The organism is Aquicella siphonis, assembly GCF_902459485.1.
Classification (GTDB): Bacteria; Pseudomonadota; Gammaproteobacteria; order DSM-16500; family DSM-16500; genus Aquicella; species Aquicella siphonis.
The window spans coordinates 346,030-403,700 of sequence record NZ_LR699120.1 but is presented as its reverse complement, the minus strand read 5'-3'; the positions used below and the strand labels follow the sequence as shown (position 1 = coordinate 403,700).

The following is a 57,671-nucleotide window of genomic DNA, read 5'->3' as shown; positions in this document are numbered from 1 at the left end:
TTGTCTGGCCCACAAAAGCTGTGCTGAGTGAACAGATTCATAAGTCTCTGGAACCGGTATTGAAAAAGAATTCAGATAATCTTTATAACCTGGTACATGGTGTTCCGCTATTGAATGCGTTGTTGAAGAATCTGAAAAAACTGGAAGATGAATACTCTGCGAACAGCTCAAATCCCAAAAATCCAAAACGGCTTGAAACTGTCAATTTTATCAAGTTTATTCTGCAAAGTTACCATGGAACCGATCCCAGTGCGATATCGTGGCATGCTTGTGTGGGTGCGGTGTTAGTCGCACTTTTGCGGATTGAAAATGAATACAAGGTGTTTTCGCCCACTCGCAGCGCGCTTTTTCGGGAATGTCTGCAAGCACTCAACCAGGAAAGCATGAAAAAAATCACAATTGATGACAAAATAAAATGGCTGCGTTCGTTATCAGCGCATCTTGTGTCTGTTAGTGATAATCCTGAACATTATGCCGCAATTCTGAAACAAGTATGTGCAGACACAAAAAATCAAAAACTGGATACAGCAGTCCTGAGTGAGCAAATCAAGAAGTTCCAGGCTAGAATCGAAAGTTATCTGGTTGAGCTTGAAGCGGCAAAAAAGGCGCCTTCCAATACGCGATACGCTATCTCAACCGGCACGAGTTATTTTGTGCAGTATGCTGCCGGACCGGTGGCCATTCAGGCAGCTAAAAACACTATCATTGGCGGTTTGAGCATAGGCGGTTTTTTTGCAGCCGGACCCGTGGGTTCGGCAATTTTTGGCGCGGCTGGAGCATTGCTCATGTCAGGATTGGGAAGACTGGTCACGGAAGGCATTGTCAATGCCGCCACCGCTAATCTATTTGCATGGGTATTGGGAAGAATTGGTGATTCAGTGGGAGATGCGACTGCCACAGTTGTGACGTATCCGTTTTCTGCGACGCCTAAGGGCTTGACTGACATGAGGATGAAGCTCAAGCCTGAAGATGATCAGGCATTCGTTCGCATGGTTAATACTTTACTAGAACTGGATACGGTGTCTGATAACGACAAGCTCCACATGAGGAAAGTATTGGGTCTTGAAGAAGGTGAAAAACTGCTGCCGCTTAAGCATTCTGCTTACGGCGTGGATGCTGAGCGTAATGCGGTGCTGGAAAATGGATATGTGTGCGTAAGAATTGAAGACTCTGGGGAAAGAAGAATTGTGGAATCAGCGGATCCGAATCCGCAGCCCGAAGTGGTTGTGAGAAGATTTTTCTAAACGCTGTTTCCGATTGGCTGTCTTCGTCCATCCCGGCATTTCCTCTAGCGGGCTTTTACCGGAGCAACTTTCTTGAATCATACCGAGGCGTCAATCCTCATGAAATCCCAAAACGACCAGTATGCAAGGACCTCCCGAGATGATATTAACATTCCGTGACTGACATAACTGAATGGCGGAAATGCTTTCCGCGCCCGGCTGCATCCAGATATTTCTAATGCCTTTTTGAATGGCTTGAATCACGATTATTTCAGTGACAGGCGGAGGAGTGATAATGGACAGGCTTTTGACTTCATCGGGGAGACTGAAGACATCGGGCACACAGGGCACCCCTTCAATGATTTTTTCGCGCGGATTGACCGGATAAACCTTTTTTTTACGTTGAAGATAAACTCGCAAAACCTTATTGCCATATTTTTCCCGGTGATTTGACGCGCCGGCCACACCATAGGCCTCTGAATTAAAAAAGCTCTCTATCTGTTTATCAAGGGCATCGTTATTCATGCGGATGCTTTGTTTTGCAATTTTGACAATATTAATTTGTAATCGGGTTCGTTACTGAGTTCCTTTACCTGTTCGGTATAAACAACTTTTCCCTGTTCATCGATCACAATGACAGCCCTGGAAAGAATGCCGGTCAAGGGACCGTCTATGATCATGACTCCATAATCATTGCCAAACTCGGGATGGCGAAAGGCTGATACAGTGATGACATTGCTGAGTCCTTGAGATGAGCAAAATCGCTTTTGGGCGAACGGCAAGTCTTCGGAAACACAGAATACCACAGCCTGGCTGTTTTGAGAGGCAATGTCATTAAAACGACGCATGGCTGTCGCGCAAGTTGGGGTATCCAAGCTGGGGAAAATATTAATTACGAGAACTTTCCCCCGATAATTTTTTAACTCGACTTCACTTAAATCAGATTTGGTTAAAATAAAATCAGGAGCTTGGCTGCCTATTTCAGGCAGGCTGCCAATTGTGTGCATGGGAGATCCATTCAAAGTAATGACTGCCATGTGTCTGTCTCCTCGCTGATTTCTATAATTATAGTATATCCTAAATATTTTATGGGATCTTTTATGCTGGATAAGCCTTTGTTATTCAGATTGAAAGAGCGGGTGTCACTACGCCGGAAAGACCAATTGTATCACTGTGCCCTGATCAGGCATGCTGGAAATGGAGATCACTCCCTGGTGAAGGTCGACTATGGATTTGACAATGGCTAAACCGAGGCCGATGCCGCCTGACAGCTGTGATCTTGCGGAATCAACCCGGTAAAAGCGATCAAATAATTTTGGCAAGTGTTCCTGAGAAATTCCAATGCCATTATCACTCAGGATAATCTTGACCCGGTTATCCTGAGAGGTGATCGTAAACCGTATCCATCCGTTATCGGGAGTATATTTGAGAGCGTTGGATAATAAATTGCTGATCATGCGGCGAAACATGATGGAATTGGCCCGCAACGCAGCTTTGCCTTGGCAGGTGACGCTGATATTCTTTTCATCAGCCATTGCTTCATAGTATTCACAGACAATGGAAATTTCATCTTGAACATAAATAGAGGTTTTCTGGATTTCCATCTGAGGGTTTTCAGCGCGTGACAAAAACAATATATTTTCAATCAGCTGTGATATTCGATGGTATTCTTCAAGATTAGACATCAATACTTGCTGATATTCTTCCGGGGAGTGCGCGCGTGAGAGAGTGATTTCTGTTTCTCCGATCAAATTATTAATAGGTATCCTGAGTTCATGAGCGAGGTCGGAAGAAAATTGTTTCAGGCGGTCGAAGGAGGATTCAATTCGGTCCAGCATTTGGTTGAACGCAACACCCAGCGCACTAAGTTCCTTAGGCAGCGATTTCGGGTCAGTGCGCTGGTTCAGGGATGTGACGGTGATCTTTTTAACGGTGTCAGTGAGAGTATACAAGCTGCGCATTCCCCTTTGAGCGGCAAGAAATCCCAGGCAAAGCGAACATAATGTGCTGATTAGCAAGGCGATAATCAGGAACTTCCTGTCGCTTATCACGGCATGCTGGTAGGAGATGTCCAGGGTAATCAGCATAATTCCGGATTTGCCCTTAGGCAGGGTCACTGGCGTCTGGACTAATAAATAGCTGGTGTCATGAGTATTGTACCAGCGATATGATTTCTTGAAGTGATGCGCCGAAGGTGGATTGCGCGCGGGGTCAACAAGGGGAATTTTCGGACTCCCGGGTGTTTCGATGATGGTATTATTATTCTCATCCAGAATACGCACATAATGTCGATAGATGGAATTACCATGATGGGCCGGGACATCAATCACGGCTTGAGCAAGAGCATTGCTGTTCAGCTTGTTGTTCTGCAAAATATGCTGAATGGATTCAGCTTCGTCGGCCAGGAACTGGTAGTCGGCCTTATACAGGACATTGACAGACTCCCAGTAAAGAAACAGAGTAATGACTGTCATGATAATAAACGCAGCCAGGCTGTAAAATAATGTCAATCTGGTTCTGATCGAGATCTTCTTCCTGATATAGGGTTTAACGTTCTTCAAGAACATACCCCATTCCTCTAACGGTGTGAATCAGCTTCTTGTCAAAGGGATCGTCCACTTTTTGCCGCAACCTGCGTATCGCGACATCAACAACGTTGGTGTCGCTGTCAAAATTGATGTCCCATACGGATTCAGCGATGAGAGTCCTAGACAAAACCTCGCCCGTCCTTTGTGCGAGCAAAATCAGCAAGGCAAATTCTTTTGGTGTCAAATTCAGTCGATGGGGGCCTCGCGTAGCTTTGTGCTTGATAATGTCAATTGACAGATCTGCAATGCTCAGGCTATCGGATGTCTGTGCAGTCCCTCTTCGCAATAAGGAGCGGATACGCGCCAGCAGCTCAGAAAAGGCAAATGGTTTGACTAGGTAGTCATCTGCTCCCAGCTCCAGACCTTTAACTTTGTCTTCAACGTCATCACGTGCGGTCAAAAGTAAAACTCGCGCGTCAGGTATCTTGCGGCGGATCTCGACCAGAATGGACCACCCATCCAGTTTGGGCAGCATGATGTCCAAGACAATGAGGTCATAGTGATGATGGGTAGCGAGGTACAGGCCATCTTCTCCGTTGTTCGCAATGTCTACAATAAATCCGCTTTCGCTTAAGCCTTTATTGAGATAGGCGGCAGTTTTATTTTCGTCTTCAACAATGAGTATGCGCATGATGCTATTTAAATACCGATTATAAATCAAATGGTTATTATATAATTAACTGACAAAGCATTGCTATGATAAATAAAAAATCAGATTTTTGCCAATACCAATCTGTGATTGTTTAGCCCGCAGCCTGCACATCTTGATGTTATAATAACTTTATTGCAGTCTGATAAACGCAAGGAATATGCCCATGCGAAAGAGTATCAGCCTACTGATTATCCTGATTATCCTTGGTCTTGCTATTGTCACCACACCGTTTATTTACGGCTACCTCTTCAAAAAGAATTATCTCGATGTTATTGCTGCGGTAAACCAGAACTCCAGTGACAATAATGGCATGTTCAAAATAGAAGTGCGGGAGTATCGCTTGGGGTGGCTGTATTCTCGCGCAAGAATCAGTTTGTTATTTACCGATAAAGATTTGAATTCTGCATTTCCGGAAGGATTTACCATTGATGATGACATTACCCATGGCCCTATTTTGTATGATTCAATCAAACAGAAATATGTGACGGCATTTGCGGCGTTGACCAGCCAGGTTTTTTTACCTCTAAAGATTCAAACCGACTTTTTCAAGAAAGAATCAGGACAGGCATTCTTTGAAACAACATCAATCGTGACCTTCGATAATGTTTGGACGCAAGTGACGAAAGTCCCAGCTTTATCCATTCCGGATGTAGGCAACCTGACTATTCAGGACTCTAGCAGCCAATCGCAATTTGATATAAGAAACGGTCAGATTATGGCGATGAAGGTTGAGGGAAGCGTTGGTGCGTTGTCTTTTCAGCCTGATGGAAACAACCCTATGGTTCCACAACTAACCAGTCAGCCTATTTCTTTCAAACAGTCAAGTACTCGCCATGCTCTTGGATTATGGAATGCCGATAATAACATGAGCGTTCCCAGTATAATGGCTAAATGGCAAGATGGAAGGACAGCCGCGCTTAATAACTTTGTTCTGATTACCTCAAGAGGCGTTGACAAAAATAATTTATATCAAGGTACGGTCGATCTGTCTGCCAAAGAAGTGACTTTGCCAAGCAGCGTGATGGCCAGCGTTGCACCTCTGGCCATTCATCTGTCCATTAATAATCTGGATGCGAAGGGGATCGTCGAATCAGAGAAATATATGAAATTACAAATGTCTGTTGATCAGGGCGGGGCAAAATCGTCAATGAATATTCCGGTGCGCATGATTACGCCGACAAGCAGTTTGACATTTGACATGGATTTTAATTCTCCGCTGGGACTTTTTTCTATCAAGTCGAAAATGACAAATCAGCCTTCTGCTGTTGCGCCAACCTCTTTTGGAGATGTGCTCATCCATTCCAAAGTTGATGCCAATCTTCGTATCGGCGAAGCCTTGCTGAAAATGCTCGTTCTGCAATCAATGGACAAGTTGGAAATTTCAATGGCGAAGGATAGTGATGGCGTTACTTCGCCTAAGGATAATGATAAAAACATTAATGCCACGCCCTTGCAGCAGCAGACAGCAAATTTATTGCAGGAAGGCAAAATATCATTAGCTAACTCTCTGCAAATCCTGGAGCTGGCGGACCAGCATGCTTCAGTAGATGCATTTGCGAAACAAGTCAATGAAATGGTGTCCCCTGAGACCGCGACTCTTCTCATCCAGACTTATCAAACAATGTCCTTGAATTCCAGTGTTACGGCAGCTACGCAGACCGCGCAATCGAAACCAAAAATGACAAAAGCTGAACAAGTTCAAAAGTTGATTGATTACTGGGTTGAGCAAGGATTTTTAACGAAGGAAAATAATGAATATACCAGTCAGATTTTAATCAATGACCAGGTAGTAAAGATGAATGGTAAGGTGGTGAATGAACAAATGCTTATACCACCTGCCATGGGCCAACCACCTGCCATGGGCCAACCACCTGCCATGGGCCAACCACCTGCCATGGGCCAACCACCTGCCATGGGCCAACCACCTGCCATGGGCCAACCACCTGCCATGGGCCAACCACCTGCCATGGGCCAACCACCTGCCATGGGCCAACCGCCTGCCATGGGCCAACCGCCTGCCATGGGCCAACCGCCTGCCATGGGCCAACCGCCTGCCATGGGCCAACCGCCTGCCATGGGCCAACCGCCTGCCATGGGCCAACCGCCTGCCATGGGCCAACCGCCTGCCATGGGCCAACCGCCTGCCATGGGCCAACCGCCTGCCATGGGCCAACCGCCTGCCATGGGCCAACCGCCTGCCATGGGCCAACCGCCTCAAAATAATTAGTTATCTGATATGGTCAGTGCGTCACAATGACTAACGGTTTGCTTCAAGAATTCTGTTTGTACACGTTTTGATGTGATGATATTGTAAACCATCCCCGGATGAGTGCTAAATTTTCATAGGCAATATCACTAATTCTTTGCCTTCCAGATGAAGATTGCGTTGTACGGTCAAAGGCGTTTCATTATGTAAAAGCCTGATGATGAAATTATCATGTTCGAATATCAATTTGCTTGAGAAAAAAATGCAATTGGAATATTTCTTGCTGACTCGTACAGCGAGAGTGGTTAGTTCCTCTACGGTGTCAGTGCCAAAGGAGGCAAAAGCTTCAGCGGCAATTCCATATTGATGGCAATAATCCACAAAATACTGGAGATTTTCATTGACTTCAGTGCGCATATTTTCCAGCGAACTCTGGCCTGCGAAACTTTCCACATCCACGATCCCTGCGCTGATAAATACGAAATTTTTAAAATGGCGGGGAAACATTCGAATAACGTTCAAAAGCGTATGCATGGCGACGCCAGTACTCTTGCCTACCAGGATGACGGCGGTGGGCTGATGAGGATCGATGGGAACAGGATTGAGAGGATGAACTATCGGCTGTTTGAGTTGAATATCAATCTGAGCAAGTTTTTTGCTGAATCTTTTATAATGCCGCTTGATCAGCAAGCAGATGAAAATGACGGTGCAAGTGATGACGACGGTCAGCCAGCCGCCGGACTGGAATTTGGTAATGAGCGTGATGCAAAGAATGGTGCTGGTGATTGCAAAAGCGAGGAAAGAAAATAAAAGGCGCCAAAACCAGGTTGAAGAAGCGGATTTGCGCTTTCTTGCCCAATAAACACACATGCCAAATAGTGAAAGTGAAAAGGTAATGAATACATTAATACTGTATAGCACGACCAGGAGTGATACTTTCCCATTGCACCAGAGTAAAATCGCAATGGCAAAAATGCCAAAAATAAATAAACCATTCTGAATGACTAATCGGGTAGAAAGATGGCGAAAGCGGTTAGGCATCCAGCCGTCTATCGCCATGTTGGCAAGAACACTGGGGCCCGCCAGAAATCCTGTGTTCGCTGCGACAAACAGAAGGCCGGCTTCAAGCAGCAACGTCAGCAACAAAACGAATCTTCCCGTTTGTGAATCACCCAGGATTGAGTGAAACACAACGGCGTTCAGTGTCTGACCTGCCTGCGGTTGTGGTTCCCACAGAAGAAACAGCAGAATCATACCGGCTGCTGTCATACTCAATGATACTGCCATATAAAACATTGTCCACTTGCCAGTGGCGACGCGCGGTTCACGCAAGCGATTGACATTATTTGAGACTGCTTCAAGTCCTGTGTATGTGCCGCTCCCGAGCGAATAAGCGTGGAATATGAGTGCCAGGACGGGTACCCATCCCACGGTTGCAATGGCGTTTTTTGTTTCGTTCAATGTGTTTGGGACAATGGCCAATAGACCTTTGTGATGCGCAAAAATGCCGTAAAGGATCAGGTAAACATGGATAACAAAAAATCCCAGGAAAATAGGCAAGAGAAATTTGATCGATTCCTTCATGCCGCGCATGTTGAGCAGCAACAGGACAAAGATGAGACCGACTTCGGAGAGCAGCTTGTAGGGATGCCAATACGCAGGAAGTACGCTGAAAAAAGCATCCATGGCGCTTGCGGTTGAGACAGCGATTGTCAGGACATAATCAACGATTAGCGCTGCACCTGAGATCAGGCCGATATGCGGGCCTAGCAGCTGTGATGCAACCTTGTAACCGCCGCCTCCGCTGGGAAATAACTCAATGACCTGGTTATATCCCAATGAAATCACGAAAACGGTTACGGCGGTCGCAATGGCGATATAGAGCGCGAAATGTGTGTGCGGGCCTAGCGCCATGTAGGCTTCTTCCGGTCCGTAACAGGAAGAAGACAATCCGTCAGCGCCTAATCCAACCCAGGCCAGAAAGGCTATGAGAGAAACATGCCGTAATATATGCGGATTAAAAGGATTGAGCGGATTACCCAGTAAGAGTTGTTTGATTCGTTTTACCAAAGCCATATCAATCCCTGCCTTATTCTGCCCCCGTGATTTTTGGCGGTTATCTTGCTTCTTGCAGGCGGGCAATACGCTTTTCTAGCGGCGGATGAGTGGAGAAAATATCCAGCCAGCCTGACTGGCGTGAAATTTTCAAAGCAGCCAGCACGGGCGCGCGGTCATCCTCAATACCGGAAGCGGTTTGCAGGCGCATGAGTGCCGCAATCATTTTGTTGCGTCCGGCGAGTTTTGATCCCCCTGCGTCGGCACGATATTCGCGCCAGCGGGAAAACGCGGCGACTAAAATGGATCCCAGCAGTGTGAACAAGATATCAAATACTAAGGTTAATACACTGTAGGCCATGTAAGAAATATCACCTTCCTTATCATCACCGCGAGCCATGGTGATCGAGATGACGTAAGCGATGATACGGGATAGAAAGAGCGCAAATGCATTCACTACGCCTTGTATGAGCGTCATGGTGACCATGTCGCCATTCGCGATATGGGAAATTTCGTGCCCCAAAACAGCTTCCACCTCATCCCGGTTCATGCTGGATAACAAGCCTGATGATACCGCAACCAGTGCGTTATTTCTTGTCGGCCCGGTTGCGAACGCATTCAACTCCGGAGAGTGATAAATGCCGACTTCAGGCATGGTTTTCAATCCAGCCTTGTTGGCGAGACTGTAAATGATTTCCAGCAGGTAATGCTCTTCCCGCGTTGCATTATTGGGATTGATGATGACAACGCCCATGGCTGTCTTGGCAATGAACTTGGACATGAATAGTGAGATAAACGCGCCGCCCATTCCCCATATTCCGCAGAATAGAGCCAGCTTTGTATAATCAATGCCACGCGAGGTTAGGTAGGAATGCAGACCCAATGCGCTGACGAGGATAGAAATAGTGCCTATCACAAGGATGTTGGTGGCAATAAATAAAAATACTCTTTTGAACATGCTTGCTGCTCCCGCTTAATATGCACCGCCATTATATATCGAAATGAACCGGATGTTTATGTTGTTGTCATTGCAGTTGTGTCCGGAAATGGATTTGCCTCTATATAGCTTTAATGCAATAATGATCGCATATAATTTGATCAAAAATAATAAATAAGGTTGGATATGGCAACTTCATAATGGATATCATATGTACAGACAGGCAAACTCCCCCTGATGTCTCTGGCTCAGGAAGCTTAAACGGGTGCTGTGCTGCGTGTTAATCACCAGACCATAGTCCGCATGGAGTACCAATGACATGTTTTCAGGCTGTTTTCGCACCCGCTCTGTAATCATTACTTGGGCTGCATGCGCAGGGCGCCGTCCAGGCGGATCACTTCTCCGTTCAACATGGGGTTTTCAATAATCTGCATGGCCAGCATGGCGTATTCTTCGGGCTTCGCGAGGCGTTTGGGAAAAGGTACCATGGCGGCCAGCGAAGCGCGCGCTTCGGGGGAAATTTTAGCGAACATGGGTGTATCAACGAGGCCTGGAGAAATGGTATTGACGCGGATTCCAAATTGCGCGAGTTCTCGGGCAGCGGGCAGTGTCAGGCTTACAATACCGCCTTTTGAGGCACTATAAGCGGTCTGGCCTATCTGGCCTTCAAATGCGGCAACGGACGCTGTGTTAATAATGACGCCGCGTTCTTCGGAGTCGCCAATCGGGGATAAGGGCATCATGGCAGCGGCGGCCTGGCTCATGACGTTGTAAGAACCGACCAGATTGATTTCTATGACTTTTCGAAATTCATCCAGCGGCATGGGGCCTTGCTGATTGACCATTCTTCTTCCATGGACGATTCCGGCGCAGTTAATGCATATGCGGGCCGCGCCATGACGGCTTTGTGCTTCTGTAACGGCAGCGGCGACGCTGTCTTGACGGGTTACGTCGCAATAAACCGCGATGCCCTGGATTTCAGCGGCAATTTTCTCGGCCGCGTCCTTGTTTAAATCGAAAAGCGCGACTTTAACCCCTTGGCGGCTCAGCAGTCTGGCCGTTGCAGCGCCCATCCCCGAAGCTCCGCCTGTAACAATGGCTGCACAATTTTTCATTTCCACGAACTTTATCCTTATCAAATGTAAGTGTTATAGATGATGTTCCCGGGAAGAAGGGAATTTCTTGAATTCACATGCATTATCATACACGGTATTTAATTATTCCAGTCCGCAGTCGAGGGTGATAACATTTGCCGATTATTGGGACCAGGGGGAGTGAGCAAATGAAAATTCTCGTTGCAATTAAAAGAGTCATCGATTACAAAGCCGCCATTCGTATTAAATCAGATGGATCAGGCGTTGAAACCGCCAACGTTAAAATGTCCATGAATCCTTTTGATGAAATTGCCGTTGAAGAAGCGGTCAGATTGAAGGAAAAAGGTCTTGCCAGCGAAATTCTTGTGATATCCATAGGCGGTGATGCCTGCCAGGAAACCTTGCGCACAGCGCTTGCAATGGGCGCAGATCGCGCGATGCTTGTCAAAACAGATCAGGAAGTGCAGCCGCTGGCGGCGGCCAAGATTTTAAAGTCTGTTACCCTGCAGGAATCCCCGCGATTAGTCATACTGGGAAAGCAGGCCATCGATACCGATAATAATCAGGTCGGTCAAATGCTGGCTGCGCTGCTGAACTGGCCGCAAGGAACTTTCGCATCCAGGCTGGAATTTCACGATCAGGGTGTGAGCGTCACACGTGAAATCGACGGCGGCCTTGAAACGCTGTTTCTTGATCTGCCTGCCGTGATTACCACGGATTTACGTTTGAATGAACCAAGATATATATCCTTGCCGAATATCGTGCAAGCTAAGCGCAAGCCGCTTGTTGTGATACCAGCCGAAAGCTTTAACATGGATCTCGCGCCGCGCATGCAAACCCTGCATGTTGCCGCACCTGAAAAACGCCGCTCCGGCGTGCGTCTGGAAAGCGCCGCGGATCTCGTCAACCGCTTAAAACACGAAGCACAGGTGATATGATGAAAAAAATCTTGATTGTTGCTGAACATGATCATCAGAGTCTGAAACTTGCGACGCACCATGCTGTAGGCGCCGCGACACAGTTAGATGGTGAAGCGGATATACTTTTGATAGGCAGTAACTGCGCAAAGGCGGCTGAGCAAGCATGCTTGCTGCCGTCGGTCAGGCGCGTGCTGGTGGCTGATAATGAGGTATACGAGCATCAACTGGCTGAAAATAGCGCTGCGCTTATTGCGGAAGTTGGCAAACAGTATGATTACATATTAACCGGAGCCACCACCTTCGGGAAAAATCTTTTGCCGCGCGCTGCGGCCTTGCTGGATGTGGCGGTGGTGAGCGATGTCACAAAAATTATCACGCCGGATACATTTGAGCGGCCCACTTATGCCGGCAATGCTATTGCGACTGTAAAGTTACTCGATACAATTAAAATGCTCACCATTCGCATAACAGCTTTTCAGGCTGTGCACGAAGCCCGGCAGCCAGCTGCTGAATTGCAAGCCCTGACACAAGTCATACCGAATGCTATCTCCCGGTTTCAAAGTCAATCCCTCACACAGTCAAAACGCCCGGATCTTACCGCGGCGCGTGTTATTATTTCCGGAGGCCGCGGATTAAAAAGCGCGGAAAATTTTCATATGCTTGAAACCATCGCGGATAGATTGGGCGCGGCGGTTGGCGCTTCACGCGCGGCTGTAGACGCAGGGTTTGCTCCCAATGATTATCAGGTAGGTCAAACTGGCAAGGTTGTGGCGCCAGACCTTTATATAGCGGTGGGAATATCCGGCGCCATTCAGCATCTAGCGGGAATGAAAGACAGTAAAATCATTGTCGCTATCAACAATGATCCTGAAGCGCCTATCTTTCAGGTGGCAGATTATGGATTGGTGGGCGACTTATTCAAAATACTGCCTGAATTACAAAATGAATTGGATAAGGTCATGTCTTAAGTTATCGCATGCCACAGGCTGATAAAGCACGAAAGAACGCGGTGAAATTTGTACTCCTGATGGGGATCGTGAGTCTATTTGCTGACATGACTTACGAGGGTGCGCGCAGCATCACCGGCCCGTACCTGGGCACATTAGGCGCAAACGCTGTGATGGTGGGTTTTATTGCCGGTCTGGGTGAGTTTATCGGATATGGTTTCAGGCTCTTTTCCGGCTTTTTTTCCGACAAAACAGGCCGCTACTGGCCGGTTGCGATAACAGGCTATGTGATCAACCTGGCTGCCGTGCCCCTGCTTGCATGGGCAGGGCAGTGGTGGACCGCGGGTTTTCTGATTATTCTGGAACGCGCAGGCAAGGGAATACGCGTTCCCGCCCGTGATGCCATGCTGTCGCATGCCTCGCGGCGTATGGGCGTAGGCTGGGGTTTTGGAATCCATCAAGCACTGGATCAAGCCGGCGCTATGGCGGGTCCTTTACTCGTGACACTGGCCTTGTACCGGCAAAATGGTTATGCCTCTGCATTTGTGATTTTGCTTTATCCTGCGCTGGCTGCGCTTTCTGCATTGTTTATTTGCCGAGCGGTATTTCCCAACCCGCGGAGTCTGGAAGTGCCGACTGAATCACTGCAATTTCCCGTGCTGCGAGCGAATAAAGCCTTCTGGATTTATACAGCTGGCGCATCTTTAGTCGCGATGGGCTATGCTGATTTTGCTCTGATCGCTTATCATTACGAGCAATCCCGGCTGATGCCGTCTTTATGGATCCCTGCCATCTATGCCCTGGCTTTGGGCGGCAACATTTTCTTGTCTCCTCTGCTAGGATATTTATATGATAAATTTGGATTTATTATCCTGATAGGGGTGGTAGGCGTGACCAGCCTGTTTGTTCCGCTGGTGTTTTTGGGGAATGCAAAAACCGCAATTCTAGGGACCATGATCTGGGGCGCAGGATTGGGTGCGCAAGGGTCACTGATGAGAGCAATCGTTGCTGATTTGGTTTCCAGGGAAAAGCGCGGATCAGGCTACGGGATTTTTAACGCCTGTTTTGGCCTATTCTGGTTTCTGGGCAGCGTGATTATAGGAATTTTATATGAAATATCAATTACATCAGTAGTGATATTTTCCCTGGCAGCACAGCTGATATCTATACCTGTGTTATGGCGCGCCAGCAGATTAATGCCGTGATAACCTTGTCCGGGCATGGTTTTGCCCAAAATGGCTATGGGCTGCCTGTATGCGTTGCTATAATTAAAATATCAGGTTGACTATCAGCTTGAAGCGGGAGAGTGAATGTCATCAAATAAAAAGCATGACAAGTACCGGGACATCAACGCCTCAGGAGATGATGAAGGCACCGGGAGCAGCGGCGGGCAAAGCGGGCAAATCGAGTTTCACGACTTTCTCGCTACAGGGGCAAATTTACGTGATGACTTACTGCCTTTTGAAGAACAGAAACGGTTACTTTCCACACATAAAGACTTGCATGAAGCGAAAGTCAAACAACAAAAAGAGAAACGAGACCAATATAAGGATTTGAAAAATGGGAAAGTCCCTCTCAAGGCTTTCCGGGAAGGCTTGATGGCATCAGGATTGAACGCGCAATACAAGGCCAATCCTATCCTCGCCAATAAAGCACAATTTAGCGGTATTGACAGACAAGTGAATGCATTGCCGACGGAAAACCTCGCTGAAACCAATCAGGACAAACGCGATGAACTGCTGAATGAGCTGAAATACCGGTTGGGTTATCAGCCGGCACCTGCATTCAATCCTAAACCCCATGGTCCAGGTTATTAATCCTTATTATGCTGTCCTTGGCTGATGCGATCCTACAAGAAGACATTGACATTGTTCGCCGAATGCTGCGATACGGTGAAGATGTCAATCAGATTGATGAGTACGGATTCACACCGCTGATCGAAGCCGCGATTGTGGATAATGAGGAAATCAGCACATTACTTCTAAAGCAGGGCGCGGACCCAAACAAACAGGATGTCACTGGCGGAACAGCGCTGCAATGGGCGGTTGAAAACAACAATCAGTCATTATGTAAATTGCTATTGACTCATCGTGCCAATCCTAACGCCTATAATTTTTCAGGACAGCCTGTTCTGGTCATGCCTATTCTCAGACAGCAATCCGATCTCAGACATTTGCTTGTCAGCGCCGGAGCTGACGTTATATTCGCTCAAGACTATATAAACACCAAGTTGTTAGGCCATATGTATGAACTGGTCGGTACGGCGGACATAGTTGACCCGCAAAACCAGTTTGTGGACGTTGATTTTGAGGGATTTTACCTGGAAGTGACCATAGGCTTGATTTCAGAATCGCTGGCGCAATTTCAAAATCATTTCGCAGCCAGGCAGCTGCGCAGATATGCAGGCTTGTCTCAGTTTATTGTTGAAGTGATGAGGCGGGCCACACAATTGATCAAGTATCAGCAGTATCGGGTCGATATTAAAAAACATATGCCACAAATTGATACCTATATCCGCCAGGAGCCTGTTTTAATCCCGGTGGGATATGAAGGTCACGCCATTACCTTCATCAAGCGCGGGAATATCTGGGTAAAATGCGATCGTCGTGAAGACAGCCGCTTATACGATAATGTCATGTTTTACCGTATACACAATAAGGAAAACGTGACGCCTGAATTCATAAAAAAGCTGATATACAAGAAGCAGAGCAGCGCGTTCGTGAATGAAGATCTGGATGCAATTTTGGGCCTTGAACCCATAACGGAATTGAAAGTGGAAGCCCAGATCAGCGGCAATTGCTCGTGGGCGAATGTGGAGGCTTCCATACCGGCGCTTTTTTTTCTGGTTTTGATGCAAACCAGTCATGACGCGCAAGCCATTGCTTATTACAAGACTCTTGCACTGAATTATTTTCATCGCTGGCGGGAATGGAACAAAGACCGTGCCTTGCATCAATGTGTGCAAAGTTATCAAGAAGGCGATGCCATCCGCAAGGCGTGCAAGGCTGAGATATTGGCCGCTATCCTGTTTCAACGCTGTGAGTTGAATAATTCCGGAGACAGGGAACGAATCGAATTAATCCTGTCTGTGTTATTGAAATCTCCTTATGAATATATCCTGCATAATTATCTGCGTGTTTATTTCTTTGAAAATTACACGGAAGAAGGCAAACGGTTTGCGGATTTACTGAAAGAATTCGGGTATAAAATACGTTGATCGAACGGAGAGATGGCTGATTTAAGTCGGAGCATAACGTCTGATGTCATGCCATGCGAATCAATGCCGGATTTAATAATGAGGCCGGGAAGCGGCCTCATTGACAGATAAATTTAGTTAAGCGGAGTCGGGCTTATTTCCTCTGCTTCCATCGCCAGCAGTTTGAAATATTCATAACTCATATAGTAATTACCATTATCTCCAGCGGCCTTGCTTCAGGAATTTCGCAACGTGAATGCACCGGTATGTTTTTTACCATCAGAACCCGTGATTTCGGCATTGTCGTCATATCCGGTAATAATCATGGCGTGACCAGCGCGAATTTTTTTGGCTTTGGCGTCTTTTTGAATCTTGGCGGTTACCACCCAGCTGTCATTAGAAGTGCCGCGGTATGTGCCTGTTGCGCCGTTGTTATATTTTAGCTCGTCATTGACATCCAGCAGTGTGCCAAAAACGACGCGATGCCCATTCACAATGGATTGCTTGATATTTTTCACGACGTTGTCCATATTGGCGCGGCTTGAAAAGGCATCATTGGCGCTAAGCAGGACCTTCCAGTAAATATCCTTCATGATAGGTTCGGATTTTCGAGCGAAATCCGTGTCTGACATGGGAACGCCGGTATTGGCGGCATCATTCAACGGGTATTCTTTCAAGACTTTTTCTTTGTTGCCGCAGCCCTGGTTTCGTTGAACCGTCATATTGACCACGCCATATTTCTGGATCTGGCCCAGGACGATTTCATTCAGGGAACCTTCCCAGCCGCTGGGATATTCAACGCCTTTCTTGGCATATTCTTCTTCAAGATAAGATCCCAGTTCCAGATTGCATAACTGGCTGACATAATCTGTGTTTCCGCGGATGGCGTCAATCGCACCCGTGTCAGCGAATGTCACGCATGCGCCGTGAGCACCCTGATCCAGCACGGGCACGTTATTCATTCCCAGGAAAGCGCTAGGAGGCAGGGAAGAAGGAGCCGCGGCGGCAAACAGGAAGCCTTTTTCATCTTTTTGAGCCAGTTTGTCAGCCTGGTTTGCCAAGTAAGTCTGGGCTTCGGAAGATAATTCAACCTTCTCAAGTGAGATGAGCTTGGTAGAAGGAGAGACAGTCCCCGCAGCGAGGCTGCGTTTGGCAAGATTTTGATTTAACTGGACAGTCGCAGGAATTGTACCGGCAATTTTAATATTTGGGGCAGCGGCTATGGTAACGGAACTCACACACATACTTAAAAACAATAACGATGAAACTGACTGCAATTTCATAGACGAACTCCCCGTTTCTAAAAGTTATGAATAACTTTAGTGCTACACCAGAACTTCATTACATTAATGTATTACATTAGCCAATTCAGAAAGTCAATATCAATGGTGATTGAACCGCGCACGTTTTGCCGTGTGCTTGTAGAGGAAGCATCAGCATGCGGCGCCGGCAAACGGTTATGGGTTTGGATTGCCTAATGGCTTGCTTTCACCGGAAAGAATATTGGATAAATGTACGAGGATCGTTGCTGTCAGGCCCCATACAAAAACCTGGCCTTCCGTGAAAGCATAACTTGGACGGCGGCGTGTAATAGTATGCAGCGCGGGTGTGTCCTTGATCGCTGGCAATTTCGACAAGGAGAAGTAATAAATACTCGCGATTTCCGAAGCAGCAATTCTATGTAGTTTTTCGAATTCCGTTTTTTTCATGAGCACAACAAAAGGCCGCACGAGATGGCCGTAGCGATCCGTAAAATCATCAAGCTGTCCTATCAGTTGATACGCATGAGCTGGCAAATTCAATTCTTCTTCGACTTCCCGTGTCACAGTGGCATACAAGTCAGTGTCGCCCTCGTCTTGCATGCCGCCGGGAAAACTGAAATCACCCGCATATCTCTCTAGGTGAGCGGCGCGTTCTGTCAGCACGATTTCAAATGAGTCTGTGCCTTGATCCAGCAAGATGAGCATGACGGCGGCTGATTGAGGAGTGGGAGATAATGAAACTGGCTGATAGCGTGCAAGTAGTTCGATATAGGACGGGCGAGACTTCATGATGATCTTTACTCATGGATGGAAAAAAAATCTACGATTATTTTGTGGCGAACCCATTCAGGGAGTTTTTCATCCATTTTGAATTCAGGGTCGAGCTGCAGGGCTGATTCCAGAGCATCCGTAATCGAATAATTCTCTTGAAGCGCCGCAAGAAACGCAAATTCCGCGCTGGAAACGGGTATGAGCAGAATGTCCCATTCCGGACGTGCAATGAGCAAATTCACACCGCCCTCGTTGACATTGATTGTGCCGCTCAATTCACCTTTGCATAAGGCAAGTATGCGTAACAGGGGATAATGGAATTTCATGAGCTTACAGGCGGGATGGAGTGTAAAATGCAAGTGACCGTATTGATCCGGCGACAGGGATTCCAGTTTTTGAATATCCATCATTCCATGGTCTGCCGCGAAGTACAGTTGATGACATGTCCATTCAAATTCGGCCACTTCGGCTAGATAGGTTAAATTATGCAAGGGAGGATATTCCGCCAGGAAGCTGCTGAAGTACTCACCATAGTCATGAAGATTGCTGCTGCGCGAAGGATATTTCAGGATATATTCCTTGGCGGTGATTCGGAAAAAATCTTCGCCTACCAGCCGGTTGATCATGGGATAAATATCGAGCAGCGTCTGGCCCAGTGTGGACTGCACGTTATTTCGATAAATCCTCATGTTTTGAGCCGGCTGCAAGAAATCAGCGTGCTCTTCGTCATTAAACAGGATTTCGGCGAATTCAGCCTGTGCGTTTTGCAGGGACATAAGTTTCTCTCAGGATGGTTTCAGCGCGGTATGCTTCAAGACAAAGTGTTTCCAGTGCAGGAAGGTTAGAATCCCATTCGATAATAGTGGGCTTGCGGCCCAGATATTGTATAGCCAGGCGAAACAGGTCCCAGACGGCGGGAATGACGGCGCGGTCGTGGCTGTCGATCAGGATTTCCCTTCCGTTGATTACAGTCGATGAAAATCCGGCCAGGTGGATTTCCTGTACGTGATCCACCGGTATGGTCTGGAGAAATGCTTCCGGATTGTATCCAAGATTAGCGGAAGAAACATAAATGTTATTGATATCAAGGAGTATGCCGCATCCGGATTTTTTTACGACTTCACGGATGAAATCCTGTTCGGTCAGGGTAGACTGGGTGAATTGCACATAACTGGATATATTTTCTATCAGGATTTGCCTGCGCAAAAACTCCTGAACTTGCTGGATGCGGGCAACAACGTGAGTGACTGCTTCTTCAGTATAAGGCAGGGGCAATAAGTCATGAATATACTGCCCATTAATGGATGACCAGCATAAATGATCCGAGATGAGGCAAGGGTTAATACGGTCGATCAGGTCGCGCAATTTTTTCAGGTGGCTCCAGTTTAATTCATCTGCAGAGCCTAAAGATAAATTGACTCCATGCAGGCTGACAGGATAATGCTGGCGTATTCGTTCCAACATGTTCAATGCCTTGCCGCCGTCGCCAAAAAAATTTTCGCTATGAACTTCCAGCCAGGCTGTACCCGGGCGTTTTTCCAGAACCTCGGTAAAATGCGGGGTTCGTAATCCTATGCCTGTCAGAAGCAATCTTGAATTCACCAGCCCTCCTCTGTCATCGATATATTCAGCAAGATAAGCATGTGTACATTCTAGCGGTTTTAATCAGTTTTTTTAACATTTTTATAAATGACGGGAACCAGGCTGAGTACAGCCAAGCCGATAAGCGGCAAAATGACCGATGGCGAGAGAATGATATCCAAAATCGGGGTGGCGTTATTTTCAAGTATTTTATCCAGGCTGCGCCCCGCCAGAACGTAAATAATGGTTGCGGGAAGAATACCCAGCACCGTGGCGCCAAGAAAAATGTTCAAGGGAACGCTCAACATACCCGCTGCGATGTTACTGATCCAGCAGGGAAAAATGGGCATCAGCCTTAGCGTGAGGATGTAATTAAAGGCGTTTTGCCGGAATCCGTGTTCGACTTTCTTAATCCAGCCGGTTGATTTTGCGGCAATATGACAACCGATAGAGGTACGGATGGTCAGGAACAGGATCATGCCGCCAAACGTGGTACTAAAAACAGCATAAATGATGGCTATGCTTCCAAAGAGGTAGCCTCCCAACAGGGTGAAGAAAGTGGCGCAGGGAATAGCGCAAGCTATCAGGATGGCATAAATCAGGATATACAGGCTCACAGCCAGGAAGTAATGAGAATTCGTCCACGCTTGAGCGGCAGCCTGATAGTTTTTGATAGTATTTATGGTGAGATAGTCATAAAGACGGAAGTAAAAAAACGAGATAAATGCCAGCAGCAGCAATCCCAGGATGGAATAATTTCTGATGAAGGTGAAAAATTTTGGTATGGCCTTCCATTCCATGAGGGCAGGTTAGCTCTCGGAAGGGGGCTGGGTATTGCCGCCAGCTATCCGTTTGCACAATCCTGTGGGGAGGTAGATCCATTCGTTCTTATCCTGGTCCAGTTTTGCCTCACCGCTGCAGTTATGACTGGCGTTACCGCAGTCGTTAGCACCCGACTTAACGACGCCAAAACAACGTTCCATGCCCGGAATGGGTGAAGATTGCATCATGTCTTGTCCTGGTTTGTTTGCCGTAGCCGGTTTATTGCCCGTTATTGCGGCAGCGTTAGCACCCGAGACGCTAAGTGCAAGAACGGCCGTAATGGCATTGGTGATGATTTTATTTGACATGATCAAACCTCATTATCGAAATAATTGTAATCCTGAATGGGGGCTTAGTTTAATATAATTTTTGATTGAGGACGAATAAAATCATGCGCCTGTTGATCAGGGATTGATCATGCGCCAGGTTTGCCCGAATTGCCTGATGCCGTCTGGATTTACTGCATAAACCAGCCGTGACTGACTACCAGTGACTGGCCTGTCAAGGCATTAGAATCGAAAGAGGCAAAAAATAACGCAACATTTGCCACATCTGCGGTCGTGGTGAATTCTCCGTCCACGGTTTCCTTGAGCATGACTTTTTTAATGACATCGTCTTCACTGATGCCTAGTTCCTTGGCTTGTTCCGGTATTTGCTTGTCCACTAATGGCGTGCGCACAAAGCCGGGACAGATTACATTTGCGCGCACGTTACGGGATGCGCCTTCTTTCGCAACCACTTTTGCCAGACCGATCAAGCCGTGTTTCGCGGTAACGTAGGGGGCTTTTAAAGGAGAAGCTTCTTTCGAGTGCACGGAGCCCATATAAATAATGCTGCCGCCGCGTCCGGATGCATACATGGAGCGAATGCAAGCCCGCGTGGTCAGGAAAGCGCCGTCAAGATGGATGGACAAGAGTTTTTTCCAATTGGCGAATGAAAGCTTGTCTACAGGATCGATGATTTGAATGCCGGCATTACTGACCAGAACATCGATATCGCCAAAAGTCTTTATTACCTGTTCAACACCTTTGTCCACTTCAGATTCATTGGTGACATCCATTTTCACACCCATGGCTTGTCCGTTTTGCGCAATGATTTCCTTTGCTGTTGCATCTGCCTGATCCTGGTTAAGGTCAGCGATAACGACTCTCGCGCCTTCAGCTGCAAATGTCTCGGCAATTTTTTTTCCTATGCCGCTGGCTGCTCCGGTGATAATGGCAACTTTATCCTTAAGGCGCATGATTCATTCCTCCTGATGTGAAGAGTGCCAATAGGGTTATTATAAACGAAAAAGAAGGCGGTGAGTTCAAAAAATCTTGTCAGCTTGCGCAGAGCAGTTGCGCAAACGCCGCAATGCTTTCATTTGAAAGACATACTTTTACGCATTGTCGAATTAATTGACAGGTTTTACGCTAGCTTGAATGATTCATGAAACGCTTGTCTCGCGATGATCAGGCGCATGATTTCATTAGTGCCTTCCAGAATCTGATGAACGCGTAAATCGCGCAGATAGCGTTCAATTGCGTATTCACGTATATAGCCGTAACCGCCGTGCAATTGTAGCGCCTGATTGCAGATGTTAAAGCACATGTCTGTGACCAGGCGCTTGGCCATGGCGCAATACATAATCATGTTGGGATCATTTTGATCAAGCGCTACAGCGGCGCGATAGACCATTAGCCTGGAAGCTTCCAGCTCGGTAAGCATGTCAGCGAGGCGGAATTGCAACGCTTCAAATTCGGCGAGTTTTTGTTTGAACTGGGAGCGCTCGAGCATATATTGGCGCGCCAGCGTAATGCATTGTTTTGCTCCTCCCAGGGAACAGGCGGCAATGTTGATTCGGCCACCGTTCAGGGCAGAGAGCGCGATTTTGAATCCCTGTCCTTCATTTCCGATGCGGTTGCTGACAGGCACACGACAGTTTTCGAAAAAAACCATGGTGGTGGGAAGATTGCGCCAACCCATTTTTTCTTCCTTTTTGCCAAAGCTGATTCCGGGCCTGTCTTTTTCGACCAGAATGCAGCTTATGCCCTGGGGGCCTTCTCCGCCGGTTCTTACCATGCATGCGTAGAGGCCGCTAACGGATCCGCCGCAGATAAACGCCTTGGAGCCGTTCAAGACATATTCATCTCCGTCGCGTACCGCTGTGGTTTTCAAAGAAGCTGCGTCAGATCCAGAGCTGGGTTCTGTAAGACAATAGCTGCTGAATATCTCCATGGTGGCGAGTTTGGGCAGCCAGGTTTTGCGTAGGGATTCGTCTGCATAAGTATCAATCAGCCAGCTCACCATATTATGAATGGAAAGATAGGCGGCGGTAGTGGGGCAGGCGGTCGCGAGTTCTTCAAAGATCAATGCGCTGTCGAGCCGTGTCAGCTCGCTGCCGCCGACATCACCGCGTACATAAATTGCCGCAAGCCCAAGAGTGGCGGCTTTACGCAACGCATCAACCGGAAAATGGTGTTTTTCATCCCATTCCGCAGCATAAGGCGCAATTTCATTTTCCGCAAAGTGACGGACCATTTCTCGTATGGCAATCTGATCTTCAGTTAGCTTAAAATCCATGTCGCACTCCATTTTCAAGGATGAAAATCCTATAGAATCTTTGCGTGCAGGACAAGTCTTATCTGCAACAGTTTGGAATGCGGAAGCCGGAGATTAAAAACGCGTGCGTGGAGCATGATGATTCAAGCCTGTTCTGCGGCTGATTCATGGCCAGGGCGCGGCGGCAGATATTAGTCGCAGGGCGCCAGATCGGCGATTATTTCTGCGGCGAATAAATCTTTTATTGTTTCCCGGCGGCGTATGAGAGAGGCATTGCTGCCATCCACCAAAATTTCGGGAGGCCGGCAGCGTGAATTATAGTTTGAACTCATGCTGAAGCCATAGGCTCCCGATGAATCGATTGCCAGCAAATCACCGCTTTGTAACGCAAGATCACGATTTTTTCCGAGAAAATCCGCTGATTCACACACAGGCCCGGCTATGTCATATTGTTTGACTTCACTATTGTGCAATTCGACGGGAAGAATATTTTGCCACGCATCATACAACGCGGGACGTAATAAATCGTTCATGCCGGCATCGATGATGGCGAAATTTTTATGCTGTGTGTGTTTCAGGTATTCGATGCGGGATAATAGAATTCCCGCGTTTCCAACAATCGCGCGGCCTGGCTCGATAATGACCTCGATATTATAAGGACGCAATTTGTCCTGCAGGGCGCGTGCATATTCACGAATACCTGGCGGGTGTTCATCATGATAGGTAATGCCCAGCCCGCCGCCTATATTGATATGTCTGAGGGTAATACCGATCTTGAGAAGCTGTTGATAGGTATCCAGCAGGCGGTCCACCACTTCCAGAAACGGCGCGAGCTGGACTATCTGTGAGCCGATATGACTGGCAATGCCTACCAGTCTCAGGGATCCTGAACGGGAAATTTTTTGTGCGAGCGGTATCACATCAGTGATATCAATTCCAAACTTGCTTTCATTTAAACCCGTTGTGATGTGGGAGTGGGTGTGAGGATTGATATTGGGGTTGATGCGTATCGCCACATCAATCGCGGCATTCATTCTGGCGGCAATTTCCTGCAGGCGTTCCAGTTCTGGTTCGGATTCTATATTAAAACAGTAAATTTTCTTTTCAATGGCATGCTCGATTTCGTCGCGCTTTTTTCCAACGCCGGAAAACACGATTTTTTTGGGGTCGCCGCCCGCGGCGATCACACGGTCGATTTCGCCCATGGAAACAATGTCGAACCCGGAATTAAGTCTGGCTAACAGATGCAGAATGGCGATATTACTGTTAGCTTTGACCGCATAACAGATTCGATGCGGGATGCCGCTGAAGGCTTCGTCAAACGTATGCCAGTTCGCTTCAATCGCACTGCGTGAATAAATATAACAAGGCGTGCCAAATTCATCAGCGACATTTTTCAGGCTGACATCTTCAATGTACAATTGATTACCGCGGTATTGCAGGCATGACATAAAATATCCTCGAATTTGGCACAGCAAACAGTAACACGCTCACCCGGTTTGACAGAGAAAGCGCACGTCAGTCTGTCGCTAAATCGCAATGAGCCTTGAGCCATTCGTTATAATCCGCAATATGACCCAGTGACGTATTGATAAAACGCTGAGTTGATAATGACAGTTTTTTGCTGACTTCGTTGGTAAAGCGTGCCTGGGTGCAAATCACATCATTGACAGTTTTAGCATTTTGCAGACTTTTGAGATTATCAATGCTGGTCGTGAATACGTCATTGAGTATGATGAGATTTTGTTCGATATATTGCTTGATCAAAGTCTTGATCTGCTCATTTTCAATATGGGGTATTTGATCGATGAGTTCTGAAAAAATTCTCCAGTTTTCCTGAAATTCTTGATATGGCATGGCATGTCCTCCTTGGTGCTGTATTACGCCTTTTAGTTTTTAATTATATCGCAATTAAAGATTGTATACTTTATCTAGTTTTTGGTGTTGTTCAAAAAGGCTCCAATATGACAAGGTATGTATCATCGGGCTGGCCGCAACGGCTGACTGAAACGCAGGATGAATGGCAAGCGGCATCAATTTCCAGGAACCATCATGGTCCAGCTGAATGTCTTCGCAAATATCCCGTGCCGATACAGAAAAGCGGCTTAACGGCATGGTTAATCCCTTTCCAACGGCCTTGACAATGGCTTCCTTTCTGGCCCATATCCGATAAAAGCCCGCAGTTCTTTCATTGTGCGGCAATGAGAGTAAATCCTGATTTTCTCTTCTGCTAAAATAGCGCTCGGCCACGTCAGGGTTATAGGTATCCCGGATTTTTTCTATATCGACGCCTACCGCATGATGGAGTGTAAAAGCATAAACAGCCATATGATCAGAATGTGAAAGATTGAATTGCAATCCCATCTGGCCGGATGTCTGCAAACGTGGTTTTTCATTTTCATCATAGGCAAATGCAATATCCTGCGGCGCACAGGCAAGATATAAGCCTAACAGGGATCTTAACATGCTGCGCGCGGCGATAAACCGTTGTTTGTGTATCGGAAAATGAAATCTCAGCGCCCTCTCGCGTTCTTCAATGCTCAGCAAGTCAAAGCGCTCATTTTCCTGTTCACGGGTCAGGGTTAAATCCGTAAACCAGATTTGAACCTCATGTGTATCAATAAGCATATATTCTTCGGCCATCTAATGAAGGGGGTTAGTTTAACACAGCAGTAATCCGGTTCAGGCGTGGTTCCGCGTTCATTGTATTTTAGGGTCAAGATGTGTAAAAATAAACCATTACTATTCAATGGCACAAATTCATTACAAGGCACAAACCTATGTCAGATGTTCGTTTCATGGAGTGTGAACCAAATTATTTCGTTAAAATACAAAACCTTGCTGAATCAGTCGCCATACATGGGCTGGCGAATGTCTTGAATGATGAAGTCTCCCGTTTCTCTCGTCAACGGGAGGAAATGATGAGCGTGCTGGAAGGGATAAGTTCCTGTAAAGTGACGCCTGATGAATACGGTAAGCTGATGGAAGCTTTATTCTCCGGCATTATCAAGAATAGCCGCGGCCTGGCCCAGGTTGTCGAGGTCTTGTCCCGGCATGCGGGGCTGGAATCATTTATCCCGGACTTGATTCGCTTTGCGCTAGACCAGGGACTGTTGGATGAAACTGCGGATATATACGATTTTTTGATTTACTTCGCATCTGATGATTGTCCGCGGGATCTGATGAGACGAATGGCTGCGATTATCTTCGGGCCTGAGTATCTCAGTAAATTTATCTCCGTCATCGATGACCTTGATGAGTTTCTCAGCAGACTGGCTGAGGCTTTCCCCTTCATCAACTTTGTTTACCTTCTGGAGGTGCAGGAACTCGCGGCGGAAGTCGCAGCGCATGCATACACACCCAACGCCGGGTATTTGTTAAAATATTTGGGCCTTGTAGAGAATTCCATGACCGAATTACAGTCAGAAAACTCCCCCGGCACTTCGGATACTTTTTACCTTTTGTCACGTTTTACCGAAGCGTGTTTGTCCCGTATTGGTCCCGGCTGCGGAAGCTATGATCCCGACGACCCTGTATACAAGAAAATGCTGAATATTCACTTTATGTTGCTGCGGTGCTCGTCCGTGAATTCTCTCCAGGATTTATGTACGCAATATATCCAGAGCAATGGATTTTTTTCCCGCAACAATCCCGAACGTCAAAACAATCTGTCGATTTTGCCGACCACCTTGTTGAACGATGTCTTGCTTCCGTCCGCGGATGAAGGCCCTACTGATATGTTGATAGCTTCCGACGATGAAACCAGCCTGTATGTTGGCGGTTATGGCATGGAGTTTAAACGATAGCCGCATTGATCCGGCATCTTCCCGTTTTCCGCGCGTGCACAGTAGGAGTGTGAAAATTATTATGATATGCTGATGTGCGGATTTAAATGGATATTTACAAAGGAGCTGCGCATGTTGAAGGAATTGGGACTGTATGATCAGATTGCCCTGATCGTTGTTGTGTTGGGAGGCATATTTTGGGGATTGGTCGGGTTGTTTAATCTTTTTCTCGTCACTGCCATTCTGGGTAATTTCCTGGGCAGGATTATATATATAGGCGTGGGTGTGGCCGCTGGCTGGTTGTGTTATCAAATTTATCTCGAAAAAATGAAGAAAGCGTAAAATAGCCAGGCATCCTGATCCCCTCTCCAGGCGAACCCTGATTTCAAAATGAGAGGGGACGTCTTTAGTTTTCCTCGCTGCTTTTAAACGAATCCTGATAGAAGAATAGTAACGCAGCCTTCATGAGCGGATCTATAATAAAATAGTTTCCCGCTTCCTTTCTTCCCACCAGGTCACGGTTTTCCAGCACTTCCAGGGCGTTGATCACGCTTGGGCCGGTGAGGCCCACGAGCTGCAAAAAATGTTTTCCTGTCAATTCCGTGGCATTGCCGAATGCAATCGCTGTCAGGATTTTACGCTGGCCAAAGCTCAGGTAAGATAATTCACGGCTTATGCGGGTCCGCTCTGTGTAAATATATTCTTGCCAGATCTTTTTGACCGACTGGGCGTCAGGAGGGTGCGCCTTGTCCTCGTGGGTTTTCCATAAAGCATTACATAAGACGTTCATATAATAGGGATGTCGTTCCGTGAGTGTGAATATTTGCGAAAGTGTTTCGTCTGGAAAATGTCTTTTCCAGGTCTTTAACGCGATTTTATTGATGAAATCCGCATAATGCGCCTCATCAATGCGGTCCAGGATGATCCGCTCACAAAGCATGTACAAAGGCCTGGACTTGTCATCGAACATGTATGTCAGCAAGTGACGGTTGCTTCCGGAAAAAACCAGTAGTAAGTACCGGGTTTCCTGGGCGACGTGCCGTATCGCGCCTTCCAGCGCTTTGGCGGAAGGAAGAGCGCCGATTTCCTGGAACTCGTCGATGAACAAAACGGCGCGCTGACGCTTTTTTGCCAGTATGCTTTCGAGTGCGAGCAGGGCGTCCATAATATTGATGGCGGCGTCACTGTCTTTTTCCGGAGTTAATTCCAGGTGCAGCCCTTTGAACCCGATAGTCCAGCGCTTTTTCGCCTGAGAAAAATAATCCCGTATCTGTGTCAGCATTCGTTCCGGCTTGGTCGAGATTTTCCCGAGCAGTCTCTGCACTCCCTGAATCAATTGTTCTTCGCATGCTTTCGCATTCAGCGCGACGAATAAATCGACCTTGGCATGGGGGATGCCCAGCTTCTCCAATACAAACAATACGAGGCTGGTTTTGCCATATCGGCGTGGCGAAGTGATCAGCGTATGCTGATGCGCCTTGATATTTTTCACCAGCCTCTGGCGTTCAGCGACTCGGTTGCAAAACGCATTGCCTTTTGCGATCCCCAAGGGAAAATATTCTTTATTCATGTCGTGCGCTTCCACATTCTTGGCCGGTCCGGGCCGTTTTCATTGCATAGCCATTAGTATATTAGGTACTTTCCTATTAGGCAATTAGCTAATTGATGGTGAGCGGGCGGCATGCCGCGAAGAAAGCAATCGGGCTATACACTGATGCCTATCCATTTCCCGATAAAAAAGGTCAGCGCGCCTGCCGTTGCTCCTATCGCAAGCATGCGCAACCCTAGCAAAACGGGATTGCGGTTAGAATACAGGCTTAAAATCATGCCTATGAAAAACAAGGTCCCGGCTGTCAGGGAGATGCTCGCCATCAGATTCCAGGAATGGCCGCCAAGCAGGAACGGAAGCAGTGGAATAACGGCTCCGATGGCGAAGGATATGAAAGAAGCAAACATGGCGCCGTAAGGGGATACCAGATCTTCAGGGTTGAGGCCGAGTTCTTCCCGCGCGAGGGCGTTGAGTCCGGTATCAGGATTATCAATCATCAGCTTTGCCAGTTTGTCAGCGTCGGACTGGGATACGCCGCGAGCCTGATAAATGAGACTGAGTTCTTCCATTTCTTCCTCAGGATATTCTTCCAGCTCCTGTTTTTCGATAGCGATCTGGTATTCAAAGACTTCGCGTTGAGAGCGCACGGAAATGTATTCACCGGCAGCCATGGAACAGGCTCCCGCGAGCAGGCCGGCGGCGCCCGCCAAAATAATCAACTGCTGGCTGGCGCTGGCGCCTGCCATGCCCAGTATCAGGCTCATGTTCGAAACAAGGCCGTCGTTCATTCCAAATACGGCCGCGCGCAGGTTACTGGAAGTGCTGATACCGGTATGTTTGTGCTCACTATGGTACCGTGTAAAAACGGACATGCCGCGGATTTTCATGGCGGATAAAATGGTGTGCATGCTTTCAGCGCCAAAAAAAACGACTAATGCGGATACAAGGCGCGTACGGAGATCCGGAGTAAATCCGGAAGGAGGCTGCAGGTTTTTTTCCCTGATTTTATGTTCCCAAACGCTGGCCTGCTTTTCAGCCGCGCCTTGCAGGTCCAGAAAAAGCTTTTTGTGCAGAATGTTTTTTTCGCTTTTAGCCATGACAGAGTATAAGTAAGCTGAACGCTTTTCTTCCCGCCAGTTGTCATAAATTTCCATGTTGTGTATCCCTGTAGAGAGAATGAGACCGGGTCATGAGGACTGGCTCTGTTTTGCGATGAAATAATCAATTAATTTTTTTGCGATGCTGATGCTGGATGACGGACGCCCCGGAAGGTTGTCATACCGGTACCAGTCAGCGGCTTCGATTTCCTGCCGGTCAATATGTATATCGCCGGATGCATATTCCGCGGTGAAACCTATCATTAACGAGTCGGGGAACGGCCAGGATTGTGAGCCAAAATAGCGGAGATTTTTGATTTGAATGTCGACTTTTTCTTTTACCTCGCGATGTACGGCATCTTCTATGCTTTCGCCAACTTCCACAAAGCCTGCGATCAATCCAAAGGCTCCCGGAGGGAAATGCGGGCTGCGCGACATGAGAATCTTGTCATCCTTTTGAATGAGCACAATGATGGACGGAGAGATGCGAGGATAGAGAGAAAGCCCGCAAGTATCGCATACGCGCTCGAATGTTCCAGGCTTATGTCTGGTTGCGTGTCCGCAACGGCCGCAATACTGATGATTTTTATCCCAGTTGATGACTGAATAGGCTTTGGCGGCAGCGGCATACCAGTCATTACCAAGGATTTCAAAAGCCTTGCGCAAGGGGACGGGTTCCACCTCGTCAGGCAAGGCCGCTCGCGCATCCAGTTCAGCGCAGAAGCAATCGATAGTGTTGAATATGCCCAGCTTATATTGCCTGAGAAAATCAGGCTTGAATCGGGAAAGCCAATGGAGGTCCGGAAAACGGGCCGGAACGGAGTTTTTCATGAGGAGCAGACGGTCATTTTGAAAAATGAACCAATACTCGGGTATATCAGGCAAGGATGAGCGCATGATGATAAACCTATTTTATCTCTGGGTTACGATATGTGATTCGTGAAATTAAATCCAGAGTTTCGTGAGGAGAACGGCATGAGGGGCATGGCGGTGAATGCCGCAATTTTGAACACAGCTTCGCTTGCTCTGAAGCAAAATTTGTCTTTCGAGACAACATATAGTTACTTCGACATATTCTTGTGAGAAAATGAGCCCATTCGTTATGATCAGAGGATAAAGATTATGGTAAATAAATTCACGTGGATTATTTGTTCGCTCATTTTGGCGATTGGCATTTTGGGTGCGGGATATAGTGTCGGAAAAGCCTTTTATATCGTTAAAAAAATGAACCGCAGTGTGACAGTGAAGGGATTGGCCGAACGGGATGTGAAATCTGATCTGGGATTGTGGGAAATCAACTTTCGTGAAGTTGGAAATGATCTTGTTCAATTGGATCAGCGCATACAGCATGACCAGGAGTTGGTGGTCACATTTCTTAAGCAGCAGGGATTCACCGATAAAGAAATTGACCGTACCCAATTAAAAGTGGAAGACCGGTTTGCAAATGTGTACAACCAGAATATCTCCCAGAACGCCAACAATCAGCGTTATGTGGTGACCGCGGGCACGCGTGTGCGTACTGAAAAAGTCGATCTCGTTCAACAGGCAGGACAAAATGTGGATAAACTGTTGCAATTGGGCGTCCCCCTCGCGTTTGACGCCAGCTCTTTAAGTCCAAACCCCAGTTTTTATTACACTCAGCTGGACAGCATACGCCCAGCGCTGCTTGCGGAAGCCACACAAAGTGCGTTTACCATAGCCACCCAATTTGCCAAGGATTCGGGCAGTAAACTGGCGGGTGTTCAGAATGCCAGTCAAGGCGTTTTCCAGATCATGGGAAGAGATACCAGCACCATGAGCTCAGACTGGAATAGCAACCAAAATGCCCTGGGTTCGATTGAGAAAAAAGTCAGGCTGGTGTCGACAATTGTTTATCGCATAAGATAAAGATGAAGAGATCAGGTCTGCATAGCAGTGATGGCTATTAGAAATCGGTTTGGAAAACACACATGGTCATTAAAACGGCGAGTCTTACGGAAGAGATAGTAGCAATTGTAAAAAATAAAGGGACTGAAAAGCCTTATTCGGGTGAATATGATGATTTCGGCGAGTCAGGGACTTATCTTTGCCGGCAGTGCGGACTGCCTTTGTTCCGGTCACAGACCAAGTTTCATTCGGGCTGCGGCTGGCCTAGCTTTGATGAAGAGATACAAGGCGCGGTCTTGCGCGAACGAGATGCCGATGGTTACCGCACCGAAATTTTATGCTCCAGATGCCGGGCTCATTTGGGACACGTTTTTACAGGCGAAGGAATGACGGCAAAAAACACTCGTCATTGTGTGAATTCTCTCAGCCTGGATTTTGTTGCCGATCTCACTGTTACGGATACCGAAGAAGCTGTCTTTGCAGCCGGCTGTTTCTGGGGAGTCGAGCATTATATGAAACAACTTCCCGGCGTACTCAAGACTGAGGTGGGATACTCGGGCGGCAGCCGGAAAAAGCCGACATATGAAGAAGTTTGCAGCGGCAAGACAGGGCATTTTGAAGTGATTCGGGTTATTTATGACCCTTCCCGCGTCAGCTACGAAGCGCTGACAAAATATTTTTTTGAGATACACGATCCCACCCAGGCGAATGGGCAAGGCCCTGATCTGGGTGAGCAATACCTCAGTGTGATTTTTTATTACGACGAGGCGCAAAAAAACATAGCGCAAAAGCTGGTGAACCAGCTGGAACACATGGGGTATCGCATTGCCACCCGCCTGCTTCCCGTGAGCACATTCTGGCGTGCGGAAGAATACCATCAGGATTACTATGAGAAAACGGGGAAACAGCCGTATTGTCATCGTTATGAAAAAAAATTCTGATCTTGAGCGGTGATCTATCCTGCGGGAATAATCGATAGATTCAGACAGGGGCATCCTTTCAATTTTAGAGTGAGAATGCAGGATTATTTATTGTTGTTCCTCGGGCGTTTGCTTGCTGCGCGACAATGTCAGCGTAGGGATTTTGAAACAGGAAGAGATTTGCCGAGACGAGAGTTCCGGTGCGTCATGTCTGGGATGCATGAATGGCGCCAGTCGCTGTTGATGGTGAGATTCATGCTGTAATTTTTGGTTATATTGGTAAACACAGTCTTGAAGCAGCCGTTCATGCCGGTCTTCAAAATAAATCAGAACATTGCTCTTCAATGCTTTTTCCTCTGCTATCACGACATATTTTGCGACCCCGAATAAATTGCCCCACTGAAAATAAATAAGCTGGGGGACGCCGCCCGGGAAAAAGGGCGCGCCGGTGAGCAGCTGATTTCCGTGATATAAAATCAATTCATCAGTCGTCATGGCGCGGAAAGAAAGAAAATCGGAAGGCGACATTTGCAATTCCAGATGATCAGATGTGCCGGCCAGTAAAATATCGAGACGCCGTTTCAAACGGGCAAGATCGGCTTTTTCCAGCTTTTCGCCGGGCATGAGAAATGAGTGATGAGGATGGCGGTAGTGTTTGAGATAGTACGTGATGACAGGATCCAGGTGCTGGCCGCTCAAGGCCTTTTCATGCCAGGCAAGAAAATTGAGCTGATCGCAAGATAACGGGATGCCATCGGCGAATTTCACTCTAAGGTCTTGAATAGCATAGTTATTTGGTTTGTGTTTTAAACTGGGCTTCATCATGTCACGGAACCGGTCATAATTTGTATAATTTTAGCAAAACACTTCATTTAAAACCATCTTTCTGCATGGCGGATTCTCGATTCAAACACGAGACGAAAAGATAAAATCAGGGCATAATGCTACCCCGAATTGAAAATCGCTGTGAGGAGAATGAAATGAAATTGTACTTTGCAAAAGGTGCGTGTTCACTGGCGTCAAGAATCATTATTAATGAAACCAAGCTGCCATGCGAGTTTGAGTCTGTCGATCTTGCCGGAAAGAAAACAGAAAGCGGGGCAAATTTCTATAGTATCAATCCCAAGGGATCCGTGCCCGTATTGATCACGGATGACAATGAAACATTGACCGAGAATGCGGTCATCATGCAGTATCTTGCCAATGCGGCGCATGCGGATAATCTGCTGCCTGCTCCTGGCAGTTTTAAACATTATCGCGTATTGGAATGGCTGAATTTTGTTGCTACCGAGCTGCATAAGGGATTTTCACCTTTATTCAATCCCGCCATGCCTCTGGATACAAAAGAAAAAATCACTATTCCGGTGCTCAAGGGCAAATTAGGTTATGTGAATACGCAGCTAGAACATTCTGAATTTCTGACTGGCGAGACTTTCACCTTGCCTGATGCCTATTTGTTTGTCATGACAAGCTGGGCCGGGTATTTTAAAATGAATCTGGCTGACTGGCCGCATTTGTCCAGGCATTTTATGGCCTTGCGCGCGCGAACGGCCATTCAAAAATCACTGGATCAGGAAGGCTTGCATTTTTAACTGAATCGGCAAGTATTAAAATCAGAATCAGTCTCAATCTGACCAGGAGTAACATGACAATGGAAAAATCAATTTCCAAAATACTGGAAGGTTACCAGCAATTCAGGAAAAAATATGCGCTGGGCGATAACTCTATCATGCAAACCTTGGCCAGCCGCGGCCAGCGTCCTGAGATTATGGTGATAGCCTGTTGTGACTCGCGCGTGGATCCGGCACTGATATTGCAATGTGATCCGGGTGATTTGTTTGTTGTCAGAAACGTGGCGAATATCATTCCGCCTTATGAAAAAGACGAGGCGCATCACGGTACCAGCGCTGCGCTCGAATTCGGGATTTGTTATCTGAATGTCAAACATATCATTATACTGGGACATAGTCAGTGCGGGGGAATAAATGCCACCCTGAACCAGGAGAGTCTGCACCAGAATGATTTTATCAGCAGCTGGGTGTCATTAATCGGTCCGCGTTCGAACAAGATAATGAACGCGGATGATTATGCGAAGCAAGCCATGCTGATTTCATACAAGAATTGTCTCACTTTCCCCTGGATAAGGGAAAAAATGGATAAACAGGCTTTGCTGTTGCATCTATGGTTTTTCGACATTGAAAAAGGAGAGATATACAGCTACTCACATCAAAAGAATGAATATACCCTTTTGATCAATTGAGCATAACATTTCATGCAAATAACACGCTGACCGCCATATGAAAATTATTGAAACTGAAAGATTGCTGTTGCGCACCTGGGAGGAACGGGATATAGAACCCATGACACGAATTGATCAGGATCCAAGAGTGTGTGAATTCTTGCCGGGTATAGGCAGCCGTTCCGCGACAGAAGCCGCTATACGCCGGTTTATGCAGCATTATCATGATCACGGGTTTTCCTTATATGCCGTGGAGTTGAAATCAACCTTTTCCATCGACCCCTCTGTTCACAAGAGCACGGTTGGAACAGCCGGGAATGAATTTATAGGATATATTGGGTTGTTAATTCCATCCTTTGAAGCGCATTTTACCCCTGCAGTGGAAATCGGCTGGCGGCTGGCTTCAAGGCACTGGGGGCAGGGATACGCTACGGAAGGCGCGAAAGCAGTATTAAAATATGGATTTGATGAGCTGGGACTGCGGGAAATTGTTTCATTTACTGTCCCCGCAAATACACGGTCGATTCGCGTGATGGAAAAAATCGGCATGCGGCGGGATCTGTCAGGAGATTTTCGTCATCCCAGGCTGTCACTGGATCATCCTTTATCCTTGCATCTGTTATACCGGATACAAAATGACAAATCATGAAATCGTGTTTAAACCCTTGCGGGAAGAAGACTTGACCCTGCTTTTTCAATGGTTTCAGAAAGAGCATGTTTTGCGCTGGTATGCGCGGGGGCAGGGTTACACATTGGAAATGATCAAGGAAAAATACCGGCCCAGGCTTGACGACCCGGACTTGAAAAGTTATATCATCCATATTCATGACAAGCCTGTCGGATATATTCAGCTTTATCGTCTGAGTTCCTATTTTCCCGAGGGCATATCCGACTATTCACACCCTTTGTTCAGTCTGTTTCAACCGCATGAATTGGCGGGCATTGACTTGTTCATGGCGGATGAGAATTATCTTGGTAAAGGTTATGCCAGCAAGGCACTGATGTGTTTTGTTCAAGCCTGTGTTAAAAATGAATTCCGGGCCCTGCTGGCGGATCCTTCAAAGGAAAACAGCCGCGCGATTGCTTTTTTCATGCGAAATGGATTTCGCGAAGTGGAAAGCCCGTACCCGCATGATCATGCGATCATGTTACTGAAATGGTGAGTATCAGAAAGCGCCTGTAGTAAGATCAACGATAGCGAGTTATTTTTTACTGGAAGAGTGAAACCAGCCGTCATGACTATTTCCATTCGAGAACCCAACCGCAGTGATGAATCCGCGTTTCTGGATGCTATGCATCGCAGTGAAAAATTGCACACTCCCTGGGTGCGGGCTCCCCTGACGTCAGAAGAATTTCGTGACTATGTAAACCGGTATCAACAGCCCAACCAGAAGAGTTATCTGGTATGCGGCCGGGATGACCAAATCATGGGTGTGTTCAATCTCAGTGAAATTGTGCGCGGCTTGTTCCAGAATGCTTATCTTGGATTTTATGCGGTTGCGGATTATGCAGGAAAAGGGCATATGAGCGCCGGTCTGAAACAGGTTCTTGAAAAAACCTTTGGCGAATTAGGCTTGCATCGCCTGGAAGCGAATATCCAGCCGGATAACAGCGCTTCCGTTCAACTGGTGAAAGCGAACGGGTTCAGAAAGGAAGGTTATTCTCCGCGTTATCTCAAGATTGGCGGGCAGTGGCGGGATCATGAGCGATGGGCCATGACTATTGAAGACTGGATGGAAATGAGGAATGCCCATGCTGAATAACGTTGCTTTGTTCCTGTACTTTGTGATGGGTGTGCCGTCAGCTACAATCCATAAGCTGGCTTATTTTTTAAGCAGATTTTGATTTTGACAGGCCGCAAGCAGCCAGTGAACACTATCCATGACCCTGGGTTGGGCAACGATATCGTCCAGATTAGTAAAATAAGCAATCCTGCCTTCATAACATCCTGTAATGGTGTTGTTTTTGTCATGCCAGAAATACAAATAAACCAGTTCGGTATAATTGTCCGCTCCTCTTGGAACGGACAGATTATACACTATAGCTAATTACACAATATTATTTACACATCCCCATCTATATTGCAGTGTCGCATTTGCTATCCTCTTTAGCGGAGTTTTAATCTTTTGCTGGATTTATTTGATGGTGCTACATCTTTTCGTTTTTTTGAATTTGAAAATAAGGCACTCGTTTGCTCTACAAAGGTATCTCCTTTTGTATTCCAAAGAGCATTGTAAGCTATTCCGAGTGAAAAAACGGTAGCAATAACTTTAAAGAATTTTTTCGTTTTGTTATCTTCCGATTTTTTCAGTGTTTTTACATGATTTGGAAATTCAGTTTGAAATTTCTGCAATGCTTTACTGGGATTTTTATCCTTATTCTCTAACTTAACTTGCAGGGCTGCTGCAGATTTGAATTTTTCTAAATTTACTCTAAATTCCGTATGTTTTGCAGCAAATTTAGTAAGTTCTAAATTTTTCCCTGTATTAAGATCAGAAATGATATCTTTAACTGCGGATTTTTTGGTTTTTGGCGGAGCATCCAATTCTGGTGCATTAAAATAAGCGACGTATAAAGGCGGGTTTTCTCTTTCTAAATAATTTTTTATAAAATCAGCAGTGTCTTCATTGAAATTATCACAGCCCGCGTTCAATTTATTCGCATTGATTAGATCTATTATTTGAGTAGATGCTAATGCCTTTAAAAAAGTCCTACTGGCTTTATCCTGGGATTGATATAACACGTTCTCATGTAACGCAAATTCATTTGCAAAAGCAGTAAAAGCTGAATTTGCATCTTTGTCTCTATTTGTCAGGCAGCTTTGCAGGGCGTTAATTGCGAGATACTTATCTATGTGAAGTTTCAATGCAGGGTCTTCATTAACAGCAATGGATATGGGGGAGCTCTCATTCTTTAAGTCATTCATTATTTCCTGCAAAGGATCTTTTATCCAAGGATTATTATAATAAGATATAAATAAATCGACATAATTTTTATTGATAAATTCCCTAAGGGAAGAAGCAAGGGCTTGCTTATACTCAGTGCAGGCACTATTTAAAATATTGGTTTCTCTTATTCGAGGGCCTAGTAATGAATATAATATTTTTTCTTCGGAACTCGCTGACTTACTAAATAAAGTTTGAAAGCCTTTATCAAGAATCCCTTTTTCTTCAGATGTAATTTCTTCTAGTTCTTCCATTTTTGCGGTAACTCCTTTTCCCTTTTCTATAACTTCATCAGAAGAAATCTGATTTATCTTTTCAATGGTTCTTTCAATTTTAAGTTTTCTTTCGGGATCTTTGTCGCTTAATTCATTGATAGAAATTTCATTATTTTTGTTATATGTCAAAGCTTGAAGTAGAGTCAGCAAGGCATAACTCGCTCCTCCACCTGGATGAGTATTGCTCGCTAAACTATATAGTGTATCTAATGCTGGTTCTAATGCTGGAAGTAAATGACGATATTGATTTAGTAATAAAATGGAAATGGGCATAACGTCATCGGCGGGAATGGCAGGTGGTTCTCCTTTTTTCCCTGATTCATTCATTATTTCTTTTAAGGCGGAGCGCCATACAGCTTGAATATTATATATTATAAAGTATATCAATCTATCCAATAGCTTGATATAGCTTAGAACACGTGGGATTTTTTCAGATTTTAATGCAATAAGCTTTCCATTCTTTAGCTTATCAATTAATAAATTGACAAATCCGTCATAATTTTGAGGTTGGGCTTCTTGGGAAAGCTTCGATATTTCTGCTTGTTCTTCAGTAGAGAAATTTGTATTTTGAGCTAATATATCGTAAAGAATAGGTTCTAATAATCCCATTGGTTTTTTGGAAGAAGAAATAATAGACTGCATGTTTTTTATAAACAGAAGATCTTCTTTTCCCCATTTTTTTCTATAGTTATTAAATTGGGTATTATCAAAATCATCACGCATGGCTTTTAAAGCTTTATGTTGTTCTAAAAGTCTTTTTAGCTCAGGATTCTCATTTACAAAGGTTTGCATTTCATATGCGTGAACAGTGACGAATGCTCCTGAGGGTAATCTATAATGTGACTCTATTAGTTCTGTTGGAGGATTCGTGCGACGTGAGGATTCGTAATAATACGAGTAGAGACGCCGATTTTTTTTGAATGCAGCTTCTATTCTTTCTTGTATCTCAATAAGATGAGCATCACACAATGCTTTGATATCTTGAGATTTAGTGGTTTCAATTTCGATCACATGGGTGGCCGCTTCAATGTGATTATCTTTGATATCAGATACGTCTCCTCCAGAGATTCTCTGAGCAACTTGTAGGCCTGATTCAAAATCACCCAGAATAGTAGGAATAACAGGAAAACTCTCATAAATAAAATCAACTATGTCGAAGTACTCTTCTATATCTTTGATTGCATTGGTGCGTCTATCGTTGTCTAGTTGTTTAGCAAAATAGGCACCAAGAATTGGAATCCGTTCTTCAGAAGAAACGAGGTTCTCTCCTGTTACATCCGCCCATGCGGCATTTAACTGCTTATACCAAATGAAAACGGCATCCATTTTGTCTAACAAGTCAAGAATGGCACGAACTTTTTTATCTGCAATACCAATATCTTTGGCAGATAAGGCTTTTCTCAAAGCTGCATGAAAGGCTGGTGTGTCTTTGTCATTCTGAATTTGGCTTCTTATTTCATTTCTTATCTTTCTAAAAATATTTTTTTCATCTTTAGATAGTTCAATTTTGGGTAAAGACAAGACAATTCTTGATAAGCTCATTTGGCAATCCTCTATTTGTGAATTTCGGTTTTTTATAAGTTACAGTATATACCTCAAGATCGCGGAATTTTGCTATGGCGGGAGGCAGTCTTCTGCCTTGTGGGTTGCCTTGACTGGCTTTTTCTAAATCTTGCAGGTTGAGCGCACGCAAAAATTCCAGGACTTCTTTCATATCTGGCCTCGTTTAATGTGTTTTATTCTTTACTTATTGCATTAAAATGCAATTTTATAAGTACTTATTCTTAATTATTATTATGATGTATTATTATTAAGTTATTCTTAATTATATTACATTTCTTTTTATTGGTAAATGACAGGCTTGTCCGCCAGATTGGGAATTTCAGTGTGATTTGTTTCTTGATATTATTATTTAAGCACTTACCCACACAACGGGAAATAGAGGATGCACCATGGGGGCTTGCGCGGGCAATTCATTTTCCAGTCCGGGAAAGGCGGGGGAAGTGATCCATTGCCTGGGCGCGTGTGTGATATCATCGCCTAGAAACCGGACGGAAAATACCCGCCGGCGATGCGGGCCCACCGTGCCTCCCGCGGAATGCAGGGTTAACATATGAAAACAGACCACATCACCCGGCGTGATATCCCAGCCCAGGATGGGATATTGATCGCGTGCCGCTTCAATATCCGGCAAGTCGGCCAGGGACCCTTCGGGGAACCATTTCGCCTGATTATCCATGAAGGAGCGCGGCATGAGCCAGGGGCCGCGATGTGAACCAGCCACAAATTCCAGCGTGGAATGGCGCGGGACCGGGTCGATGGGTATCCACAGACTGCAATTTTGCCAGCCTTCGATATTGTAATACGGCTGATCCTGGTGCCATGGCGTGCGTTGTCGTGTGTTAGGTTCTTTCACGAGCAGGTGATCATGGTAGAGGCGTGAGATCCGGCTTTGCATGAGCAGTCCTGCCGCCATGGCAACGGGAGATTCAAAGATAAAACGCTGATAAAACTCGTTCGATTGCCAGTTGCAAAAATCCTCGATAAAAAGGCCGGGGTCGTCGGGTTTGCTGGCGATTTTAGCGCGCGCGCTGGGCGCGGCGAGATTACGCTCAATACCGTCTTGCAGCAGTGACAACTCATCATGCGTGAGAAATTGACGTAAACAGATAGCGCCATCGCGCTGGTAAGCGGTGATTTCACGCTCGGTAATATTGCGCATGACGCGCTCCCTCGCTTTTCGCTGCATGTCTGCCGCCCTGTTATGCTGATGCGTATTTGCGAATGATAAAGTAATAAACCGGTATGCAAAATAAAATGATTAATAAGGCAATACCCACGATCTGCGCGTCAAAGCTGGATATCATCCAGCCCGAATAAGCGGCCGCCAGCAGCGCGATGAGCATGGATTTGGTAAACAAGACACGCAGAAAGGATTGTCCGCTTTGTATAATGAATTTCAATTCGGAAAGTGTTGTCGCGAAATAAGTCAGCAAGGTCAATAGTGCCGCCAGCAACGCGATATTGTTAAACTGTTTCAGCAATGTGGGTTCAATAGTCAAGATTAAAAACAGTGTCACCAGTGTGGATGACAAGAGCTGTCCCGCGACTGGCACATCACGTTTGGATAATTTCGCAAACAGGCGCGGGAACAAGTGGTCTCGCGCCGCGGCAAACACAATCTGGCCTTGTATCAGTGTACACACATTCAATGCGCCCAGACCGGAAATGAACGCGCAGATGGCAATTAATACAGCAGAGTACGGACCGAACAGCATGGTGCCTGCTTCCGCGAAGGGAAATTGCGAATTTTTCAGTTCGGAAGCCGGAATCATGCCCATCAAGACAAAGCTGCTCAGTATATATATCGCGGCGGTGGCCAGGGTTCCGTATATGGTTGCCCGGGAAATATCACGATATCCCCGGGTGTTTTCCGCTGGAACCGTGGCAGATTCGAGACCAATGAATGCCCAGAATGTTAATGCCGCCGCACTGCTCAAGGCAGTAAAAGTGGATTCGTGACTAACAGTGAATTGGGTCAGATTTTCCAGGTGCACACTGCCCATGCCTACCAAAATGACCAGAATCAGAGGCGTGACTTTGATAAGAGTCAAAAATAATTGCACGATACCTGCTGTGTGAATACCAATGATATTGATGAAGGTAAATAGCCAGACAATGCCCAGCTCGCATGCCAGGGCTGTCATATGATTGTAAGCAGGTCCGTTTGCATCCAGGACCGGGGTGATAAACCCGAGATAACCGGTTGATGCAACCGCTATGCCGGCGATGGACACCATGTTGCTGGTCCAGTAGGTGTAAGCAACGATAAATCCCGCCAGTTTTCCATAGGCTTGTTTGCAATACACATAGGGTCCGCCGGTTTTGGGATAGCGCCGGTTCAGGCTGGCGAAGGTAAGCGCTAAAAAGACCGCTCCCACTGAAGTATAAACCCAGGAGAAAAGCGAAATCGTTCCGTATTCCGCGAGCGAGGCGGGCAGGACATATATGCCTGTTCCTATCATGTTCCCGACCACGAGGGAGATCAGGATGGGTAAATTCAGGGCTTTTCTATCCATACGAGGGTCCTCGGCGAGTGGTCAGGAAAACAGCGAAAGTTGCGTGAGTTCGCGAATTTTTCCGGATTGAATGAGATGTTTTATTGCAGCGATGTCAGGCGCGAAATACCTGTCCTTGTCATAAAAATCGACATGACAGCGGACAAGCTGGTGGATTTGTTCAAGCCGCGGCGAGGTTTTCAACGGGCGCAGAAAATCAATACCCTGGCAGGCCGCCAGTAATTCGATTCCGATGATACCCGCCGCGTTATCAGCCATCTGTAACAGTCTTCTGGCAGCGTAGGTTGCCATGCTGACATGGTCTTCCTGATTGGCGGAAGTCGGCAGGCTGTCTACGCTCGCGGGGTGTGCAAGTGACTTGTTCTCGCTGGCAAGCGCCGCGGCAGTGACTTGCGCGATCATGAAACCCGAGTTGACACCGGGATTATTGACCAGAAAGGCTGGCAGGCCGCTAAAATGCGGATCCACCAGCAGGGCGGTCCTGCGCTCCGAAAGCGCGGCCATCTCCGCAATACTGACCGCGATGGCGTCCGCCGCCATTGCAACCGGCTCGGCATGAAAGTTTCCGCCGGACAAGACGACATTTTCATTGGCAAAAACCAGCGGGTTATCTGACACCGCGTTGGCTTCGGTCAATAATGTTTCGCTGGTATACAAGAGATGAGAAAGGCACGCGCCCATGACTTGCGGCTGGCAGCGCAGCGAATAAGGATCCTGGACTTTGATGCACAATCTGTGCGATTCGCGTATTTCGCTGTCAGCCAGCAAGTCCCGGATCATTTGCGCGGCTATCATTTGTGTCCGGTGGCCGCGCACAGACTGGATGCGCTCATCGAATGGCGTGTCACTTCCGCGCGCGGCGTCGACAGAAAGCGCGCCTGCTGATATGGCGGCGGTGAATAAATCTTCCGCCATTAATAAACCCAGCAGGGCGAGGGCGGTGGACACTTGTGTGCCGTTAAGCAGCGCCAAGCCTTCCTTGGGCGCGAGTTTCAACGGTTTCAGACCTATTTTCGCGAGCGCATCCGCGGCGGGAATGATTTTACCGGCATGTCGGGCCTCACCCACACCCAGAAGCACGGCGCTCATATGCGCGAGGGGAGCGAGATCGCCGGAAGCGCCAACAGATCCCTGCGCGGGAATACAGGGATAGATTTTTGCGTTGTATAATTGGATGAGTGCCTGCAGCGTGTCCATTCTGATGCCGGAATAACCGCGTGCCAGGCTGTTAATTTTGAGTGCTAGAATCAACCGCACTGCCTGGTCGCTTAATAACTCACCGGTGCCAGCCGCATGAGAGAGAACGATGCTGCGCTGCAATTCTTCCAGGTCGGCGGTGTCAATGCGAGTGCTGGCCAGCAGGCCAAATCCCGTGTTGACGCCATAAACCGTTTTGTTTTCCGAGATAATTGTCTGAATGGCTTTTTCTGATGCCGTGATGATGGCGGCTGACCGGCCATCCAGTTCGAGCGTCGTGTTTTCATCGAGAATCAGGCGCACGTCTGCCAGTCTGATTTGACCGGGTTCGAGAATGAATTTCATGTTTATTTTACCATGGGTAATTTTAAGTGATGTTCTTTGGCGCAATGGATGGCGGTCTCATAACCCGCATCGGCGTGACGCATGACGCCTGACGCAGGATCGTTAGTCAGCACACGTTCGAGACGCCTGGCTGCGGCATCACTTCCATCCGCTACAATGACCATGCCGGCATGCTGGGAAAAACCCATGCCGACACCGCCGCCGTGATGAAGACTGACCCAGGTTGCGCCGCTTGCGCAATTCAGCAGCGCGTTTAACAACGGCCAGTCGGATACCGCATCCGAGCCATCCCGCATGCTTTCTGTCTCGCGGTTTGGACTGGCGACCGAACCGGAATCAAGATGATCACGCCCAATGACAATAGGGGCTTTGACAGCACCGGTTCTTACCAATTCGTTAAACGCAAGTCCCAGGCGCGCGCGGTCACCCAGTCCGACCCAGCAGATGCGTGCCGGCAGACCCTGAAAATGGATACGCTGTTTTGCCATATCCAGCCAGTTCATCAAGTGCGCGTCCTGCGGCATGAGTTCCTTTACTTTTTCATCCGTGCGGTAAATGTCTTCAGGATCGCCGGATAATGCCGCCCAGCGAAACGGTCCGATGCCGCGGCAGAATAACGGGCGTATATAGGCGGGAACAAAACCGGGAAACTCAAACGCATTGTCCACTCCGGTTTCCTTGGCCATTTGCCGGATATTATTTCCATAATCAAATGTTGGAATGCCCTGGTGATGAAATGCCAGCATGGCTTTGACTTGTATGGCCATGGATTCCTTAGCCGCGTGTATGACTTTCTGTGGATCGCGTTTGCGGAGTTCCGCTGCTTGTTCGAGAGTCCAGCCGCGCGGCAAATAACCATTTAACGGATCATGCGCACTGGTTTGGTCGGTCACCATATCCGGTTTCACGCCGCGCGCGACCAGCTCGGGGAAAATGTCTGCGGCATTCGCCAGCAGGCCGATGGAAATCGGTTTGTCTTGGGCGCCGTGTCTGGCAAGCAGATCCAGAGCCTCATCCAGGCTCGCGGCCTGGGTGTCCAGATAGCCGGTTTCCAGCCTGCGCTTGATGCGGGAGGGGTCACACTCAACCGCCAGCATCGATGCGCCAGCCATGGTCGCGGCGAGAGGCTGCGCTCCGCCCATTCCTCCCAGACCGCCGGTCAGTATCCACTTGCCGCGCAAATCGCCGGCATAATGCTGCCGGCCGGCCTCACAAAATGTTTCGTAGGTTCCTTGCACGATACCCTGGCTGCCGATATAAATCCATGATCCGGCTGTCATCTGGCCGTACATCATCAAACCCTTTTTATCCAGTTCATGAAAATGGTCCCAGGTCGCCCAATAAGGCACAAGATTGGAATTGGCGATAAGCACGCGCGGGGCATCAGGATGCGTCTTAAAAATTCCAACGGGCTTTCCGGATTGAATCAACAGGGTTTCATCCTCATTGAGACGGGTGAGGGATTCAATAATTTTATCGAAACACTGCCAGTCACGGGCGGCGCGGCCAATGCCGCCGTATACCACCAGATCACTGGGAATTTCCGCCACATCGGGATCCAGATTATTCATGAGCATGCGCAGCGGGGCTTCAGTCAGCCAGCTTTTGGCGGTGAGCCGGGTTCCATGAGGCGCTTTGATGCGGCGGGTCGTGTCATGACGCGGAGTAATATCTGACATAGCAACTCCTGTTTTGGTTATATTTTGTGGTGGTGGACAATTTCATAAATCATGCTGGCGGCAAGTTTTGCAGTGCGTGCGTCTATATCATATTTGGGTGATAATTCCGCGATATCATAACTGATGACTTTTCCTGACTCGGCGAGTTTTCTCAACGCGGGCACGATTTGCCAGGGAGTCAATCCGAAGGTTTGCGGAGCGCTGACGCCGGGAGCGTAGGGGACCGCGAAAACATCCAGACATAGACTCAGGTAAATAATCTGGTTGTAATAAATGACATGATTGACGAGGCTGAAGTATTTATTCATGTCGCCTTGATGTATGTCGTCTGCGTAAACAATCTGGGTTTCATATTTTTTCGCGGTGGTGAAAAGCTGCCGGATATTTCCCGTGTTTTGAATTCCTATGCAGTTATAGTCAAAGCGGCGGTTTGCGCGCTCGTGCGCCTCGGCGATTTGCAGGAAAGGGGTTCCGGAGGATCCTTGGTTGTTTGTGAGCAGCGGCCTCATATCGAAGTGCGCATCAAAATTGATGATACCCAGGTTTTCCGCGGGATATTTCTTTTCTATGCCTTGAAAATGTCCCCACGCGAGTTCATGTCCGCCGCCAATGACGATGGGCGTGATGCCGTGGCGCAGAAGAAAGTGAACCGCTTCGCCCAGGGCGTTCTGCGCAGCTTCCAGGTTATTGTCGCTGCACACGATATCACCGGCGTCATAGCAGAGGATGTCCTGTCTTTGCATGGGCATCTTGGCCAGGGCTTCGCGTATGGCGGCGGGTCCTTCTGCCGCGCCCAGCCTGCCGTGATTGCGCCGTATGCCTTCGTCGCAGCAGAATCCGATGATGGCAAGCGCAGGCTGGGCTTGAGCAGGAGCATCTTTCTGAATGTCAATAAGTTGCATCACCTGAAAAAAACAGGAGCCGTCAGGTATGTCTGGGCGTCCTTGCCAGAGAGCTTTCGAAGGGGAAATGTAGCGGCCAGCCCAGGTCATGATAAAGTGCTCCGTGATTGTCAGTTTTCTTTTGTTGTATTCTCATGCAGTTATTTCATAATGGCAAGAGCGCGTAGGCTGACTGGATTTTTATCCAGGCTGATCTAATAGGCCATGCTTAAATAAAGACCATGTTTGACGGGACATAATAATATAAAAGTGAAGGTTGATCGATGCGAAAACAATACGATGCCATTTGGTTAAACGCACAAATAGCGACTTGTGAGCAAGGCTACGGGTTGATTCAGCAGGCTGGCATTGCTGTGAGGGACGGTCGGATCGCCTGGGTGGGACCGGTCGCGGAATTGCCATACGATCCGGAAAAACTCGCCGCTGTCATCCATGATTGCAACGGGCGCTGCCTGACGCCCGGATTAATAGATTGCCACACACATCTGGTGTTTGCCGGGAATCGCGCGCATGAATTTGAAATGCGTTTGCAGGGGGCTACCTACGAGGAAATCGCCCGTCAGGGCGGAGGCATTCAATCTACCGTCAGCGCGACCCGGTCAGCCAGTGAAGAAGTATTATTTCAGCAAAGCCTGGCAAGAGCGCGTGATTTGCAAAAAAGCGGAGTCACGACACTGGAAATCAAATCCGGTTACGGCCTGGACTGGCCTACCGAACTGAAGATGCTGCGTGTGGCAAAACGCATAGAGGACACCCTGCCTCTCACCGTCAGCAAGACCTTTCTGGGTGCTCATACGTTTCCGCCCGAATTTCGCAGCAATCCGGATGCGTACGTTGACCTGCTGTGCCAGGAAATGATACCGGTGGTGGCGAGAGAACAGCTGGCTGACGCAGTGGATGTATTTTGCGAGAAAATTGCTTTCAGCCTGGAACAGACGAAACGCGTTTTTGCTTCTGCCGCCGAACATGGATTGAAAGTGAAGTGCCACGCCGAGCAATTATCGGATATGGGAGGTACAACACTGGCTGCAAGCTATCAGGCGTTATCCGTTGATCACCTCGAGCATGTCGGCGTTCCCGGGGTGAAAGCGCTTGAACAATCAGGTTCAGTGGCTGTTCTCCTGCCTGGCGCATTTTATTTTTTGCGGGAAACAAAATTGCCGCCGGTTGAATTGCTGCGCAGGCACCGTATTCCCATCGCCGTTGCCACAGATTGCAATCCCGGCACGTCACCAGTGACGTCGCTTCTGATGATCATGAATATGGCTTGCACCTTGTTCCGGTTGACTCCGTCTGAAGCGCTGGAAGCGGTGACTCGCCATGCCGCACAGGCATTAGGCATGTCCGCGCTGCGCGGAACCTTGACGGCGGGCAAGGCGGCAGATATGGCGGTTTGGGAGGTGAGCCACCCTGCCGAGCTGGTTTATTATCTGGGAAACAATCCGCTGCGGCAGTTAATCAGGCAGGGGAAGGTTGTATTTTGACGTGAAATCAGGATTGACCTTGACAGCCCAGGGTGAATGCGGCCGCCTTGTCATCCGGCCAGTCAGATCCGGGAGATGATGTGCAATGAATAGGCGTTCTTAATCTACCGACATCTTTCCGGCTTCTCCCATGGATTTAATCCCGGGATTATACATGGACGCGCCCATTATCGGAGGAATGGTGAATTGGCCTTTTGTGGTGGCTTTGATGCGATAAGTGATTTCCCTGGATTCCGGCCCAATACCTGTGAAGAAAATGACTCGGTCTTCGCGCACGTCAACATAATCCATATCCTGCGTTTGGATAGAATCGCCGACGACTTCGAATCCGCCGGGTAACAAGTCTATCAGCGCGATGTTGTCATGGTAACGATTATCATTAGAACGGACGCGGATGTGTACGGTAAGTTCACGACCCAGCTGAATGCCGGTCACAGGATTGTTTTCTTCGCTGCGATACTCGCGCATGACTTCCATGCCTTGATTGATTATTTTTTTTGGCGGTTCGCGGTCGAATCCTTCCTGGATCAGCTGGTAAAACATGGGTTGTCTGCCAGGGTTATCAAAGTTGATCTTGCGCGCAGGCAAGCCCGGCAAGACTATCTTGTATAGTCCTGGTGTGGATGCAAGCTCATGTTCCTTGCCATCAGCAAAAACTTCCCTGATAGTGATGTTGTCATTCGCAACAGGCGTAGAAGAAGACTGAGCGTACGAGTTTAAAGCCAGGGTGGCATAGCCGGCAAGTATGGTGCTCATGGTGTTATCATTCAATGCATTGACCAGTGTCATGACGAGTGCGTCATCCAGTGCTTGTAATCGCTGCGGAAAATGCTTTGCGATCAGATAGAGATATTGCGCGTTCACGGTATTGGCGTTGTAGAAATCATTAGCCTGGCCAATCAATGAAAGCGGCTTGAAGTAGCGTATGAATTTATCTGCTTCGGCCGCGTTTTGCAGTAATTGATAAGTCGCGGCGATATAGGCATAGGTGATATCGTCGCGCGCGTGAAGATCCGGATTCCGGTCCAGCGCCAATTGCAGATTCGTCAGATAATTGGTGGTGATCATTTCATTACGGGTGAGGAGGTAAATTGCATAGGCTTGAACCCGCGCCTGATCAAGGTCTGCAGGCGTTCTGACAGAAACTTCTTTCAGAAATCCTACCCCGGCTGAATAAACATCCTTGGGTATGTTGTAACCTTGTGATCGGGCTTCAGTTAAAAAATGCATCGCATAAACGGAGGCAAAATCGTTGCCTTGTGACGACCCGTTTTCTGGCCAGTAATTAAAACCGCCGCTGGACATTTGACGCTGGCTTAACAGTTGTATGGTTTGCTGGATTTTTTCCCTGATGGAATCCTTGTCTTCAGCAAACCACGGCTGGTCTGCCATGGCCAGCCAGGGGAATGCCTTGCTGACCAGTTGTTCGACACATCCATAGGGGTAATCATTGAGATAATTTTTTAATCCGCTCACGAGTATCAGCGGGCTGGGTGAGGCTGCCGCTTCAACATGACGGAACTCCTGGTAAAGCATACGATCAAGCGGCAGACTGGCGTGCGCATCCTTGGTGAATCCGCTCGTGACGGAAGACGAGTAAGGGGATGATGGGCGCACACTTAGTGTGGATACCATGCTGCTGGACTTGTCATCCTTGGCTGCCGTACAGCGTATTTCTGCGGCGCCCAACGTGGATTTGGCGCGGACCCTGATTCGCACGCTGCGCTCTTCGCCTTCTGGCACAATCAGGCCTTGATCAGAAGCATCCAGGAGTTCCAGCTGTGATGAAGCGTCGAATCTCACAGATACGCGCGCGTTCGCCCCGGAGCCTTCTATGTTATTCGCAATGGCGGCAGTTACTTCAAAGGTGTCACCTGGAGCGACAAAAGTCGGTACGTTAGGACTGATTACAAAATAGCCGCGCACTTCCGTTGATTGAGCTGCCGAACCAACAGCATCTGCACCCGCTGCAACAGCCATTACTCTTAATGCGCCGTTAAAATAATCCGGAACATGATATGTCAGGTTGCGGGGTGTGGTATCGGTATCTACAAGCCCAGACCAATAAACGACGGGCGCTTCAGTCTTGCGCTTGAATGGATTCAGATTGCTTTTAAGCGCCGCTTCGCCCTCATCGCCGCCCACAGCGGATAATTCACGTTCTGCAATGAATTTTGGCAGTATCTGGTCGACGATTTGCATCGTATTGACTTCGAGCGCATGCTTGGCGAAGAAAAATTGCAGCGGATCGGGTGTCTGGTATCCGTATACCTGCAGAATGCCTTCATCCACGGCGAAGACAATGATTTTTCCAGGCTTGTCAGATTGATACGTCATGGTGAGATCTTCTCCGGGGCGTACCAGCTTGGGAGCGGTCAGCTGAATGCGCATGTCTTGCTTCTCATGGGTGACCGCAAAAGGCATGATGCTGTAACTAAGCGGGCTCATGAATATTTCCGGAGAATTCAGGTCACGTACAAACGCGATGTTGATATATCCGTTTCCCTGAAAATCAGCTGGTATTCGGATTTTTTGCACGGATGAAGTCTGGTCGGTTTTGAACCATTGTGCGGCATAAACCTTGTTGCGCTCAATGGTAATCAAACCTGAACCCGAGTAGGGAGACATGATTTGCATTTCAATCTCTTCACCGGGGTTGAATTCGGATTTATTCAACTTGACATTGAGCTCGGCGTTTTTGGGCAGCGGCTGCTGGCTGTTGCCTATCACACTAAATTTGAACCGGCTTAATTCTGCGTCTTTGCTATCCGCGACGGAAACCAGATAATCGCCGATTTCATCGGACGGCAATGCAAAGTCGGTGCCTTGCTCCTGAATTGCGAAAGGCTGGCTGCTGATTTGCGAAGATTGAATAACAGACTGATATTGGTAAGTGCCGTCTTCCTTTTTAATGAGTGTTGACACCGGGCGCAGCCTGAATAGCGAAATTTTCAGATCAGGCAACTCCTGTTGTTTCAAACGGGGATTGACCGCAATGAAATGTATGCTGCGAGTACTGTTTTGCTTGATATAATTGAGGGCGCCGTCAGGTTTGTAGCCCACCAGATAATCCAGGGGACTGATGAGCGCTGTGGTTTGGGCCGCCACGCTGCGGCCGCCTTCCGCTTCATATCCTTCAACAAAAACACTAAGTTGATACGTGCCTTTTTCAAACCGGTCGAGTTTGAGATCGAAGACAGCCTGGCCCTGATTGTCAGTGTGTGTGTCAGAAAGTGTCTCGTTAAACACTTTCGGGGGAGATTTGGGATTCAATAAGGGATCAATGAAAGTGTAATCCGGAAAATCCTTGAAGGTGACCGCGCGCGGAGACAATAGCATTTTCCCGCTGACCTGGCGGTTCGCCGCCGGGGCGCCATACAGATTCCATAGTCCCACTTTGGCTGTGAGCGCCTGGGGTGATATCCATCCCGGAGAAGGTTCCGCGGATAAATGCGTGGAAATTCGCATTCTGTCAGGGAGAAATTCTTCCACGCGCAGGGTCGTTGAACCAATCAGACTGCTGGCGTGATTATCTTTTACGATATAGAGATAGACTTGATACTGTCCGGTGGGGGAGGTTGCCAGGGTTTGAAAATCCAGCGTGAGATAGCCGCTGTCATCCAATGTCATTTTGACATCCTTGGCTGTCACGCCGCGCGGATCAACGACGGTCGCCTGCAATGGCAGGCCAGCCGGCTGGGGTAACACATAAGGACGTTTGACTATCATGGCAATATGCGCAGTATCCCCCGGACGATAAAGTCCCCGGTCTGTGAACACATAAGCGGTGAGCGCAGCGGGATTTTCACTGTTACTGGTAAGGCCGCCCGTATCGAAACGGGAATAGTTCAATTGTCTGTCATAGCGGTTATACGGAATAAAGGAAACATCATTCCCGTTTCTAACGATATAAACAGCGGGTTCACGTTCATTGATGAAATCGCCCAGGTCTGGAAAGCCGGCATGTCCCTGCGCATCAGTTGCGCGCGTGAGAAGCGGCAGACCGTTCTTGCCGAGGATGGATACGGTTGCATTGCTGACAGGCAATCCTCGGGTGATGGATTGCACGTATAAATCGTGTGTGCCGTTGATATTGTTTTTGACAATCAGACCCAAATCCGTGATCAGAATGAGCCGACTGGTCTGCGCGCCCACCGCGTAATTGTTGACTGTGTCCCAGCCCGCCGCCTGCAGCAGGAACAACCCCAGCGGAGCGTTGCCATCGGATTCGGCGGTCATGAAGCCGCCTAGATCCAGCGCGGTGTATTGTTCCTTGCCTGGATCAGACGCATCAAATGGCTGAATCCGGGAAAAGACTTGACTGATGTTATCCTGATTGAAATTGGGATCAAGAAAAAACGGATTGCTGAAATCCCCGCCTGTTTGTGTGACAAGGTGGTTGATGTCATCAGGCAGTACACGGGCAATATTGAATTTGACCGCGCTTAAGCCGCGCACAAGCACAGACAGTTTTTCTTCTGTTCCCAGCGCAAGCAGTGCGCCCTTATGCAAGAATGTGATTTCCTTTGGGTAAGCGGGGACACTAAGCACGGTGGAATAATCATTCGCCAATGCGAAGCCGCCAAAGCCACGCGCGCCTTTCTGTATCTTGAGATAAACATAGCCGGGCGAATCGGCATGATATCGGTAACTATGTATATCCGAAAATTCACGGTCGGAAGGAACGGGTTCCAGGGACAGTGGTTTGCTTAATGCCAGGATGGCTGGTGTGACTTCCCCTGGGTCTTGCCATGGATAATTTTTTTTCGCATCCAGGGATGCGGTCGCTGGATAATCGCGCGGCAATAAATAGGCTTGCAGGGATGAATTTAATGCCGGGTCCGTGATGCCTAGCGAGGTTTCCACAGTCAAAATCTGTTCAGGTCTGTCTTTCGGGTTGCGTACAATGGAAGTGGCGGCATGGGTGACCTTGAAATAACTGCCTGCGTCAGGCACTAACACTTTTGCTGTGATAGTGTCAGTGGTTTCAGCTGTGCCGGTCAACGGTTTGATGCCCTTTTTCAGTGTCAGCTCAAGAAAACGTTCAGCCGAGGGCAGGGGAATGGATTCCGAGCGGAGATAAGCCGTGCGTTTGTGTTCATCATAGTTAAGCGAAAAATGAAACGAAGCGGGGCCGCTTTCCATGCCGGCGGATTTAACGGCTTGCCATTTCAGCGCAATGTTTTTATCAAGGCTATCGGGATTGACAGGAAAATTAAAGTTGATGGTTGCCACAGCTTGCCGCAACTGGGGATTGAGAGGGTCTTGATAAAATTTGAATTCCTGGACGGCGGCTTCAAACGGCAAGGTGTCAAAAGACGCATTCATACTGGCCATGTTTGCGTTAGGCGTGAAGAAATCCCGGGTAAAACTGATCGTGTAACGCTGCCCCGCCGGCCAGTCGGTTTCGGGCGTAAAGACAAGGCGGCTGTCTGAATCCCATACCCACTTCCCTTTAATCTCGGGTCTGATCGTAATGCCTTTGGCGACTTGTTTTCCAATGGAGTCTAGCGGTGCAACCGGACGGGTACTTAGCTTGCCATTCGAGAGGATGCCAAAATCCAGCGTCAGTACATCAGGAACAAGCAGCGTATCCAGGGGCGTGATTTTGGGCGGGGTAAGCTGCGCGACGACACGCTCTGGCCGGGGCAGGGAATGATACCAATAAAATCCATAGATTAACGCGGCCGAGAGTGCGGCGCAGATGAGCGCCGAAGCCCAGAATTTCTTGGGCCGGGCATGAGCATGATGCCGCAAGTAGTTGATCCAGGGGGGAGTATTCCAGGTGAGGCGGCCGAACAGCGATGCGAAGGCAGTTGTCATGGCTGCTGCCAGCTTCACGAATATCTTGTTTGGCATAATCCGCCCTTTGGGTTGAGTAACCTGTTAATCGGCTTGACCGGCAATCTGCTTTTGTGTCATAAGGTGTCACCAATATGACCCGCCATATCAAGCGCATCAGCTTAATCCTAGTTTTGCTTTTTGTCAGCATGGGCGCGCTATTATTTTTTATGCCTATCCCTCCGCTTCTTTCCGGGGTCGTCTTCTCCCAGGCGATTTACGATGCCAATAATCAACTCTTGCGCATGACCCTGAGCCAGGATGGCAAGTTCAGGCTGTTCACGCCGTTATCTGCTATTTCGCCGGCCCTGGTCAATGCCACCTTGCTGGAGGAAGACCAATATTTCCGCTGGCACCCGGGCGTCAATCCGCTTTCATTGATCAAGGCCGGGTGGAGATCTTATGTCAGCGGTCCAAGACGCATGGGCGCGTCAACTATTACCATGCAGGTGGCGCGTATTCGTTACGGAATTCAATCCAAAACGCCAAGTGGAAAGCTGAGCCAGATCCTGCGCGCGATCCAGCTGGAAATGCATTATAGCAAAGACCAGATCCTGGAAGCGTATTTGAATCTGGCTCCCTATGGAAACAATATTGAAGGCGTCGGCGCAGCGAGTCTTGTTTATTTTGATAAACCGGCGGCTGGTCTGGCCCTGCCCGAATCATTAACACTCGCGGTGATTCCGCAGAATCCGGTCAAGCGTGTGCAAGACCGCGGTGTGCTGCGGACAGTTCGTAATAAATTATACGAACGCTGGCTCACTATTTATCCGGAGGATGCTGATAGGAAAGGATGGATGGCATTGCCCTTGCAAATGCGCCGCTTACACTCCACACCGTTTTTAGCCCCGCATTTTGTCAATGAAGTATTGGCTGACGCACCGGCCGGCAGCCATCATATCAAAACAACACTGGATTTGCGTTTACAGAGAGTAATTGAAAGGGTGACCAGGAATTATATTTCACGCAAGCAGAGTTTGGGTGTCACGAACGCGGCTGTCATGCTGGTGGATACACGGGACATGAGCACAAAAGCGCTGCTTGGGTCGGCTAATTTTTTTAACAGCGCCATCGGCGGGCAAATCAATGGTACGTCAATAAAGCGATCGCCTGGTTCGACCCTGAAACCTTTCATTTACGCCTTGGCAATGGATCAGGGATTGATACATCCCGCGACCGTGTTAAAAGACGTACCGCACAGTTTTGGAAGCTACAATCCGGAAAACTTTGATTACGATTTCGTTGGCCCGATCAAGGCAAAAGATGCGTTAATCCTGAGCCGCAATATACCCGCTGTCTATCTCGCCGAGCAATTGAAACAACCGACGCTGTATCAATTTCTGGAACAATCCGGAATTCATGGTCTCAAGTCTGAATCGTATTACGGTCTCGCGCTGGTTCTTGGGGGGGCGGAAATGACGATGCAGGAACTCATCAGCCTGTATGCCGCGCTTGCTAACCGGGGAATATGGAAGCCGGTGCGCATGCGGATTGATTCTGTCTATCATAATTCTGTCGCAAACAAACGTATTCTGAGTCCTGAAGCAAGCTTCCTGGTCCTGGATATCCTGAAGGACGCTCAAGGCTCCGGCGGGAACAATAAGACGCTGCAAGGAAATAAAATTCCGGTGGCGTGGAAAACCGGCACGTCATCCGGCTATCGGGATGCCTGGACATTCGGGATTTTTGGTCCTTATGTGCTAGGCGTGTGGATTGGCAATTTTAATAATGAAGGAAACCCCGCATTTATTGGAAAGGAAATGGCCGCGCCGCTATTTTTTGACATCGCCAATGCCGTCAGTACACAGACAGGGCTTGCGTCAACGGACTGGGAGCAACCCAAAAACCTGCGGCTGGTGAAAGCGGATGTCTGCAAATCGTCCGGCATGTTGCCGACGCGATATTGCAGTCAAACAGAGAAAGTCTGGTTTATTCCCGGGCAGTCGCCGATCAAGGCAGACAACATTCATAGGGAGATTGCGATTGATGGTAAAACCGGATTGAGAACCTGCCGGTTTGACAGCAACACCCGTTTTGAAATTTATGAATTTTGGCCGTCCGATCTGCTCAGGATTTTCAGGCGCGCAGGGATGCACAGACGCTTGCCGCCCCCCTACAATCCTGAGTGTGACATGAGTGCAAAAACAGGCGCAGGCATTTCCCCGCAAATTATTTCTCCGCAGTCACAGGTGAATTATGTCGCGCGTATTGCCGCTATCAGGAAAACTGTGGTTCCGCTGACGGCTGTGGTTGACGCAGACGTCAGAAATCTTTATTGGTTTCTGAACGACTCATTCCTGGGCAGGGTTACGCGCGAGAAATCATATTTATGGCATGCCCAGCCTGGGAAATATGTCGTCAGGGTCGTGGATGACTATGGCCGTTCTGATGCGCGGGATGTCTTGATCAGGCTCGAAAGCTAAGGCATAGCCGTTCCGGGTCCTGATAAAAAGCCTAAAATTCATTCCTTGCGTTTAAATCAACTTAATCAGTGCCTTATAACACTTCTCCCGGCGTGAGCGGGATTTTGCACAAGCCAGATTAAGTTTTCCTTAATGTGGCTTTGTTAGTTTGAAATGAAGCAGGACAAGAAAGCATTTCCGCATTTGATCTTCAGGCATGCGAAGAATGATTTTTCATTAACCCGTGAATAAGGAGAATTCTATGCCTATTACTGAACGTGAAATGGAAATGATGGCGGATCTTGCCAAGAACCACGGAATCCGCGTCCAGCAGGGCTGGAAAAACTTTTCTGAAAATCTCAACGTCGCGCAAGCCATGGTTCTTGATATTGATGATGTTTCATCATTACAGGCAGTTATCAGACTGATACACAAATTAAACCAGGATAAAAAGCCGGATGAACGGATTTTGTTGAGAGCGGCGGCGGGCGGAAGGAATGAGGAATACAGTGAATCATTCTCATTCACACCGGGAGCGGAAGGGGATGTGATTGTCCGCCTGGTCGGAAAGGAATTTCGCAGAATAAGAAAAACATCCGATGACAAAATCATGAGCGTAGGCGCAAGTGTGCAAATCGGCGAGCTGGATAAGAAGCTTTATGAAAAATATGATCTTGCACTACCGACATCCAGCTTGATTCCCTATGTCACCGTCGCCGGCTTGTCCGCTAACGCGGGTCATGGCACCGGCCGGGATCAACCTGGTTTCAGCGGCCTGATTCGTGCGATCACGCTTTGTCTTCCCAACGGAGAAATTGTGAGGATAGATGAAAGCGATCCGGATTTTCATACGATTCGTGCAGCCAACCTGGGATTGTTCGGGATTGTGCTAAACGTGGAACTGGAATGCACCAAGGCAAAAAAAATGGAATGCATCATGGATGTATCCAATATTCCCGATTTTATCCGCAAGGTCAAAGCAGGGCTTTTTTCGAAATATCCCTATGTGAGTGTCATGTACGTTCCCACCTATCAATCCAATGAGATGACCAGTGAAAGATATAATAATGTCATCATTTACTGCTGGACACCGGTCGACAAGTCGACACCCGATGAAAACAATTGCCCCTATCTCGCGCATCTTGGGCAGGAATTGCAGATTAATCTGGAAAGAAACTTGCGGATTACGGATTTATTGCGCGATTATCCGCATCTGATTCCATATTTCACCCGCTACCTGGTGACACAATCCGCGATAGGCAACAAAGATACCCGTTCAGTGGGGCCCTGGCACATGGTGCATTACCAGACGGCCTTTCCCAGAGACATTGACGATGCGGATTACTTGTTCCAGGTCGGGCAGGATTGTGAAGAAATCACGGCTGCCATATCGAAAATTGTGACGACCCTGACTGAATTTGCGCATGAGAAACAATATCCGCTTGTCGATGCCGTGTATTTGCGTTTGTTCACTGGCACAAATGGCGGTTTGTCTACCAGCGCACATGAAAAAGGTCAGTATGTCTGCGGTCTTGATATGGTATCCGGCAATGGTATTGCAGGTTATGCGGAATTCAAACAAAACATGGCGGATTATTTTATGCGCGGCCCTCTCCATGCCAAACCGCATTGGGGAAAATACGTTCCCACAGACGTTGATTACAGAAAGATTTATGGAAATGAGTTCGATGCTTTTATTGCCGCTTTGCACAAGTGGTATGAACGCCACCAGATCGAAATCGACCGCAGCATGCTGCTAAACCGGTTTCATTGCGAAATCTTGCAGCTTCCCTATTACCCGGCGTTCACTCATAATCGATGCATGACTAACATGTGTCATATCGATACGGCACATTCAAAAAGCATTGCTGATGATATTTGCTGTCAGCTCGACAAAGGTTCCGAAGACGCGGAAAATTTCAGAAGGCGTCTGCAAGTCATAGGCAATGAAAAAATACGGGAGAACAAGTCTGCGTTCTTTGAGTCGTCTCATCGCGATAGTGATGAAATGCCCATTACATTAGCTGTCAATGATAAACCGGCAAAAAAGAAAGGTTGTTGTGTCATCCTGTGAACACACAAGATGCGAACAGCACAGTGATAGTGCTGTTCGCATTATTGAAGTCTGGGAGAAATGCGCAGGTTTATTCCACGACCTCGATTTTTTCGATGACGACATTGTCAACGGGAACATTTTGATGGCCTGCTCGCGATGTCGTGGGAACTTTTTTGATTTTGTCGACGACATCCATGCCATCTACCACCTTGCCA

General features: G+C 47.7%; 51 protein-coding genes (2 of these 51 only partly in view). 19 read left to right on the top strand and 32 right to left on the bottom strand.

All coding sequences use genetic code 11. From position 1 onward, the window contains the following. Nucleotides 1–1,244, top strand: partial view of a hypothetical protein gene (locus AQULUS_RS12900; RefSeq protein WP_148340754.1) — the 3' portion only. The gene continues 448 nt to the left of window position 1, outside the view; the window shows 1,244 of its 1,692 coding nt (coding positions 449–1,692); its start codon lies off the left edge, out of view; the stop codon is at nucleotides 1,242–1,244. Nucleotides 1,245–1,334: 90 nt separating this feature from the next. Here the strand turns inward: AQULUS_RS12900 and AQULUS_RS12895 are convergent, their stop codons facing one another. The 4 genes from AQULUS_RS12895 to AQULUS_RS12880 form a co-directional block, all read right to left on the bottom strand. Then, nucleotides 1,335–1,748 carry a CoA-binding protein gene (locus tag AQULUS_RS12895; RefSeq protein WP_148340752.1) on the bottom strand — a complete coding sequence of 138 codons (414 nt, stop codon included), beginning with the start codon at nucleotides 1,746–1,748 and terminating at the stop codon, nucleotides 1,335–1,337. After that, the gene (gene tpx, locus AQULUS_RS12890; RefSeq protein WP_148340750.1) at nucleotides 1,745–2,260 is read right to left on the bottom strand and encodes a thiol peroxidase; all 516 of its coding nucleotides are present in this window, start codon (nucleotides 2,258–2,260) and stop codon (nucleotides 1,745–1,747) included. Before tpx ends, AQULUS_RS12895 begins: the two co-directional genes overlap by 4 nt. Before the next feature lie 108 nt (nucleotides 2,261–2,368). Further along, nucleotides 2,369–3,790: a heavy metal sensor histidine kinase gene (locus AQULUS_RS12885; RefSeq protein WP_148340748.1), complete on the bottom strand. Its 1,422-nt coding sequence runs from the start codon at nucleotides 3,788–3,790 to the stop codon at nucleotides 2,369–2,371. Next, the gene (locus AQULUS_RS12880; protein ID WP_148340746.1) at nucleotides 3,771–4,442 is read right to left on the bottom strand and encodes a heavy metal response regulator transcription factor; all 672 of its coding nucleotides are present in this window, start codon (nucleotides 4,440–4,442) and stop codon (nucleotides 3,771–3,773) included. Before AQULUS_RS12880 ends, AQULUS_RS12885 begins: the two co-directional genes overlap by 20 nt. A gap of 184 nt (nucleotides 4,443–4,626) precedes the next feature. Between AQULUS_RS12880 and AQULUS_RS12875 the strand changes: the two genes are divergently transcribed. Continuing rightward, nucleotides 4,627–6,690: a DUF945 family protein gene (locus tag AQULUS_RS12875; protein ID WP_172622890.1), complete on the top strand. Its 2,064-nt coding sequence runs from the start codon at nucleotides 4,627–4,629 to the stop codon at nucleotides 6,688–6,690. 105 nt (nucleotides 6,691–6,795) lie between these two features. On the opposite strand, the gene AQULUS_RS12870 is transcribed toward AQULUS_RS12875, so the two are convergent. The 3 genes from AQULUS_RS12870 to AQULUS_RS12860 all read right to left on the bottom strand — a co-directional run bounded on the left by AQULUS_RS12870 (nucleotide 6,796) and on the right by AQULUS_RS12860 (nucleotide 10,782). Beyond that, a complete protein-coding gene (locus tag AQULUS_RS12870; protein WP_148340742.1) occupies nucleotides 6,796–8,745 on the bottom strand; it encodes an APC family permease in 1,950 nt (649 codons plus the stop codon). 40 nt (nucleotides 8,746–8,785) lie between these two features. Next, nucleotides 8,786–9,682 (bottom strand): protease HtpX, encoded by an 897-nt coding sequence (gene htpX / locus AQULUS_RS12865; protein ID WP_148340740.1) that lies wholly within the window; start codon nucleotides 9,680–9,682, stop codon nucleotides 8,786–8,788. Between the two features lie 335 nt (nucleotides 9,683–10,017). Continuing rightward, on the bottom strand, nucleotides 10,018–10,782 hold the full coding sequence (locus AQULUS_RS12860) for an SDR family NAD(P)-dependent oxidoreductase (protein ID WP_148340738.1): 765 nt from the start codon (nucleotides 10,780–10,782) through the stop codon (nucleotides 10,018–10,020). Nucleotides 10,783–10,943: 161 nt separating this feature from the next. Here AQULUS_RS12860 and AQULUS_RS12855 point away from each other — a divergent pair, with 161 nt between their 5' ends. From AQULUS_RS12855 to ankH, 5 genes are all read left to right on the top strand, one after another. Further along, nucleotides 10,944–11,693 (top strand): electron transfer flavoprotein subunit beta/FixA family protein, encoded by a 750-nt coding sequence (locus AQULUS_RS12855; RefSeq protein WP_148340736.1) that lies wholly within the window; start codon nucleotides 10,944–10,946, stop codon nucleotides 11,691–11,693. Continuing rightward, complete coding sequence (locus AQULUS_RS12850; protein WP_269472880.1) at nucleotides 11,690–12,643, top strand: electron transfer flavoprotein subunit alpha/FixB family protein; 954 nt, start codon at nucleotides 11,690–11,692, stop codon at nucleotides 12,641–12,643. The genes AQULUS_RS12855 and AQULUS_RS12850 overlap by 4 nt, the downstream gene beginning before the upstream one ends. 41 nt (nucleotides 12,644–12,684) lie before the next feature. Continuing rightward, nucleotides 12,685–13,827, top strand: coding sequence for an MFS transporter (locus tag AQULUS_RS12845; protein WP_232051929.1), 1,143 nt, complete (start codon nucleotides 12,685–12,687; stop codon nucleotides 13,825–13,827). 105 nt (nucleotides 13,828–13,932) lie between these two features. Then, nucleotides 13,933–14,439, top strand: coding sequence for a hypothetical protein (locus AQULUS_RS12840; RefSeq protein WP_148340732.1), 507 nt, complete (start codon nucleotides 13,933–13,935; stop codon nucleotides 14,437–14,439). Between the two features lie 8 nt (nucleotides 14,440–14,447). Then, the gene (gene ankH, locus AQULUS_RS12835; protein ID WP_148340730.1) at nucleotides 14,448–15,839 is read left to right on the top strand and encodes a Dot/Icm T4SS effector AnkH/LegA3; all 1,392 of its coding nucleotides are present in this window, start codon (nucleotides 14,448–14,450) and stop codon (nucleotides 15,837–15,839) included. 215 nt (nucleotides 15,840–16,054) lie between these two features. On the opposite strand, the gene AQULUS_RS12830 is transcribed toward ankH, so the two are convergent. The 11 genes from AQULUS_RS12830 to AQULUS_RS12780 form a co-directional block, all read right to left on the bottom strand. Further along, nucleotides 16,055–17,101, bottom strand: a complete 1,047-nt coding sequence (locus AQULUS_RS12830) for a C1 family peptidase (RefSeq protein ID WP_148340728.1) — start codon at nucleotides 17,099–17,101, stop codon at nucleotides 16,055–16,057. Between the two features lie 174 nt (nucleotides 17,102–17,275). Then, entirely contained in the window at nucleotides 17,276–17,869 is a 594-nt protein-coding gene (locus AQULUS_RS12825; RefSeq protein WP_148340726.1) for an NUDIX hydrolase, read from the bottom strand. Nucleotides 17,870–17,877: 8 nt separating this feature from the next. Continuing rightward, entirely contained in the window at nucleotides 17,878–18,627 is a 750-nt protein-coding gene (locus AQULUS_RS12820) for an HvfC/BufC N-terminal domain-containing protein (RefSeq protein WP_148340724.1), read from the bottom strand. Beyond that, nucleotides 18,602–19,453 carry an MNIO family bufferin maturase gene (gene bufB, locus AQULUS_RS12815; protein WP_232051928.1) on the bottom strand — a complete coding sequence of 284 codons (852 nt, stop codon included), beginning with the start codon at nucleotides 19,451–19,453 and terminating at the stop codon, nucleotides 18,602–18,604. Before bufB ends, AQULUS_RS12820 begins: the two co-directional genes overlap by 26 nt. A gap of 59 nt (nucleotides 19,454–19,512) precedes the next feature. Next, the gene (locus tag AQULUS_RS12810; protein WP_148340721.1) at nucleotides 19,513–20,232 is read right to left on the bottom strand and encodes a TVP38/TMEM64 family protein; all 720 of its coding nucleotides are present in this window, start codon (nucleotides 20,230–20,232) and stop codon (nucleotides 19,513–19,515) included. A 9-nt stretch (nucleotides 20,233–20,241) separates the two neighbouring features. Further along, nucleotides 20,242–20,562 carry a BufA1 family periplasmic bufferin-type metallophore gene (locus tag AQULUS_RS12805; protein ID WP_148340719.1) on the bottom strand — a complete coding sequence of 107 codons (321 nt, stop codon included), beginning with the start codon at nucleotides 20,560–20,562 and terminating at the stop codon, nucleotides 20,242–20,244. A gap of 149 nt (nucleotides 20,563–20,711) precedes the next feature. Beyond that, nucleotides 20,712–21,494, bottom strand: coding sequence for a 3-hydroxybutyrate dehydrogenase (locus AQULUS_RS12800; RefSeq protein ID WP_148340717.1), 783 nt, complete (start codon nucleotides 21,492–21,494; stop codon nucleotides 20,712–20,714). Nucleotides 21,495–21,661: 167 nt separating this feature from the next. Next, nucleotides 21,662–22,816 (bottom strand): acyl-CoA dehydrogenase family protein, encoded by a 1,155-nt coding sequence (locus AQULUS_RS12795; protein ID WP_148340716.1) that lies wholly within the window; start codon nucleotides 22,814–22,816, stop codon nucleotides 21,662–21,664. A 170-nt stretch (nucleotides 22,817–22,986) separates the two neighbouring features. Beyond that, complete coding sequence (gene lysA / locus AQULUS_RS12790; protein ID WP_148340713.1) at nucleotides 22,987–24,246, bottom strand: diaminopimelate decarboxylase; 1,260 nt, start codon at nucleotides 24,244–24,246, stop codon at nucleotides 22,987–22,989. 67 nt (nucleotides 24,247–24,313) lie between these two features. Further along, a complete protein-coding gene (locus AQULUS_RS12785; RefSeq protein WP_148340711.1) occupies nucleotides 24,314–24,652 on the bottom strand; it encodes a hypothetical protein in 339 nt (112 codons plus the stop codon). A 54-nt stretch (nucleotides 24,653–24,706) separates the two neighbouring features. Then, on the bottom strand, nucleotides 24,707–25,423 hold the full coding sequence (locus AQULUS_RS12780; protein WP_172622889.1) for a 4'-phosphopantetheinyl transferase family protein: 717 nt from the start codon (nucleotides 25,421–25,423) through the stop codon (nucleotides 24,707–24,709). A gap of 152 nt (nucleotides 25,424–25,575) precedes the next feature. Here AQULUS_RS12780 and AQULUS_RS12775 point away from each other — a divergent pair, with 152 nt between their 5' ends. Together AQULUS_RS12775 and AQULUS_RS12770 are read left to right on the top strand one after the other, a co-directional pair. Continuing rightward, entirely contained in the window at nucleotides 25,576–26,601 is a 1,026-nt protein-coding gene (locus AQULUS_RS12775; protein ID WP_148340707.1) for a hypothetical protein, read from the top strand. 111 nt (nucleotides 26,602–26,712) lie between these two features. Continuing rightward, nucleotides 26,713–26,922, top strand: a complete 210-nt coding sequence (locus AQULUS_RS12770; RefSeq protein WP_148340705.1) for a DUF378 domain-containing protein — start codon at nucleotides 26,713–26,715, stop codon at nucleotides 26,920–26,922. Between the two features lie 64 nt (nucleotides 26,923–26,986). Here the strand turns inward: AQULUS_RS12770 and AQULUS_RS12765 are convergent, their stop codons facing one another. From AQULUS_RS12765 to nudC, 3 genes are all read right to left on the bottom strand, one after another. Beyond that, nucleotides 26,987–28,150, bottom strand: coding sequence for an AAA family ATPase (locus AQULUS_RS12765; RefSeq protein WP_148340703.1), 1,164 nt, complete (start codon nucleotides 28,148–28,150; stop codon nucleotides 26,987–26,989). Nucleotides 28,151–28,284: 134 nt separating this feature from the next. Then, the gene (locus AQULUS_RS12760; protein ID WP_148340702.1) at nucleotides 28,285–29,283 is read right to left on the bottom strand and encodes a VIT1/CCC1 transporter family protein; all 999 of its coding nucleotides are present in this window, start codon (nucleotides 29,281–29,283) and stop codon (nucleotides 28,285–28,287) included. 33 nt (nucleotides 29,284–29,316) lie between these two features. Continuing rightward, nucleotides 29,317–30,123 (bottom strand): NAD(+) diphosphatase, encoded by an 807-nt coding sequence (gene nudC / locus AQULUS_RS12755; protein WP_148340700.1) that lies wholly within the window; start codon nucleotides 30,121–30,123, stop codon nucleotides 29,317–29,319. A gap of 225 nt (nucleotides 30,124–30,348) precedes the next feature. Between nudC and AQULUS_RS12750 the strand changes: the two genes are divergently transcribed. Both AQULUS_RS12750 and AQULUS_RS12745 read left to right on the top strand, forming a co-directional pair. Continuing rightward, complete coding sequence (locus AQULUS_RS12750) at nucleotides 30,349–31,113, top strand: SIMPL domain-containing protein (RefSeq protein ID WP_148340698.1); 765 nt, start codon at nucleotides 30,349–30,351, stop codon at nucleotides 31,111–31,113. A gap of 62 nt (nucleotides 31,114–31,175) precedes the next feature. Continuing rightward, nucleotides 31,176–32,033 carry a bifunctional methionine sulfoxide reductase B/A protein gene (locus AQULUS_RS12745; RefSeq protein ID WP_148340697.1) on the top strand — a complete coding sequence of 286 codons (858 nt, stop codon included), beginning with the start codon at nucleotides 31,176–31,178 and terminating at the stop codon, nucleotides 32,031–32,033. Nucleotides 32,034–32,120: 87 nt separating this feature from the next. Here the strand turns inward: AQULUS_RS12745 and AQULUS_RS12740 are convergent, their stop codons facing one another. Beyond that, a complete protein-coding gene (locus AQULUS_RS12740) occupies nucleotides 32,121–32,837 on the bottom strand; it encodes a hypothetical protein (protein WP_148340695.1) in 717 nt (238 codons plus the stop codon). Nucleotides 32,838–32,992: 155 nt separating this feature from the next. On the opposite strand from AQULUS_RS12740, the gene gstA reads away from it, so the two are divergent. The 5 genes from gstA to AQULUS_RS12715 all read left to right on the top strand — a co-directional run bounded on the left by gstA (nucleotide 32,993) and on the right by AQULUS_RS12715 (nucleotide 36,014). Beyond that, nucleotides 32,993–33,604 carry a glutathione transferase GstA gene (gstA, locus tag AQULUS_RS12735; protein WP_148340693.1) on the top strand — a complete coding sequence of 204 codons (612 nt, stop codon included), beginning with the start codon at nucleotides 32,993–32,995 and terminating at the stop codon, nucleotides 33,602–33,604. Between the two features lie 59 nt (nucleotides 33,605–33,663). Then, entirely contained in the window at nucleotides 33,664–34,272 is a 609-nt protein-coding gene (locus AQULUS_RS12730) for a carbonic anhydrase (protein ID WP_148340818.1), read from the top strand. A 37-nt stretch (nucleotides 34,273–34,309) separates the two neighbouring features. Next, nucleotides 34,310–34,900 (top strand): GNAT family N-acetyltransferase, encoded by a 591-nt coding sequence (locus AQULUS_RS12725; RefSeq protein WP_148340691.1) that lies wholly within the window; start codon nucleotides 34,310–34,312, stop codon nucleotides 34,898–34,900. Next, nucleotides 34,887–35,414, top strand: coding sequence for a GNAT family N-acetyltransferase (locus AQULUS_RS12720; RefSeq protein WP_148340689.1), 528 nt, complete (start codon nucleotides 34,887–34,889; stop codon nucleotides 35,412–35,414). Before AQULUS_RS12725 ends, AQULUS_RS12720 begins: the two co-directional genes overlap by 14 nt. Before the next feature lie 72 nt (nucleotides 35,415–35,486). Next, nucleotides 35,487–36,014 (top strand): GNAT family N-acetyltransferase, encoded by a 528-nt coding sequence (locus AQULUS_RS12715; protein WP_148340687.1) that lies wholly within the window; start codon nucleotides 35,487–35,489, stop codon nucleotides 36,012–36,014. 60 nt (nucleotides 36,015–36,074) lie between these two features. Here the strand turns inward: AQULUS_RS12715 and AQULUS_RS12710 are convergent, their stop codons facing one another. The 8 genes from AQULUS_RS12710 to hutG form a co-directional block, all read right to left on the bottom strand. Next, nucleotides 36,075–36,290, bottom strand: coding sequence for a hypothetical protein (locus AQULUS_RS12710; protein WP_148340685.1), 216 nt, complete (start codon nucleotides 36,288–36,290; stop codon nucleotides 36,075–36,077). Nucleotides 36,291–36,358: 68 nt separating this feature from the next. Beyond that, the gene (locus AQULUS_RS12705) at nucleotides 36,359–39,013 is read right to left on the bottom strand and encodes an NYN domain-containing protein (RefSeq protein ID WP_148340683.1); all 2,655 of its coding nucleotides are present in this window, start codon (nucleotides 39,011–39,013) and stop codon (nucleotides 36,359–36,361) included. Further along, the gene (locus AQULUS_RS12700; protein WP_148340681.1) at nucleotides 38,973–39,185 is read right to left on the bottom strand and encodes a hypothetical protein; all 213 of its coding nucleotides are present in this window, start codon (nucleotides 39,183–39,185) and stop codon (nucleotides 38,973–38,975) included. The genes AQULUS_RS12705 and AQULUS_RS12700 overlap by 41 nt, the downstream gene beginning before the upstream one ends. 198 nt (nucleotides 39,186–39,383) lie before the next feature. Beyond that, nucleotides 39,384–40,220 (bottom strand): phytanoyl-CoA dioxygenase family protein, encoded by an 837-nt coding sequence (locus tag AQULUS_RS12695; protein WP_148340679.1) that lies wholly within the window; start codon nucleotides 40,218–40,220, stop codon nucleotides 39,384–39,386. Nucleotides 40,221–40,233: 13 nt separating this feature from the next. After that, complete coding sequence (locus AQULUS_RS12690) at nucleotides 40,234–41,550, bottom strand: amino acid permease (RefSeq protein WP_148340677.1); 1,317 nt, start codon at nucleotides 41,548–41,550, stop codon at nucleotides 40,234–40,236. Between the two features lie 21 nt (nucleotides 41,551–41,571). Next, nucleotides 41,572–43,098 carry a histidine ammonia-lyase gene (hutH, locus tag AQULUS_RS12685; RefSeq protein WP_197737369.1) on the bottom strand — a complete coding sequence of 509 codons (1,527 nt, stop codon included), beginning with the start codon at nucleotides 43,096–43,098 and terminating at the stop codon, nucleotides 41,572–41,574. Further along, complete coding sequence (gene hutU, locus AQULUS_RS12680) at nucleotides 43,095–44,771, bottom strand: urocanate hydratase (protein WP_148340673.1); 1,677 nt, start codon at nucleotides 44,769–44,771, stop codon at nucleotides 43,095–43,097. Before hutU ends, hutH begins: the two co-directional genes overlap by 4 nt. Before the next feature lie 17 nt (nucleotides 44,772–44,788). Next, nucleotides 44,789–45,763, bottom strand: coding sequence for a formimidoylglutamase (gene hutG, locus AQULUS_RS12675; protein ID WP_148340672.1), 975 nt, complete (start codon nucleotides 45,761–45,763; stop codon nucleotides 44,789–44,791). A 173-nt stretch (nucleotides 45,764–45,936) separates the two neighbouring features. Between hutG and hutI the strand changes: the two genes are divergently transcribed. Beyond that, nucleotides 45,937–47,157 (top strand): imidazolonepropionase, encoded by a 1,221-nt coding sequence (gene hutI, locus AQULUS_RS12670; protein ID WP_148340670.1) that lies wholly within the window; start codon nucleotides 45,937–45,939, stop codon nucleotides 47,155–47,157. Between the two features lie 99 nt (nucleotides 47,158–47,256). Here the strand turns inward: hutI and AQULUS_RS12665 are convergent, their stop codons facing one another. Then, nucleotides 47,257–53,016 (bottom strand): alpha-2-macroglobulin family protein, encoded by a 5,760-nt coding sequence (locus tag AQULUS_RS12665; protein WP_148340668.1) that lies wholly within the window; start codon nucleotides 53,014–53,016, stop codon nucleotides 47,257–47,259. A 77-nt stretch (nucleotides 53,017–53,093) separates the two neighbouring features. Between AQULUS_RS12665 and pbpC the strand changes: the two genes are divergently transcribed. Beyond that, on the top strand, nucleotides 53,094–55,421 hold the full coding sequence (gene pbpC / locus AQULUS_RS12660) for a penicillin-binding protein 1C (protein ID WP_148340666.1): 2,328 nt from the start codon (nucleotides 53,094–53,096) through the stop codon (nucleotides 55,419–55,421). Nucleotides 55,422–55,662: 241 nt separating this feature from the next. Beyond that, nucleotides 55,663–57,474 (top strand): FAD-binding protein, encoded by a 1,812-nt coding sequence (locus AQULUS_RS12655; protein ID WP_148340664.1) that lies wholly within the window; start codon nucleotides 55,663–55,665, stop codon nucleotides 57,472–57,474. A 70-nt stretch (nucleotides 57,475–57,544) separates the two neighbouring features. On the opposite strand, the gene AQULUS_RS12650 is transcribed toward AQULUS_RS12655, so the two are convergent. Beyond that, nucleotides 57,545–57,671, bottom strand: the final stretch of a protein-coding gene (locus tag AQULUS_RS12650; RefSeq protein WP_148340662.1) for a peptidylprolyl isomerase. Its footprint extends 368 nt past the window's final position; the window shows 127 of its 495 coding nt (coding positions 369–495); the start codon falls outside the window, past its right edge — the gene reads right to left on this strand; the stop codon is at nucleotides 57,545–57,547.

What these genes read in the sequence shown, in the direction of transcription:
- AQULUS_RS12880 (WP_148340746.1), bottom strand. Translation starts at nt 4,442, where the DNA reads ATGCGCATACTCATTGTTGAAGACGAAAATAAAACTGCCGCCTATCTC.
- AQULUS_RS12850 (WP_269472880.1), top strand. Translation starts at nt 11,690, where the DNA reads ATGATGAAAAAAATCTTGATTGTTGCTGAACATGATCATCAGAGTCTG.
- AQULUS_RS12730 (WP_148340818.1), top strand. Translation starts at nt 33,664, where the DNA reads ATGGAAAAATCAATTTCCAAAATACTGGAAGGTTACCAGCAATTCAGG.
- AQULUS_RS12725 (WP_148340691.1), top strand. Translation starts at nt 34,310, where the DNA reads ATGAAAATTATTGAAACTGAAAGATTGCTGTTGCGCACCTGGGAGGAA.
- AQULUS_RS12825 (WP_148340726.1), bottom strand. Translation starts at nt 17,869, where the DNA reads ATGAAGTCTCGCCCGTCCTATATCGAACTACTTGCACGCTATCAGCCA.
- AQULUS_RS12895 (WP_148340752.1), bottom strand. Translation starts at nt 1,748, where the DNA reads ATGAATAACGATGCCCTTGATAAACAGATAGAGAGCTTTTTTAATTCA.
- AQULUS_RS12810 (WP_148340721.1), bottom strand. Translation starts at nt 20,232, where the DNA reads ATGGAATGGAAGGCCATACCAAAATTTTTCACCTTCATCAGAAATTAT.
- AQULUS_RS12870 (WP_148340742.1), bottom strand. Translation starts at nt 8,745, where the DNA reads ATGGCTTTGGTAAAACGAATCAAACAACTCTTACTGGGTAATCCGCTC.
- AQULUS_RS12780 (WP_172622889.1), bottom strand. Translation starts at nt 25,423, where the DNA reads ATGCTTATTGATACACATGAGGTTCAAATCTGGTTTACGGATTTAACC.
- AQULUS_RS12800 (WP_148340717.1), bottom strand. Translation starts at nt 21,494, where the DNA reads ATGCGCCTTAAGGATAAAGTTGCCATTATCACCGGAGCAGCCAGCGGC.
- lysA (WP_148340713.1), bottom strand. Translation starts at nt 24,246, where the DNA reads ATGTCATGCCTGCAATACCGCGGTAATCAATTGTACATTGAAGATGTC.
- tpx (WP_148340750.1), bottom strand. Translation starts at nt 2,260, where the DNA reads ATGGCAGTCATTACTTTGAATGGATCTCCCATGCACACAATTGGCAGC.
- hutI (WP_148340670.1), top strand. Translation starts at nt 45,937, where the DNA reads ATGCGAAAACAATACGATGCCATTTGGTTAAACGCACAAATAGCGACT.
- nudC (WP_148340700.1), bottom strand. Translation starts at nt 30,123, where the DNA reads ATGCGCTCATCCTTGCCTGATATACCCGAGTATTGGTTCATTTTTCAA.
- AQULUS_RS12665 (WP_148340668.1), bottom strand. Translation starts at nt 53,016, where the DNA reads ATGCCAAACAAGATATTCGTGAAGCTGGCAGCAGCCATGACAACTGCC.
- AQULUS_RS12875 (WP_172622890.1), top strand. Translation starts at nt 4,627, where the DNA reads ATGCGAAAGAGTATCAGCCTACTGATTATCCTGATTATCCTTGGTCTT.
- AQULUS_RS12745 (WP_148340697.1), top strand. Translation starts at nt 31,176, where the DNA reads ATGGTCATTAAAACGGCGAGTCTTACGGAAGAGATAGTAGCAATTGTA.
- AQULUS_RS12760 (WP_148340702.1), bottom strand. Translation starts at nt 29,283, where the DNA reads ATGGAAATTTATGACAACTGGCGGGAAGAAAAGCGTTCAGCTTACTTA.
- AQULUS_RS12775 (WP_148340707.1), top strand. Translation starts at nt 25,576, where the DNA reads ATGTCAGATGTTCGTTTCATGGAGTGTGAACCAAATTATTTCGTTAAA.
- ankH (WP_148340730.1), top strand. Translation starts at nt 14,448, where the DNA reads ATGCTGTCCTTGGCTGATGCGATCCTACAAGAAGACATTGACATTGTT.
- AQULUS_RS12720 (WP_148340689.1), top strand. Translation starts at nt 34,887, where the DNA reads ATGACAAATCATGAAATCGTGTTTAAACCCTTGCGGGAAGAAGACTTG.
- hutG (WP_148340672.1), bottom strand. Translation starts at nt 45,763, where the DNA reads ATGACCTGGGCTGGCCGCTACATTTCCCCTTCGAAAGCTCTCTGGCAA.
- AQULUS_RS12795 (WP_148340716.1), bottom strand. Translation starts at nt 22,816, where the DNA reads ATGGATTTTAAGCTAACTGAAGATCAGATTGCCATACGAGAAATGGTC.
- AQULUS_RS12715 (WP_148340687.1), top strand. Translation starts at nt 35,487, where the DNA reads ATGACTATTTCCATTCGAGAACCCAACCGCAGTGATGAATCCGCGTTT.
- AQULUS_RS12840 (WP_148340732.1), top strand. Translation starts at nt 13,933, where the DNA reads ATGTCATCAAATAAAAAGCATGACAAGTACCGGGACATCAACGCCTCA.
- AQULUS_RS12770 (WP_148340705.1), top strand. Translation starts at nt 26,713, where the DNA reads ATGTTGAAGGAATTGGGACTGTATGATCAGATTGCCCTGATCGTTGTT.
- AQULUS_RS12740 (WP_148340695.1), bottom strand. Translation starts at nt 32,837, where the DNA reads ATGATGAAGCCCAGTTTAAAACACAAACCAAATAACTATGCTATTCAA.
- AQULUS_RS12655 (WP_148340664.1), top strand. Translation starts at nt 55,663, where the DNA reads ATGCCTATTACTGAACGTGAAATGGAAATGATGGCGGATCTTGCCAAG.
- AQULUS_RS12820 (WP_148340724.1), bottom strand. Translation starts at nt 18,627, where the DNA reads ATGTCCCTGCAAAACGCACAGGCTGAATTCGCCGAAATCCTGTTTAAT.
- AQULUS_RS12855 (WP_148340736.1), top strand. Translation starts at nt 10,944, where the DNA reads ATGAAAATTCTCGTTGCAATTAAAAGAGTCATCGATTACAAAGCCGCC.
- AQULUS_RS12805 (WP_148340719.1), bottom strand. Translation starts at nt 20,562, where the DNA reads ATGTCAAATAAAATCATCACCAATGCCATTACGGCCGTTCTTGCACTT.
- AQULUS_RS12690 (WP_148340677.1), bottom strand. Translation starts at nt 41,550, where the DNA reads ATGGATAGAAAAGCCCTGAATTTACCCATCCTGATCTCCCTCGTGGTC.
- AQULUS_RS12885 (WP_148340748.1), bottom strand. Translation starts at nt 3,790, where the DNA reads ATGTTCTTGAAGAACGTTAAACCCTATATCAGGAAGAAGATCTCGATC.
- AQULUS_RS12785 (WP_148340711.1), bottom strand. Translation starts at nt 24,652, where the DNA reads ATGCCATATCAAGAATTTCAGGAAAACTGGAGAATTTTTTCAGAACTC.
- pbpC (WP_148340666.1), top strand. Translation starts at nt 53,094, where the DNA reads ATGACCCGCCATATCAAGCGCATCAGCTTAATCCTAGTTTTGCTTTTT.
- AQULUS_RS12705 (WP_148340683.1), bottom strand. Translation starts at nt 39,013, where the DNA reads ATGAGCTTATCAAGAATTGTCTTGTCTTTACCCAAAATTGAACTATCT.
- AQULUS_RS12750 (WP_148340698.1), top strand. Translation starts at nt 30,349, where the DNA reads ATGGTAAATAAATTCACGTGGATTATTTGTTCGCTCATTTTGGCGATT.
- gstA (WP_148340693.1), top strand. Translation starts at nt 32,993, where the DNA reads ATGAAATTGTACTTTGCAAAAGGTGCGTGTTCACTGGCGTCAAGAATC.
- hutU (WP_148340673.1), bottom strand. Translation starts at nt 44,771, where the DNA reads ATGTCAGATATTACTCCGCGTCATGACACGACCCGCCGCATCAAAGCG.
- htpX (WP_148340740.1), bottom strand. Translation starts at nt 9,682, where the DNA reads ATGTTCAAAAGAGTATTTTTATTTATTGCCACCAACATCCTTGTGATA.
- AQULUS_RS12765 (WP_148340703.1), bottom strand. Translation starts at nt 28,150, where the DNA reads ATGAATAAAGAATATTTTCCCTTGGGGATCGCAAAAGGCAATGCGTTT.
- AQULUS_RS12830 (WP_148340728.1), bottom strand. Translation starts at nt 17,101, where the DNA reads ATGAAATTGCAGTCAGTTTCATCGTTATTGTTTTTAAGTATGTGTGTG.
- AQULUS_RS12695 (WP_148340679.1), bottom strand. Translation starts at nt 40,220, where the DNA reads ATGCAGCGAAAAGCGAGGGAGCGCGTCATGCGCAATATTACCGAGCGT.
- AQULUS_RS12700 (WP_148340681.1), bottom strand. Translation starts at nt 39,185, where the DNA reads ATGAAAGAAGTCCTGGAATTTTTGCGTGCGCTCAACCTGCAAGATTTA.